The following is a 57,671-nucleotide window of genomic DNA, read 5'->3' as shown; positions in this document are numbered from 1 at the left end:
ATTGTTCACCATATAACCAAAACGCACCTTCTCAACGGTTACTGCTTGCAGGTCGGGGTGTGCTTCCACCATTTGTAAAAACTCCTCTAAGGTGTATTCTCCTTTGGTAAGCTCAGGCATTCCTTGCACTTTAAAAGCCGGAAATACTTCTTCTTTAAGTACTTTTGCCGAGATGGGAAACTCTCCTTTCATCAGTGGGTTCCATTGTTCTAAGCCATCTACCTTTTGCACAAAGGTTTTGATGTCCATCTTGCCATCGCGAATTTTAGTGTTGTTCACATCATTAGTCCTACTCACAATATAGGTTTCGGTACTGTGGCGTTCCCATACTTTTTCAGGAACTGGTACACTTAGGCGTGCCATACGCTCGGCTTGTTTAGCAAAGCAACGCCCAAAACTGCGAAACTCAAAACGCGGTTTAGAGATTTCGCCAATCTTTAATTCTTCTTTTGCCATAATTATGTTTTTATATCATTTATTGTTTAATTACTTATTTTACAACATTTTTCTATAATAACCGTCACTACACTCCCCCTTTGGAGGGGGTAGGGGGGAGGTTTGTATTTGTTTTACTGCCACTACATTATCCCTTTACGTCACTACACTCTCCTCTCTCATTGTTTTACCGTCTCATCTTCTGTTCCTGTCGCAGGATTCGCTTTCCCTTGAGTTGGGTCTGCTTGCATAAATTTACCTGTACCATCAGGACACCGGCTCCACGATTTCGTAACTGCCGCAAGACTCACTTTGCCCCAACCATCGCCTTTTTCACCTCGTTGGAAGGTGTTTAGTTTAGTTCCCTCAGGGCTGTAAAGCTCTATAAGCACATTTTTCTTGCTCGAAAAACCCGAACTGAACCCTCTCGGGGTAGTACCTTTGGCGCCTACGATAGCAAAATGTGAGTGAGGGGCTACCACTTCTCCCTCAATACCCGTCCACGTAAGTTCTTCGTCTTTTTTAATGGTTACGTCTTTTAGTTTGATAGGAGTGTCGCCGTTGTTGTAAAGTTCTATAAATTTTTCGGCATCGGCGCCTGCTCCGTAAAGTTCGTTGAGAACCAATTTAGTGTAGTCCGAAGGCTTATCGCCTACCACATAGCTACTTTCTTTTACGGTCGAAAATCCTGCGGTATTCACTACTGTTACTTTGTAGGTTACTTTTGTTTTATCGGCTTGTGCCGGAATAGTCCCTGTAAAAGTATTGTCCTTGCCCGTCATCGCTACGGTTTGGTTGCCTGCTCCTGCGTTGTAAACCAAAGTTACTGTCGAAGGTGCTTGTAGTCCCGGAGCTATTACAGCGGTTACCACTACGTTGTCAGTCGAGGTAGGGGCTGCGGGAGTAAGCTTCACCGATTTGATAGTCGAAGCTCCCTCGTACACTGCATCTTTCACACAACCTGCTGTGATGACCAATATTAATAGAAGTATGTATCTTAAACTTTTCATTTTAGTAATGGTTTAAAGGGTGAATGTTTAAAAATTAATTTCAAAGCGCATAGCGAGCATATGGTAGCTCACACCGCCTTTGCCTTTGCCTTCCACCGCTTTTTTATAATCGGTAGTTGGGGCTCCTGTGGCATCGTGCCCAATAATCAGTTTGCCTCTGCCGTTTGCATAACGGTCGTTGTTGGTATACTGATAGTTCAGAGCTATTTTCACGTTGTTATTCACATAAAAGTTCAACCCCGTAGTGAAGTTTGCTCCTGAACCACCATACACGTCTTTGTCGTTCAAGCTGAGGTAATCACAGCGCATTGCCAGCTCCACATCACCCCATTCCTTGCCTCGGGTAGGCTGAGTAAACTCACCTTCCGATACGTTAAACTTCTGTTTGCCACCAAAGAGCAAATACGCTGCTTGCACATACCAACCCGTGAAATTGTAATAGGTAGCTTCCGTAGTAACGTGGTTGCCTATCCACTCTCCTTGTACGCGGAAGCCTCCGTAGTAAGCAGCGGCTTCTACCCCGCGCAACCATTCGTGGTCTACATTGGGTATAACATCAGTGTCTAAGTACTTTTTGCGGTTAATCGAGGTAGAGTTGCGGGTACTGAAACGCGCTCCGCCGTAATCCTTAGGCGCTACATCAGTTTTAGGAGTGCGGTAAGAGCCCTTAACTCCTAAATAACAACCTTGCATACGGTCTTCGGTATAAGGCATCCAGCCCACTTTACTGGTGATTGAATACCCCTGGTTGCGTCCGTAATCCTTATTGTTGTCTTGCACATTGGTCACTTCCTCAACGCCAGCTACTCGTTGCAAAAACATACCAAGCGAAGCCCTAAAATGGTCGCGCAAGTACTCTCCTTGAATACCCAAATGCCGTGACGGCACTAAGGCTTTACACACCATAGGGCGTTCCATAAAGGTTAAGTAACGCGAACTGGTAGTTTGCTCCATCGAGAAATCTTCTTTGAAGTTTCCCACCTTCAAGGCTACGTTCTTAATCCCGTCGTATTCCACGATAGCATCTTTAAGTTCAAAAATACCATCGGCGAAATCAACGTCCACTTCACCGTACCAATCTTTGGTAACTTGTGCCTTTACGGCAAATCGAGCACGGCGAATAGAAGCGCCGTTGCCTATCTTGTCGTAATCGCTCTTAGCGCCAAAAAACGTAGCAGCATCCACTTGCACACGGTTGTCAAACCAAAACTTATAGTTCTGATGTTTTGATTCAAAAACCAAGATGTTGTTACGTGCCTCTGAGCGAAGTTCTTTTCTATCGACTGCCACGCCATATTGGTTATAGCGAATGGTATCGAGCTCTTGGGCTATAGCTGTACTGAAGAAAGACAGCAATAGCCCCCAAATTAAAAAGGGTAACTTTTTCATCGGTTAAAATAATGTTTCTTAATGGAGTTGGTAAATTATTATTATAGTTCTTTTAACGCCACAAAGGTAAAAACTATTTTCTAATTAGCAATGAATAATTTTCTTTTTTTTTTGATTTAAGCTGAAAAATCCTTAATTTTAACATAACACCCCTTTATCTCACCTCTATCTTACTTTCGATTATTTTTCTATTTTCAATTTTTAACTATTCACTGTTTAACCGTTCACTATCAACTCTTTCTATAATTTTATCCTACCATACCCCTATCTCTTCCCTTTTCCGTCATACTCCCCCTAGCACCTATGACCTAAGCCCTCCCACATCACCCATTTTCTCATTTTCAATTTTGCTAATTCCCTAATTATCCCTTCTCCTTTCCGTCATACTCCCCCCTAGTGCCTATGGCCTAAGACCTAGTGCCTCTTCCTCTTTCTTTCGCCTCGAAACCCCGTTTTTAACATTTTTATCACTGTTGTATTATATTATGAATCAACTATTTATACACCCTTTCTATACCAATCGTCCAAGATTCGTATAAGCTTCCTATAAGCTCCCTATAAGCTAACCCCACCCAAATTACAGCTTATTTTTTACCTCTTACCTCAACACACCCTTCCGTTTCTTTTCGTTATCTTTTTACAGTCCCAATATTCCCATTTGCTATTCGAATTTCTTTTGCGGTATACACTTTGCTAAAGTTAATCGCCCGTCGTGCTACGACCTTTGGCAAAGTTGATTATCGGTATTATTGGCATTTCTGGCATCATCAGCATTATCAGCATTTTTGGTATTAAAATTTTTTTTCCTACCTTTGCACTTCATTGCATATTACACTGCTTTCATTGAAACATCTTAATTATGCGCATTCTTTTTTACATAACGCTATTTTTATCGCTACTCGCCTGCGATTCCAAAGAGAAGAAAGAGGAGGTAACACCCTTGCTCTTCCCCGATAATACGCAAATGCTTTTCCGCATCAACGATAAAGATAACTTCCTCAGTGCCATTGCTAACAATACCTTTTGGAAGACGCACAATCCTCATCAGTTGCGCCCACACGAGGTAAAACTCCTTAATAGCATTCCCACCGATGATAACTTGTGGGTAGCTTTTGATACCGAAGGTCATTTCTTTGCCATAACTCCCCGTATTAGCAACGATACTATTAGTTTTTGGCGCAATGCCGATACTCAAATCCAAAAACAAGCTCAGTTTGGTAAAGAATGGTTTTACACCATAGCCGATAACAACTTAGTTATAGGCGATTCCGAGACCGTTTCGGCTTATCAACAACTGAAACAAGAAACTAAAACTCCACGACAACAGTCTTTGGAACAACTCCAAAAAGTAGGTAATACCGAATGCGTTGCCACTCTTTTCTTCCAAAAAGACGAAGCAAATGCTTACTTCAAATCGTTCTTCGGAACCGAGATATTACAAAATGTAAAAGATTGGGTCTCTCTCGACCTTTTCTTAGAAGAAAACAACATACGTTTTAGCGGTATGGCACTCATTGCCAATGCCAATGCCGATATAATGGCACACACCTTACCCTATCAAAACAATGTGTTAAACGTACTTCCCGCACGCTTGCGTTCACTCGTTTCTTACACTTTCGACGACGGCGATAAGCTCGCTCAAAACGATAGTACAGCTACCAATAATCCGTTTAAAACCTCTATCAATGGGGTAGCTTTTGCTCAAACCTCCGAAGGTCAATTTGCGGTCGCCTCTTCTTTTGATGTAGATGAAACCATCAAACAGTTGCCCGTACTCTCTGAAGACTTTCAGCACAACTTCTCTATGTACGAACTAAACCCCGACCTCCCAATGGATTTTTTCACCGCTTTTGTACCTCAGTTTGTCCCTAAATACGTCGGAGTGTATGAAAAGTTTCTCGTGTTTACTACCACCAAAGACCTTCTTACCTCAGTAATCAACGATATGCAACGAGGCAATGTGCTTTCAGCCAATAAATCTTACGATTGGTTAGAACAAAACAGTGCTTCCAACGTAAGTGTTACACGGCTCACAAATCTTTATGACAACACAGCTTTTAGCAGTAAATATCCTTATATAGCCGAAAACTATCGCTGGGCAGTATTCCAACAAACCCCTCAAAACGACTATTACGTGCTCAATTTCATCAGTCAAAAACAAACTGAAAGCACTCTTTCCGATGAGATGAAAGAACGTTTCCGCCTTACGTTAGACGACCAAATGGTTATCCCTCCTACTATTCTCTTAAACCACCGCACCAAACAACTCGAAATAGCCGTGCAAGACACCAATAACGATTTATATCTGATAGGTAACAACGGTTCTCTCTTGTGGAAAAAACGCTTAGACGGAAAGATACAAAGCCCTATTTACCAGGTCGATTTATTTAAAAACGGCTTCTTGCAAATGGCTTTCACTACCGAAAAGTCTATCTGGATTATTGACCGCAACGGCAATGTGGTAGAGCCTTTCCCTCTAAAGTATCAAAACCCTATCACACCTTTGGAGGTGTTCGATTACGATAGCAATCGCGAATACCGCTTCCTCTTTGCCGAAAACAATATCTTGCACCTGTTAGACAGAAAAGGACAACAAGTGAAAGGCTTCTTACAGCGCACCAATGGGAAACCTTTGTTTACTCCTAAGCATTACCGTTTCAATGGCAAAGACTATCTTATCTACCCTTCCGATAATGGTGTCTTTAACATCTTGCACCGCAACGGCGAAAACAGAATAACAGTAAAGGGTAACTATCGTTTCTCTAACAATCCTCCTTTGGTATTCAATAACTTGTTTATGTTCACCACTCAAGAAGGTAACCTTATTTCTATAGATGAGAAAGGAGGAATGAATCGCACAAATCCATCGCTGGTAGAACCCTTTTATTGGGAAGGTAATCGTTATGCACTTACCTCTCTTTCGGGCAACATACTTACCATAGGCGGGCAACGCATTGAACTTCCCGAAGGTAAATATGCCCGTCCTAAACAGTTCCGTATTCGTGGCATCAACTACGTCTCAGTAAACGAACAAAACACCAAAAAAGCCTATTTATACGACGAAAAAGGAAAATTGTTAAAAGACTTTCCCGTAGAATCAGTATCCCCCATTGCGATAGATGTAGATTTAGATAAATCTATTTGGATAGTTACTGAAAAATCACCCACTGAACTGGTGCTCTACACTATGAAACAATTAGCTAATTAATATCGAATTGAAAAAAGCAGTCATCATAGGCTTAGGTCTCATAGGAGGTTCCTTTGCCTTAGAATTGAAGAAACGTTTGGGTTACCGTATTGCGGGTATTGACCTAAACCCTAATCATATAGAAAAAGCCTTAGCCTTAGGTATCATCGATGAAAGTACAGATTACAACCATCTCACCGATGCCGACCTCGTGCTCATAGCGGTACCTGTGAACCACATAGGCGAAGTGCTCTTGCAAGTATTAGATAAAATAGGCGAACAAACCTTAGTAATGGACGCCGGTTCGGTAAAAGGTCACATCTGTGAAGTAGTAGCTACACACCCTCGCAGACAAAACTTTGTTGCTGCGCACCCTATGGCAGGTACCGAGCATTCAGGACCTGAGGCAGCGCTTTACGACCTCTTCGATGGGAAAGTAATGGCACTTTGTGAAGTAGAAAAAAGCGATTGGCAACTGCTTGACCGTGCCCTCAGTATTGTAAAAGCCCTAAATATGCGCGTAAAGATGATGCACCCTTCTGACCACGACTTGCATACCGCTTACGTATCGCACCTCTCACACGTGAGTTCGTTTATGCTGGGCAAAACCGTTTTAGAGATAGAGAAAGACGAAGCTCAAATCTTCGATTTAGCCAGCACAGGTTTTGCCTCAACGGTGCGTTTGGCAAAAAGCGATGCCCAGATGTGGTGTCCTATCTTCTTAGAAAACAAAGATAATGTACTCAAAGCCCTCAATGAATATATCAAGAACTTAGAAGCTTTCAGAACCCTCATCGAAACTGAACAATCCGAAGCCCTTACCCAAAGTATCCACGAAGCCAATTACATTAGGAAAATACTGAAATAATATTTTAATGCCAGAAATGCCAATAATACCCAACGGGTATATATGTGAGCTGTAACGCGTATATACCCGTTTAGTGATAGATATATACCGCTGACCTCACAGGTATATACCGCCGACTTCACAGGTATATACCGCCGACTTCACAGGTATATACTGCTAAGTATATACTTTTTTAGTAATAGGTATATACCGTATTAAAGTATTAATAAGTATTATTTTGCGCTCTCAATAAAAGTTTATACCTTTGCCACAAATTTACCTATTACCTGTTATGAAGCGCTTTCGCCTATTTTTTACAAACCGCCGCACTCTCACTTTTGTGATTTGCCTGTTGCTCTCGATATTTATCTGGTCGCTGATGAAACTCTCAAAAAACCTTATCAGAGAGCTATCAGTGCCTGTGATGGTAATCAATCCGCCTGCCGACAAAGTGCTCTTGCCCTCTACCCCTAACTACGTAAAAATATTGGTGGAAGGCAATGGCTTTTCACTACTGAAATCGTACCGCCAAAACGCTACGCTCACCGTAGATTTCTCCGATTTGCAAGAGGTGGGCGAAAACTTCTACACGCTCTCCAAAAACAGTAAAGATAAACTCAGTAATACTTACCTCTCTAACTTCAGAATACGCTCGGTAGTTTCAGATACTATCCAACTCTATTTAGCGCCTAAACACTCTAAAAAAATACCCGTAGTGGTGCGCCTGAACGTGGAATTTCCTAAGGAATACCAACTCACCGAACTGCGCCTCACTCCCGATTCGGTAGTAGCGACGGGTAGCCAAAAAGTAATCGACACCCTCACGCAGGTAACTTTTCAATACCGACATAAGCGTCCGCTGAAAGACAATTTTGGGGAGACTTACACGCTGAAAAACACTCCTTGGGTGCACTACAACGCTCATAAAATTGTGATGCAAGCCTTTGTAGATAAGGTGAGCGAACAGGAACTCACGGTGCCTGTGAAGGTGGTGGGTGCCCCTAAGGGCAGTCAGGTGAAGGTATTTCCCAGCGAGGTGAGCGTACTTTGTACTGGTGAATTGGCAATCCTCAAAACCCTCACCCCTGATGATATTCAGGTCATTGCCGATGTGTGTGAAGCCAACGGCAGCAACATTCCGCTACAGCTCAGCACCCACAAACGCCGCGTGAAAATGACCTTTATGAAAGAAAATACCGTTGATTTTTTGATACGCAAAGAATGATAGTAGTAGGACTTACAGGAGGTATCGGCAGTGGCAAGAGCACCATTGCCCGCGAGTTTGCCGCTTTGGGCATTCCCGTTTTCAATTCGGATACTGAAGCCAAGCACCTCATTGCCAATGATGCTGAGGTAAAGCGCCGTATCATCGAAGTTTTTGGCGAAGAGGCTTATACAGGCGATGAATACAACCGCGCTTATATCGCTAAAATCGTATTCAGCAACCCCGAAAAGTTGGCATTACTGAACGGCATTGTACACCCTGCTTTGGCCGAATATTTCAAAAAGTGGACAGCCCAGCAAACGGCTCCTTATGTAATCAAAGAAGCGGCGATTCTCTTTGAGAGTGGCAGCTATCAAGATTGTGATTTTATCATCACCGTTACTGCCCCCGAGGAAGTGCGTATTGCCCGCACTATCGCCCGCGACCATTGCACCGAAGCCCAAGTGCGTGCGCGTATGGCACAGCAGTGGAACGACTCTCAACGTATCGCATTATCCGATGCTGTGATTGAAAATATCGACTTAGAAAAAGCTAAAAAAGAAGTAATTAAGATACATAACACTTTGTCAAAGTCCAAGGACTTTGACAAAGTCTAAAAATGAAAAAACTCATCCTTATCATCACCATACTCCTTGCCTTTCTGGGCATTACCTACGCTCTTTACGCCTTTCTGATGCAGATAGGGGTAGACGAGGGCTATGAACCTATACAACCTATTCACTTCTCTCACAAAATTCACGCAGGTGATAACCAAATCGATTGTAAATATTGCCATTCAGGGGCGCGGACTTCGGCAGTAGCAGGCGTGCCCTCACTCAATGTGTGTATGGGTTGCCACAATACCATTTCGGAATATGAGGGTGAGGAGGATCTCACCAATGGTTACACTAAAGAATTTTATACCAAAGAAATCAAGAAATTATACGAAGCAGTAGGCTGGGACGAGCAGAAATTTCGCTATACGGGTACTCCTAAAGGGGTGCAGTGGGTGCGCATTCACAAACTCCCCGACTTTACTTATTTCAATCACAGTCAGCACGTAGCAGTGGGTGGATTGGAATGTCAGAAATGCCACGGAGAAGTACAACAAATGGAGGTGGTACACCAGCACGCTCCTCTTACGATGGGGTGGTGTATAGAGTGCCATCGCCAAATGCCTGTGAATGCTAACAACCCTTATTATCAGCACTATGAAGAAGTGCACAAGGCTTTGGCTAAAAAGCTAAATGTTAGCAAACTAACCGTTGCCGAAATGGGAGGCTTAGAATGTGCTAAATGCCACTATTGATAATTACGAATTACAAGTTACGAATGACTAAAGAAACTCTACATAATATATCAACATCACGGCGGGATTTCCTAAAATTCTTAGGTTTTTCTACAGCGGTGGTTGCCTTGGCAGGTTGCGAAGGGGCGGTACACAAAACGATTCCGTATGTAATACAGCCCGAAAGCATTGTAGCAGGTGAAGCCAATTATTACGCTACTTGCATCGCCGATGGTTTTGACTTTGCCAGCGTACTGGTGAAAACTCGCGAAGGGCGACCCATTGCTGTATTGCGCAACCCCGAAGCCAAAGCAGGAGGGGCAGTGAATGCAAGGATATTGGCATCGGTATTGAGTTTATACGATGAAAATAGGAAACCTCCCACCATTGCAAGGGAAGGCTTTTGGCAGAAAATTGAGACCGATACTCTTTCAGCCTTAGAGAAAGCAAAAGCTAAAGGGAAGCAAATTGTGATGCTCAGTCAAACACTCGCGAGTCCGTCGAGTTATGCCTTAATAGAACTATTAAAAGAAAAATACCCTACCTTTAAACTCGTAGAATACGATACAGTATCAGAAGATGCTACTCTCACCGCTTTTGAATGGCGCTATGGATTGCGTGCAATGCCCGATTACGATTTCAGCAAGGCAAAGCTCATCGTTTCTTTTGATGCCAATTTCTTGGGCGATTGGAATGGCGGAGGCTATGAAGCAGGCTATGCGCAAGGGCGTATCCCCAGCAAAGCAAACGGAATGTCGCGCCATATTCAGTTGGAAGCCAACCTCAGCCTTACAGGCGCTAATGCCGATGAGCGTATCGCACTCACTCCTGACCAAGTGAAAAAAGCATTGGCTTACTGTTTCCAATACCTAAAAGGTTTTGAGGAGAATGAGCAATTTCATTTCCCAACCTCTATTATAGAAAAAGAGGAGAATAAAGTTACTATTGAAGACAAAATAAAGAAAATAGCTTCCGAACTCAAAAAAGCGGGTAGCAAAGCCTTAGTAGTAACAGGTATTGATAGCGTTGAAGCTCAATTAATCGCTTTTGCTATCAATGAACATCTCCAAAGTGAAGCTTTCTCGCCTCAAACTCCCGTGCTTACCCGTAAAGGTAATGTTAAAGCTCTACAACAGCTACTCACCGATATGAACGAAGGTAAGGTAGGTGCTCTCTTTATCAACAATCTCAACCTCTTATACTGTTTGCCTAACGCCGAAGTGTTTGCCACAGGCTTGAAGAAAGTACCTTTTTCGGTATCCTTTGCGATGCGCGCTGATGAAACTGCCCAGCAAACGACCCTTTGGGCACCTCAACCTCATTATTTAGAGTCGTGGGGCGATGTAGAATTCAAATACGGGCACTACGGACTGATGCAGCCTTGTATACGTCCGCTTTTCAATACCCACCAATGGCAAGACTGTTTTTTACAATGGATAGGACACAATGAAAGCTATTACGATTTTATCAAAGCTCATTGGGAAGCTCATATCTTAAAAGGATTTTCTTGGGAACAAGCCTTACACGATGGCACATTTGTAAAAGAAGATTTAAAATCTTTTGAGTTGCCAAAAGAAGAAAAAATCCCTTCACTGAGGAAACCGCCTATGACCCTCACACGTGAGGAAACTTTAAGGCTAATAGGCACAGTACTTCCCAGAGAATTAGTAGAAACACCTTTTGAACTTTCTCTCTACACCAGCACCGCTTTGGGCGATGGGCAGCAGGCTAACAATCCTTGGCTACAAGAGCTCCCCGACCCTATCCACCGCACTACGTGGGATAACTTCCTCACGATGCACCCCAGCGATGCCCAGCGTCTAAATATTGAGAATTGGCACACTGCTGATGGTGCTTTGGACGGGCATCAGGCGAAAATCAGTGCTAACGGCAAAAGTATCATCGCTCCCGTACTTATCACCCCTGCACAAGCGCAAGGAAGTGTGGGGCTTGCCTTAGGTTATGGGCGCAAGGCAGGCATACAAGCCGAAATGCAAATAGGCGTGAATGCCTTCCCTCTTTATAAAGACCATTGTAAAAACCAAGGCGTACAGATAGAAAAAGCAGACGGCACACACGAATTTGCCTGCTTGCAACTGCAAAATGAATTAGTAGGGCGTAAAAATATCCTGAAAGAAATCAGTTTAGATACTTTCTTAAACTCCTCTGCCGAAGTATGGAACCCTCAACCCTCTAAAACCAAGAAAGACCCTACTACCCCACATCACTTTAAACTCTCTATCGACCTGAATGCTTGCACAGGTTGTGCGGCTTGTGTGATCGCTTGCCACGCGGAGAACAATGTGCCCGTAGTAGGCAAAGAAGAAGTGCGTCGCTCGCGCGATATGCACTGGTTGCGCATCGACCGTTATGAATCAAGAGAAAACGAACAAAGGTGCGTAGGCTTTCAGCCCGTGATGTGTCAGCATTGTAATAATGCCCCTTGTGAGACTGTTTGCCCTGTAATCGCTACCGCTCACGGACAGCAAGGACAAAACCAAATGGCTTACAATCGCTGTGTAGGTACGCGTTATTGCGCCAACAACTGCCCTTACAAAGTACGCCGATTCAACTGGTTTCAGTATAGTGAAAACAAGCAGTTCAACTACAATATGAACAACGAAATAGGGCGTATGGTGCTCAACCCCGATGTAACGGTACGTTCGCGAGGGGTAATGGAAAAGTGTTCCCTCTGTATCCAGAACACCCAAGCGGTAATACTGAAAGCCAAAAGAGAAGGTCGTGCGGTCGCCCCAGGAGAGTTCAACAATGTAGTAGCTTGTGCCGCTGCTTGTAATACAGGAGCTATGGTATTTGGCGATGCTAACGAAGAAGGAAGCAAAATCGCCCAACTCAGTGCCAGCGATCGTATGTATCAGCTTTTAGCAGAGCTGGGGACAGACCCTAATGTGGTGTATCAAGTGAAAGTTAGGAATTAGAAGTTATGAAGTTTTATATATTTTTCATATACCTTTGGTGTATTTGTCCTTGTGTGCTGTATGCAGGGATAGACCACTTATTGCCTGCACCGCAACAAGTCATCGCTAATGGGCAACGCTACAAGGTAGCCTCGGCAGAAACGCACCCGCTCATTATTGTAGAAAGAGTAGCCGATTTGCCCGAAATTCCTATCAATAAAGAAGAAGGGTATCTATTGGAAGTTACCAAAAATTATATCCTCATTCGGGCGATCAGTGGGAGAGGCGTGTATTGGGCAAAACAAACCCTAAAACAACTTTTGGTTACCAAAGGCAATAAAGCCTATTACGAAGGGTGCAAAATCATTGATTATCCTGCTTTTAGGGTACGCGGTTTTATGCAAGATGTAGGACGCACCTTTATGAGTTTGGAGGAGTTGAAAAGAGAAATAGCACTACTTTCGCAGTACAAAATCAATGTATTTCATTGGCATCTCACCGAAAATCAAGGGTGGCGTTTGCAGAGTTTGCTTTATCCTGAACTCAATGCACCGTCTAGCTATGAGCGTATGCCTGCCCAATACTATACCCTACAAGAAGCCAAAGAGTTGATTGCTTTCTGCAAAGAACACAATGTATTGCTCATCCCCGAAATTGATATGCCTGGACACAGTCGCGCTTTTGAAAAGGCTTTTGGGGTAGATATGCAATCGGAAAAAGGAATGGCAATTCTCAAAGAACTATTGGATGAGGTAGTCGAAAATTTTGATGTTCCTTATATTCATATAGGCACTGATGAAGTAGTTTTTAGCAATCCGCAATTTGTACCTGAAATGGTGGCTTACCTGCGTAATAAAGGCAAAAAGGTGATTTCTTGGAATCCTGGGTGGCAATATAAAGCAGGTGAAATAGATATGACCCAACTGTGGAGCTATCGGGGTAAAGCACAAAAAGGCATCCCTGCTATCGATAGCAAATTTCACTATATCAATCATTTCGATGCTTTTGCCGATTTGGTTGCCCTCTACAACAGCAGAATTTTAAATGTAGCCCAAGGCGACGATGAGCACGCAGGAGCTATTATAGGGCTGTGGAATGACCGCTATATCAGAGGAGAGAGAAATATTCTCATCCAAAACAATTTCTATCCTGCAATGCTCGCCTTAGCCGAACGCTCTTGGAAAGGAGGAGGTAGCGAATATTTTGATGGCAAAGGCACTATGCTCCCTACTGATACCAGCGACCCTATATTCCGGCAGTTTGCTGATTTTGAAAGGCGTATGTGTTGGCATAAAACCCATCACTTTACTGCCGAACCCTTTGCCTACGTACCTCAAACGAAAGTAGTTTGGCGCATTACCGATGCATTCCCTAATAATGGCAACCTTTCTCTATCTTTTCCGCCTGAGAAAGCCTTAAAAGAAAGCTACTCTTATGAAGGAAAAACTTATCACACCCATAAAGCTATAGGGGCTGGCATTTATTTGCGACATACTTGGGGTAACCTTGTACCTGCTTTCTATAAAAAACCTCAACCCAACCACACTGCTTATGCGTACACTTATGTATATTCACCCGAAGAACAATCGGTTGGTTTATGGGTAAGTTTTCAAGATTACAGTCGGTCGGAAAAAGATCTCCCTCCGCCACAAGGCAAATGGGATTACAAGGAGAGTAAAATTTGGCTAAACAATACTGAACTCTCTCCTCCTATATGGGAATCAACTCACAGAGAGCTCTCTAACGAAATACCTCTTACTAACGAAAATTTTCAAGTGCGTCCTCCTTTACAAGTTAGGCTCAACAAGGGATGGAATAAAGTGTTGCTCAAGCTACCTGTGGGTGCTTTCTCTACCCCTGAAGTGCGATTGGTGAAATGGCAATTCACTTGTGTGTTTGTAACTCCCGACGGCAAGGATGCTGTAAAAAATCTTATTTATGCAGATACTCAACGATAAATCCTATCATACCATCAGTGAAGATATAGCGCGCCCCATCGAAGGTCGTGCTTCTCGCGCGTGGTGGATTGCCTTTGGCATTACCCTTCTTGCGACCCTCTGGGGGATATGGGCAATATGGGTAACCTTGCGCGACGGCATAGGCGTGTGGGGGCTCAACAAAAACGTAGGTTGGGCGTGGGACATCACCAACTTTGTGTGGTGGATAGGTATCGGGCATGCAGGAACGCTCATCTCGGCGGTATTGTTGCTCTTTCGCCAACAGTGGCGGGTGGCTATTAATCGCTCGGCTGAAGCAATGACTATCTTTGCTGTATTGCAAGCGAGTATCTTCCCGATACTGCATTTAGGCAGACCGTGGTTATTGCATTTCAACTTGCCTATTCCCAACCAATACGGCTCGCTGTGGGACAATTTTAACTCACCTTTGCTATGGGATGTTTTTGCTATTGCTACCTATTTTTCGGTATCCTTAGTGTTTTGGTGGGTAGGCTTACTCCCCGATTTTGCGATGTTGCGCGATCGTACTCTCAAGCCTTTTCAGAAGAAGATTTACAGCTTGCTGAGTTTCGGTTGGAGTGGTAAAGCTAAGGACTGGCAACGTATGGAAGAGACGATGCTCCTCTTGGCGGGCATTGCTACCCCCTTGGTGGTATCGGTGCACACTATCGTCTCTTTTGACTTTGCTACCTCGGTCATTCCAGGGTGGCACACTACTATCTTCCCGCCTTATTTTGTGGCGGGAGCTATCTTTTCGGGCTTTGCTATGGTGAGCCTCCTGCTGATTGTTCTGCGCAAAGTGTGTGATTTCGAGAGCTATATCACCCTCAAGCACATCGACTTGATGAACAAAGTGATGCTTGTGGCAGGTAGTATTGTAGCTGTTGCTTATCTCACCGAATTGGCAATGGCTTTTCGCTCGCATTCTGAATTTGAAAAATACGTATTTCTCAACCGTGCGATGGGGCCTTATGCGTGGGCATTCTGGACGATGATTGCCTGCAACGTCCTCCTTCCTCAACTACTGTGGATTAAGAAACTGCGCTGTAGCATTGGTTTCTCAATATTCATCGCCTTAGTGGTGTGCGTGGGAATGTGGCTTGAACGCTTTGTGATTATCGTCACCTCATTGCACCGCGATTACCTGCCCTCCTCGTGGACGATGTTCAGTCCCACCTGGGTAGATATAGCGATATTTGTGGGCACTTTAGGATTTTTCTTTCTGTTGTTCCTATTGTACGCAAGGAGTTTCCCGATGATCGCACAAGCGGAAGTAAAGGGGCAGGTGTTAGGTGTTAGGCATCAGGTGTTAGGCGATAGTCCACAGGCATTAGGTAATGAGTCAAACACTTTGTCAAAGTCTCAAGATATCGCTCTTGCGGATTGTCCCCCTTCGGGGGATCGGGGGCCAGAAGAGATGATCATTTTAGATTCACCTGAATCGCTTTTAGAAAAGATTAAAGAGCTAAAAGCTGAAGGCGTGGAAATTCAAGAGGTATATACCCCCTTTGCGGTACATGGGTTAGATGAAGCACTGGGGCTCAGGCGCACGCGCTTAGGCAAAGCGACTTTCGTATACGGACTCGTGGGCTTGCTCTTTGGTTGTTGGCTTGCTTATTTCACGATGATCAAAGATTGGCCTCAGAACTTCGGCGGTAAGCCCAACGGCACTTTCTGGGAAAACTTCCCTTCGTTTGTACCCGTAATATTTGAATTAGTGGTGTATTTTGCCGCCCATTTATTAGTACTCACTTTCTTTTTCCGCAGCAAGCTCTATCCGTTCAAAAAAGCAGAGAACATAGTGAAAGACAGCAGTAATGATAAATTCGTAATTCAGGTAAGAGATAAGAAATGAAGAATTTGAAAGTATCCATAAAGTTACAAATGTCGCTTTTGCGTCACTACATTCCCCCCTTGGGGGGGGCTAGGGGGAGGTTTGGAATCTTTATACTACTCCTAATGTTAATAGCGTGCCGCAACAAGCAAGAGCGCAATGTCGTATTCGCCCCTGATATGTACGACAGTCCGGCCTACAAGCCCTACGAAGTAGCGCCCCTCACACCCCCTGAGCACACCGTAAAACGCGGGGCTTTGCCTTACAGCTACCCCAATACTCAAGAGGGCTATGAGCAGGCTAAAGCCGAATTGCACAATCCTTTGGCTACCGATACACTCCAGCGAGCGGCAAATCTCACCAAAGGCAAGGAATTGTACGAGGTGTATTGTGCCCTCTGCCACGGCGAAAAAGGCGATGGCAAAGGTCTCTTAGTACAGCGCGAGAAGATCTTCGGGGTGCCCAATTACAAAAGTCGTGAGCTCACCGAAGGCAGTATTTATCACGTGATTTATTACGGCAGGAATACGATGGGTTCATTTGCTAACCAACTCAATGAAAAAGAGCGTTGGCAAGTAACGATGTTCATTCAACAGGTAACAGGTAACAAGTAACAGGTAACAAAGTATGGCTATTCACTTTTCACTATTCACTTTATTGTTTGTGGCGCTTACAATGGTAGGGGTCTTGGTATTCTATGCTATTAACAAAGTAACGAAAGCCGAGTGGCTCAGTGATTTGTACCCCACGATGAAGAAGATTACCACACCACTATGGGGAGTGTTGTTGGCATTGCTCGCGGTGTTGTACTTTACGAATAGTGAGGGGTATTTTTTGTTGAGGAGTGTAGGGTATATGGTGATTTGGAGTGTCTACCGTTATCTAAACCTCCCCCTAGCCCCCCCCAAGGGGGGAACTGTAGGACGCAAAAGCAGCTCTTTAGCACCTCACGTACTTTTCTTAGCGATTTTTTTTCTCACCGAAACCCCAATGGCGTGGGATTGGTTCCCGAAAATTAACGATTGGCATAGTACGCTTTTTGCGTGGCAAGTACTTAGTAGTTTTTTGTTATCGGGGGTAGCTTTGCTCACGCTGTTTAGCAAGCCTGCACATTACCACGATTTAGGCAAATACCTATTTGGATTTTCTATGCTATGGGCTTATTTGTGGTTTTCGCAATATATGCTGATATGGTACGCCCAAATTCCTGAAGAAACTATCTACTACGAAACCCTTTTCAGCAAAGGTTATGGCACGGCTATAGTAGTGATGCTGGTGCTCAGCTTTGGATTACCCTTCTTAGTGCTCCTCTCTTCACGAGCCAAACAAAAAAAGCTGTTCCTCTTCGGAACAGCTATCTCAATATTATTGGGGCAATACCTTAATTTTTATTTGATGGTAATGCCGTTTGTGGGGTAACACTTTATTCTTCGGCTTGTTGAGCCTTAGCTTTCTTACTGCCTTCGTACATCTTATATTGCAACAAACGGCTTTCTAATTTACCATTAAAAAGCTTTATTTTGCGTGAAGGACGCAATCCTACATATTTTATACCTTCTAAGTTAGAAGTAATAAACCACGCATCGGTATTGGGGTAATGATGTTTAAGAGTATTCCCAATAGATGAGTAAAGTTGTTCTACATCTGTTTGTAGGCGCTCGTTATAAGGTGGATTGAACACCATATGTAATGGTTGTTGTTTATCTTCTTTTTCAGTAGTAAAAAAGTCCTTTTGAAATACTTGAATGTACTCAGATAGATCAGCATTTTTTAGGTTATCTTTGGCTTTAGCTACTGCTGACGGTGCTTTATCATATCCTACAATTTGATAGTTAAATTCACGTATTTTCTTAATACAACTGCTAAAAATAAGGTTAAATAGCTCTTCATCGAAGTCATTCCAACGTTCAAAAGCGAATTCTTTACGGTGCACATTAGCTGGGATATTACAAGCTATCATAGCTGCTTCTATCAAGAAAGTACCACTACCACACATAGGGTCAAGAAAATCACACTGTCCTTGCCAACCGCTTAATAGCAAGATACCCGCTGCTAACACCTCGTTGATGGGTGCTATATTGGTAGCTGTACGATATCCGCGTTGGTGGAGTGAATTACCTGAACTATCAAGTGATACAATTACTTCGTTACGCTGAATGTGAATATGTATTGCCACATCGGGGTGAAGTACATCTACATTGGGGCGACGACCTGTAGCATTGCGAAAAGCGTCGGCAATGGCGTCCTTAGCTTTTAAAGCCACATATTGTGAATGATTGAAAAGCTCGGTTTGCAAAGTAGCTGTAACAGCGAAGGTTTGGTCTACGCTTAGGTAAGACTGCCAATCGAAGTCATAGAGCTTTTGGTAATAGTCTTTTTCAGTACGGACATAGAAAGAATGAATAGGTTTGAGTATTTTTAGAGCAGTACGCAAGCATAAATTTGCTTTATACATAAAGCCTTTATCACCTTCAAACTGTACACTACGCACTCCTTTTGTTACGTGCATAGCGCCTAAATTGCGCAATTCGTCAGCCAAAATATCTTCAAAACCAAAGAAAGTTTTGGCTACCATTTTATAATTATTTTCCATTGGTTTATAAAAATATGGCAAATATACACTATTTTTGCCACTTGAGAAAATAAATATTTAAAAAATGAACTTTCTACATACAGCCGATTGGCATTTGGGACAAACGTTTTACCAGTACGACCGCTACAAAGAACATCAATTTTTTTTGGATAATCTTTTGCAAATTATTGAAGAACAACACACTGATGTATTGCTTATCAGTGGAGATGTGTTTGATACAGCTAACCCTTCGGTAGCATCGGTAAAGCAGTTTTATCATTTTCTTCATCAGGCGACTGAGCGCTTTGAGCAGTTGCAAATTATAGCTATTGCAGGTAATCACGATTCGCCTGTACGCCTTGAGATGCCTCAACCGCTTTTAGAAGATACACAAGTACATTTAGTGGGCTACGTAAAAAGGAATGAACAAAGGGAAATAGATTATGACCGCCTTATTATTCCGCTTTACGAAAAAGGGGAAGTAACCGCTTATTGTCTTGCTGTACCTTTTTTGCGTTTGGGTGATACTCCTAAAGCTGAAGGTACATTATCTGACTATACAAATGGGATTAGTACTTTCTACCGAGAAATTACGGAAAAGGCTTTGGCTATTGCGAAAGGGAAACCGCTGATTGCTATGGGGCATTTACACGTTTCGGGAGTAACTCTCAACGATGAGGATACCGCTGAGCGTCCTATTATCGGCGGAATGGAAGGAGTGAAGCCTACAAGTTTTCCTGATACTTTGCAATACATTGCTTTAGGGCATATTCACAAAGCACAAGCTTTAGGAGGCAAGGAGCATATACGCTATTCAGGAAGTCCTATACCTTTATCATTTTCAGAAAAACACTATCTGCATCAAGTAGTTGTTTTTTCGTTGGAAGAAAATAATGTACAACAGATTAAAACGGTGCCTCTCCCGTTGCATACTCCTCTGCTAAGTATACCTGAACAACCGCTACCAATTGAAGAAGTATTGAATGCTTTATCTGCCCTTCCTAAAGGTAATGCGGATAGTCCAGCTCCTTATTTAGGAGTAAAAGTATTGCTAAATGAACCCGCTCCTGAACTGAAAAATAGTATACTTAAAGCTATTGCTCATAAACACGTGCGCTTAGCGCGCATTGATGTGCGCTACAAACAACAACAGCACAATACAAAAGAGCCGTTGCAAAAGGAAATTACTTTAAACAACCTGCAACCTTATGAGGTTCTTCAAAGGGTTTACAAAAACAAATTCCAAAAAGAAATACCTGAGTTTTATAAGACTTTGTTTGACGAAGCAATGGAAAAGGTCAATGATTAATGGTTAGTGATTAATGGTTAGTGATTAATAGTGTGAATCAAGAGTTGAATTAAATTACTTATTATAAACCTCCCCTATTCACATACTCTGCTCTCGCAGACTTCCTCCAAAGGGGGAGATGTGATGCAAAAGCAACAATGCGCTGCATATCAGCAATAATGATTTTTCAACTCTTGATTCATATTAATAATTAATGTTTAAAGGCTACTAATTAGTTTATTTTCTTCTGTTTTTAACGAAATATGCAAGAGCTAAAAAAGCTGTGCGTAAGAGTATTGTCTTACACAAGAGTGCTCCTTTGATTTTGTTCCAAGGGCAGTTTATAAACGGAATACCTTCTTCAGGAGGCTCAAATCGCACTATTCTTTCAGTAACAAACTCTAATAGAGTTCTTTATTTTATCAAATTGCTAATGTTTTCATTTTATTTCTGTACAGTAAAACAGTAACTACGAGGGTGAGATATTCAGAAAGGGCAAGGGTGATCCAGATACCTTTTTCGCCTAACCACGAGGGAAGGATGAGCATTCCGATGCCTATGAATATTACCCCACGCAAGGAAGCGACAATGATAGAACCTAAGGCATTCCCGATGGCGGTAAAGAAGCTGGTTACTAATATATTAAATCCGTTTACCAAGAAAACAAATGAGAAGATGCGCAAACCTTGATGAGCGATAATAGCTACGTGTGAATGGATATCTTTTAAAAACAGACCTATAATTTCAGTTCCAAAATATTGCAAAACGGCAAAAACAGCAATTCCTATGAGCAAATTGGTTTTAGCAATAAAATTAAAAAAAGCTTTGAGGCGGGTGAATTGTTTAGCTCCGAATACATAGCCCATTACGGGTATCATACCGTCGGAGATGCCTAAGAAGAGTAATATTCCTATGAAGTTAGTATAGCTGAGTACTGTAAAAGCCGACACACCATCAGCGCCCATTATTCTTATGATAATATTATTGATAATCAAGATACTTACTGCAGAAGAGAGTTCGGAAGCGCCTTCGGAAGAACCATTATAACTAGCACGCCATAGTAGGGGGAAAGAAAAGCGACCTTTGAGTAGACTCACTGAGTGTCTGCCTGCAATGAGGATAGCTCCTGAAATGAATGCGGCAATGGTAAAGGCAATGCCTGTAGCTATACTAGTGCCCATTACTCCCCATTGCAGTTTTAAAACAAATAATAGGCTCAGAGCAATATTGAGCAATACTACCAAGCTCATTATCACTGTAGAGGTAATGGGTTTTCCGAGGCTTTTAAGCATTAAATCGAAATAGAAACAGAGGGAGAAGGTAGGTTAAACCACACTAAACCTTTTAGATAGGCATAAGCGTGAGGGAAGAGGACTTCGTCGGCACCTAAAAGAGGAATGAAGAAGTGCATTCCTGTGAATAGTACTATAGAGGCAAAGACACTGCCGATGAGTAAGCTCCAAAAGCCGGTACTCATTGCTGTTTGTGCTTTAGCAGTATCACCAGCGCCGAGCCCTTGACTTACTAAGGTTTGACAGCCGATGCCAACGATTAAGGCAATGACCATAATAACACTATAGAGAGGCATAATAACATTTACACCTCCTAAGGCATTTGCACCGATGTAGTTACCAACGACAATACCATCGACTAAGTTTTGTAAGCCGAAGAAGCACATAGTGATGATACTGGGCAAGGCGTATTTGAGGAATACGGTGGGTATGGGGGCTTTTTCTAAGAGTTCACGACGGGTCATATACTTCGATTAGTAGATTAGCAAATTTGAAAATTAGTAAATGAATGAGAGTGCAAAAGTAGAGATTATTTTTTAATACCCAAAATACCAATAATACCAGAAATGCCAATAATAGTAATCATATGTAGTTATCGGAAAAACTCGGAGGTAATCGGAGGGTATCAGAAACATAAGAAATAGTTGCAAGAGTGTATTTAAGATAGTGTTAGCTTATACAAAGCTTATAGGAAGCTTATACGAATCTTGGACGATTGTTATACAAAGAGTGTATAAGTGGTTGAGGATTAGACATTAAGAGGTAAGTCAAGAATGTTAAAAACAGTTAAGATTTTCAAGGGTAAAATCAAGGAAAAACGAAAGTAAAAAGGTGATATTATAGGCAAAAAGTAATATAAAATTGGTAATTGATATTTTTTTACTACCTTTGCAGTCAGAATAAAAGTTAACAGATTTGTAAATTGACAGATTGGTAGATTAGCAAATTAGCAATCAATATGACAGAACCGAAAAAATACACTCCCACTGAATTAGAAGAAAAATGGTACGCCTATTGGCTTACCCATAACTATTTCCACTCCACACCCGATGAGCGTACGCCCTACACTATTGTGATTCCGCCCCCTAACGTTACAGGGGTGCTCCATATGGGGCATATGCTCAACAACACCATTCAGGATGTGCTCATTAGACGTGCGCGCCTCAAAGGCTTCAACGCTTGCTGGGTGCCTGGTACCGACCACGCTTCTATTGCTACGGAAGCTAAAGTCGTAGCAAAACTCAAAGAACAAGGTATTCAGAAATCCGACCTTACTCGTGAGGAATTCCTTGTTCACGCGTGGGAATGGACGCACCAATACGGTGGGGTGATCCTCGAACAACTCAAAAAATTAGGTTGTTCTTGCGACTGGGAACGCACTAAATTCACTATGGACGACGCTCTTTCGGCTTCAGTAATCAAAGTGTTTGTGGATTTGTACAACAAAGGTCAGATTTACCGCGGTCACCGTATGGTAAACTGGGATCCTGAAGCAAAAACTACCCTTTCAGACGAAGAAGTAATCTACGAAGAACGTCAAGGCTTTCTGTATCACATCAAATATCAAATTGAAGGTACTAACGACTATTTGGTGATTGCTACTACGCGCCCCGAAACGATTTTTGGAGATACCGCTGTGTGCATCAACCCGAACGATGAGCGTTGGCAACTCCTGCGCGGCAAAAAAGCGATTGTGCCTATCTGCAACCGCGTGATTCCGATTATTGAAGATGAGTACGTGGATACTGAATTTGGTACAGGCTGCCTGAAAGTAACTCCCGCTCACGACCCAAACGACAAAGTGCTCGGCGACAAACATCAATTAGAAGTCGTAGACATTTTCAACGACGATGCTACGCTGAATAGCTACGGTTTGCATTATGCTGGCAAAGACCGCTTTGTGGTGCGCAAAGAAATCGCAGCAGAGTTGGAACAAATAGGAGCACTGCTCAAAAAAGAAACTTACACCAATAAAGTGGGGACTTCCGAACGCACCAAAGCCGTGATTGAACCCCGCCTATCCGACCAGTGGTTCCTAAAAATGGACACCCTTATCAAACCCGCAATTAAGGCGGTTTTGGAAGATGAAAGCATCAAACTCTACCCCAAGAAGTTTGAGAATACCTATCGCCATTGGGTGGAGAACGTACGCGATTGGAACATCTCGCGTCAGCTGTGGTGGGGACAACAGATTCCGGCTTACTACTACGGCGAAGGCAAAGAGCAGTTTGTAGTAGCTGAAAACAAAGTCGATGCCCTCAAATTAGCTCAAGAGCAATCAGGTAACCCTGCGCTTACTGAAGCTGATTTGCGACAAGATGAAGATGCACTCGACACTTGGTTCTCTTCTTGGTTGTGGCCAATGAGTGTGTTCAACGGCATTTTAGAGCCTAACAACCCTGAAATCAACTACTACTACCCTACCAATGATTTGGTAACGGGACCTGATATCCTCTTTTTCTGGGTAACCCGAATGATCGTAGCAGGCTACGAATACAAAGGCGAACGTCCGTTTAGCAATGTGTACCTCACTGGATTAGTGCGTGACAAGCAACGCCGCAAGATGTCAAAATCCTTAGGCAACTCGCCCGATGCCCTCAAACTCATCGCCGATTACGGTGCTGATGGGGTGCGCGTGGGGCTCTTGCTCTCCTCGGCTGCGGGTAACGACCTACTGTTTGACGAAGCCCTTTGTCAGCAAGGAAAAGGTTTTGGCAATAAGATTTGGAACGCCTATCAGTTGGTAAAAGGTTGGCAAGTGGACGACAAGGTGGCACAACCTGCCGCAGCACAGTTGGCTTTGGAGTGGTTTACCGCCAAGTTCAACACCGTACTCACCGAAGTAGACGACCATTTTGAGAAATACCGCATTTCGGATGCCTTAATGGCTATTTACAAACTGGCTTGGGACGACTTTTGTTCTTGGCTTTTGGAGATGGTAAAACCCGAATACGGCAAACCGATGGACAAGGCGACTTACGAGGGTGTGGTAGCCGCTTTTGAGAACCTACTCAAACTCTTGCACCCCTTTATGCCTTTCCTCACCGAAGAGATTTGGCAAAGTTTAGCCCCTCGTACCCCCGAGCAAGCCTTGATAGTAGCCACCTATCCAAGCGTACAGCCTTATGACGAAAAACTCTTAGCCGAGTTCGACTTTGCTGCCGAAGTAATTGCAGGCATTCGCACTGTGCGCAAAGAGAAGAATATCCCTTTTAAAACACCGCTCAGTCTTTCGGTACTCAACAAAGAGCAAGTATCCTCACGCTTTGATGTAGTGATTGCTAAAATGGGAGGCCTCAGTGCTATTGCCGAAGTAGACAGTGCTTTAGAAGGTGCTATGTCCTTCCGCGTAAAAGCGAATGAGTACTTTATCCCAATGGAAGGTGCTGTAAATGTAGAGGAAGAACTCAAAAAACTACAAGAAGAACTCACCTATACACAAGGCTTTTTAAACTCGGTGCGCAAGAAACTGTCTAACGAGAAATTTGTGAGTTCAGCTCCTGCTCAAGTAGTAGAGAACGAGCGCAAGAAAGAAGCCGATGCATTGGCAAAAATAGAAACTCTTGAAAAAGCGATAAAACAATTATCTTAATAATAATGGAACACTTAAAACAAATGATAAACGAAGCGTGGGACAACCGCTCGTTGCTTCGTGAAGAAATCGTACAACAAACCATTCGCGAGGTGATTCACCTCCTTGATTTAGGTAGATTGCGCGTAGCCGAACCTACTGCCGACGGCTGGAAAGTAAACGAATGGGTGAAGAAAGCGGTAGTGCTTTACTTCCCTATCCAAAGTATGAAGCCTGTGGAAGTGGGCATCTTTGAGTTTCACGACAAGATTCCGCTCAAGCACAATTACGACGAAAAAGGCGTACGTGTAGTACCCCCTGCTGTAGCGCGTCGTGGGGCTTTTATTGCCAAAGGGGCTATTTTGATGCCCAGTTATGTGAATATCGGGGCGTACGTAGATGAAGGTACAATGGTAGATACGTGGGCTACTGTGGGCAGTTGCGCGCAGATAGGCAAGAATGTGCACCTCAGCGGGGGTGTAGGCATTGGAGGGGTGTTAGAGCCCTTGCAAGCAGCTCCAGTCATCATTGAAGATGGGGCTTTCATCGGGTCGCGTTGCATCGTGGTAGAAGGCGTTCACGTGGGCAAAGAAGCGGTATTGGGTGCCAATGTAGTGCTTACAGCCTCTACTAAAATCATCGATGTAACGGGTAGTGAACCTAAGGAACTCAAAGGCTATGTACCCGAACGCTCGGTAGTGATCCCTGGTAGCTATACCAAGCACTTCCCTGCAGGTGATTATCAAGTGCCCTGTGCGCTTATCATTGGGCAGCGCAAAGCCTCCACCGATAAGAAAACTTCACTAAACGACGCCCTGAGAGAATACGGCGTTTCAGTTTAATGACGAATGAAAAGTGAAAAGCAAAAAATAAAAAAGGCTACCAAAAGGTAGCCTTTTTTAGTAATGTAAGTATACATTTAGAATTTGTATCCTATCTTAATACCAAAGTTAGGTTCGATAGCCCAAAACTTCTTATTATCGTTTACTTGTCTACCAAAGTTTCGTGCGATATTTGCAAAAGGAGCAATAATAAAGGTATCGTCGAGATTCCATTGGTACCCTGCTCCTACACCTAAGATAAAGCTGTCCAAGCGAGTTTTTACACCATCTTCAGAAAATGTTCCAAAGCGTTGTTTGATAAAAGGATTCACAAAAAGTCCTGTACCTCCATCTTCTTCAAAATAGTAGTTATACCCTATTTGAATACTAGTAGCTCTATACTTTTCTCCATTTTTTCTAGGAAACACTGAAAAGCGATCGTTAAAGAAAATGGTTCCTTCGATAGACTGATTAGGAGCTATGTAATGTTCATAGCCTAACTCTACAGAAGCTAACCATATAGCATTCAGGATATTCAAGTTCACTTGATGTTGGCGGAAATCACTCTGAGCAAATGCTTTTGCTGAGAAAAACACAAGCATTGCAGCTACAATAATTTTTTTCATTGGTTTTCTTAGTTTAAAAAATAATGGCAAAGATACTACTTTTATATTAATATACAAAAATAATACAGTAAAATCAAAAAAAGTCCGGTGTACAACACGCCGGACTTTTGTATGTAAAACTAACTAATTCACTTGTGAAGAAATGGTAACAACTATTAAAAACACTAAAAAAGAATATAGACTTCACAAGGAATCGCAAACGAAATATAAAAACACTACTACTATTATATTCCTTCACTAATACGGGGGCAAAGGTACATACTATTTTGAATATATCCAAATAATAGATAGAATAATTTTAAATAATATATCTTTATCACTGATAATCAATAAGAAATATATCTCTTATTTTTCTATCCAACTTGCATATTTAGGATAGTTTATAGCAGTTCTTTCAATGAGTGCTCTCTGTTCGTCGGTAATATTTTTTAGTTTTTTAGCAGGAACACCTGCATAGAGGCTTCCTTTTTCTATATGGGTATTTGGAGGTACGACCGCGCCTGCTGCTATAATACTATAGCTTTCCACTACACAACCGTCCATTACAATGCTGCCCATACCTATGAGGACATCATCTTCAATGGTACAACCGTGCACAATCGCGTTATGCCCTATGGACACGCGGTTGCCAATAGTGGTGGGGTACGTTTGATAGGTAGCGTGAATCACTACGCCATCTTGGATATTAGTGTCATCGCCTATGCGGATAGTGTTCACATCGCCGCGAATTACGGCATTATACCACACGGTACAGCGGTCGCCGAGCTGTACATCGCCCGTTAAGGTACAATTTTCAGCAAAAAAGCAACCTTCCCCGAAGGTAGGTTGCTTTCCGTTAACTTTCTTGATTAACATATTTCTTTAGATTATCAATAATTTCTTGTAATCCATTGGTTTTAATCTCAAAGGTAGTTGCCAAGAGCATTCCTAACTTACCTTTGGGAAAGCCTTGAGTGCTAAACCACTCGAGGTAATAGGAGGGCAAATCGGCTATCATAGTACCCTTATACTTGCCATAAGGCATAGGAGTAGTGATGATTTCTTTGAGGATTTCAGGATTCATATCAAGTAAGAGATAAGAATTATATTTTTTTCAACTTTGCCAAAGTTTGAAACTTTGGCAAAGTGTGCGACGCTCTATACTTCAGCAACTCGCGTTCTCCTTTTCTCTTCGTTACGTTCTATTTTATGGTTAGGGCGCGTCCATTTAGGGTTTTCACCTAAAGAGTGATATTGAGAATCCTTAGCTTCTACCGTATGAGGTTGCGGGTGAGTTTCGAACGGCTTTTGAATGCGCATACCCAGTACACCAAGCATTTGCATATCCTCATTGATATCGGGGTTAGGAGTGGTGAGGAGCTTATCGCCTGCAAAAATAGAGTTGGCTCCTGCAAAAAAGCACAAGGCTTGTCCTTCTTGACTCATCTGAGTACGACCTGCTGAAAGGCGCACTTGTGATTGAGGCATCACGATGCGGGCGGTAGCTACCATACGCACCATCTCAAAGATATCTACAGGCTCACAATCTTCTAAAGGCGTTCCTTCTACGGGTACTAAGGCATTGATAGGCACCGACTCAGGTTGAGGATTGAGCGTGGAGAGCGCTACAAGCATTCCTGCACGGTCTTCGAGTGATTCACCCATACCAATAATTCCTCCACTGCAAACAGTAATATTTGTCTTACGCACATTATCAATGGTCTTGAGACGGTCGTCGTAACTACGAGTAGAGATGATTTCCTTGTAGTATTCTTCGGAGGTATCGAGGTTGTGATTATAGGCGTACAGACCTGCTTCGGCTAAGCGCTGAGCTTGGTTTTCGGTGAGCATCCCGAGGGTACAGCACACTTCCATATCGAGTTTGTTGATAGTACGCACCATTTCGAGCACTTGTTCAAACTCAGGGCCATCTTTCACATTGCGCCAGGCAGCACCCATACACACGCGTGAAGCCCCTGCCGATTTAGCGCGGAGTGCTTGGGCTTTCACGTGAGTAACGCTCATCATATCGGCATTCTCAATTTTTACTTCAGTCTCGTAACGAGCAGATTGCGGACAGTAGGCACAGTCCTCGGAGCAGCCCCCCGTTTTGATAGAGAGGAGGGTAGAGACTTGTACTGAGTTAGGGTCGTGGTATTTACGGTGTACGGTAGCAGCTTCGTAGAGGAGCTCCATTAGTGGCTTGTTGTAAATAGCCATTATTTCTTCTTTTGTCCAATTGTGGCGCGTTTCAGGATTGTTACAACCACAAGTATGTTGATCACACATAGTTATTCTTCTTTATTTTCGGGGGCAAAGATACAAAACAATTGACAATTGACAATTAACAATTAACAATTGCTAAAATTTTTTGTACTTGTTCATCAATAGTGAGGTGGGTATTATCGATGACTATGGCGTCATCGGCTTTGCGCAAAGGAGATTCTTTGCGGGTAGTATCGATATGGTCACGATGCTGGATATTGGCGAGCACCTCGCTGAATGAGGAGTTATCACCTTTGGCTTGAAGTTCTTCATAACGACGCTGAGCACGCACTTGTTCGCTGGCGGTCATAAATATTTTGAGTTCAGCTTCGGGGAATACGGTGGTGCCGATGTCGCGCCCGTCCATTACAATACCTTTGTCTTTACCCATTTTGCGTTGCAAATCTACTAAGTAGGTGCGCACTTCGGGTTGTTTGGCTATTTCGCTCACCCAATTAGCAATCTCAATACCGCGTATTTCATTTTCGATATTTTTACCGTTTAAGTAGATTTCTGAAAATCCTAAATCGGGGTTGTACTTAAATTTAATTTCCGACTTTCGGAGGGCTTTCATCAGAGGTTTTACTTCTATACCCGAGGTGGAAGCGTAGCCTTTCTCTAAGGCTAAATAAGTTACGGCGCGGTACATCGCACCTGTATCGATATAGACATAGCCTAAGGCTTTGGCTACGGCTTTGGCAGTAGTACTTTTTCCGGTTGACGAATAGCCGTCAATGGCAATGATAATATTCATTAGTGTTCAGTTATTAGTTTTTAGTGTTATTTGTATAGTGATGGGGGTATTCTTATTTCGGTTACGAATTTTTTATTCTTATCGTAGTAGCAGTAACATATCACTATATTATTATCGATGAAAAAGCGCATTGTTCCGCGATTGATTTTTAGATTTTGTACAATAGCTTCCTTAGCTGCTGGTGTGTTGAACTGCACTTCTTCGGAATCGAAATTAAATAGGGTAGCATAATACCCCATAGTTCTTTTCTCTTTTAGGGCAACACTATCTAAGCGTACTCCCTCTTCTATCATTTGTGGTAACTGCTGGTTCATTTTAGCTACTTGATTTTTCATTTCATCGGTAAGCGAATCGCGGTTAGCTCCTGAAAAGAGGGAGCTTGTAAGATAGCGTGTTGTAAAGAATACTGCTAAAAATACTACAACAAAAGATACCGCACCTACTATTAGTGCAACGGTGTTTTTAGTGCGGTTGTTCTTTCGGGTTTCCTGAGTGTTAAGAAAATCGTTCATCTTTATCTCTTTTTTAACGCTACAAAGATATAAAACAAAATGCAAATTGCAATGCACAATTAGGTTTTTTATCTTAAAAAAGTGCTACTACCCAATGGTAAATACTTGAAAACAATGAGATAAGAAAACTTACCAAATAGTAAATAACAACCCCAATGAGTGCCATTATAACGATAATTAGAATGGTGGTGGGCAGGGCTTGACGTTTTACCTTATTAATTATATAGGTATCGTTATCTACGAAAGCCTTGATGAGGTTGTAATTTTGGTTGTAGGATTTGTGAAAGAAGTCTAACACAATACCCAGATACGGAATGATACCGATGAGAATATCGAGTAGGATATTGCGAAGAATAGCAACCGTAAGGGCATAGGATTTTATTTTGAAGATAGACAGATAGAAGAAAGAAAGGTTAAAGAGCTGTGTAACACCATCGCCTACCACGGGAATGAGTCCGATGAGAGGGTCTAAGTAATAATCGTCGAAAACGGTTTTAACGGTTTTGATAGTGCGGTAACTTCGGCTATGCTTGATGTGTTCGTTCATAAGGGCTGTGCTAAAACGAGGGCAAAAGTAGTAAATAATGCGAATAAAACCAAATTAATGACAAACGACGAATAAATGATGAGGATAACCTATCCACTTACTCCGCTATCGCGGATAACCTCCAAAGGGAAGATAACCTCCCCCCCTACCCCCTCCAAAGGGGGAACTGTAGTGATGGAAAAGCGTTGTATCTGATTTTATTTTAGTTTTTTTTCGGATAAGTTGGATTTTTCGGGAATTTCTGAGGTGCGAGGTCGTAGCACGGCAGGCAGTGCGAGCCGCACGGGCAGCTGGAAACTTTAGCAAAGTGTATACCGCTAAAAATGATATATCAGTGATTTCGAAAGAAAACGGAGAGGTTCGGAAGAGGATTTTGAGATAAAAGATAAAAGGTAAAAGGTAAAATGGGTATGGTTAGCTTATACAAAGCTTATAGGAAGCTTATACGAATCTTGGACGATTGTTATACAAAGGGTATATAAATAATTGATTAATACTACAATACAATAATGCCAATAATGCCAAAAATAGGGTTTCGAGGCGAAAGAAAAAGGTCGTAGCACGACGGGGTGCGAGCCGCACGGGCGGGTTAATTAGAAAATGAGAGAATTAGTAGATTAGTTGGAGAGAGGAGTTGGACGGGGGTCGGATAAATCGGATAAATCAGATTAGTTGGAGAGAGGGAGAAAAATTAGCAAATTTGAAAATGAAAAAATGTGTAGAAACCTCCCCCTAGCCCCCTCGGAGAGGGGGAATGTAGCGACGCTAAAGTGTAGGTGAGGTGATGTTGATGGAGTAGTGGGATGATGTTGATGGGGTGATAAGGTGATGTTGATAGAATGATGTGATGAATATATTGTAATTTATAACGGTTATATATAAGCAGGTATTTTCGTTTGTTAAAGTATTGTAATAGTGTGATTTATAAGGAAAAAACACAAGAAATATAGACAAATCTCCATTCTATGTAAAATACAAACGAAAGAATTTTTTTCTGGTTGATGTGTTTTGATTAAAATTTTTTACGTACTTTTGCGCCCTGTTATTGAAATAAAAAGATTAAAAGATGAGATTAAGTAAACTTTTGTATGCTTTGCTATGGGCAATAGCGTTGCAAGGTTTCTCGTTGGCACAAGAGCGAGAAATCTCAGGGAGCGTAAAAGACGCTTCGGGAGAGCCCTTAATGGGTGCTTCGGTAGTAGTGAAAGGGGAAACCAGAGGTACCCAAACGGATTTTGACGGTAACTACCGTCTTAGAGCTGCACACGGACAAACGTTGGAGTTTTCGTTTGTAGGAATGGAGACTAAAAGTGTGCGAGTGGGTAACTCTTCGCGAATAGACGTTGTTTTACAAGAAGAAGCCCAAGGCTTGGACGAGGTAGTGGTAGTAGGCTACGGTTCAGGACGTAAAGTGGGCACTACAGTAGGACAGGTGGCAAGAGTGGATAACAAGGATATAGCACAACGCCCCTCAGGAAACGTAACTGATGCCTTACAAGGGAAAGTGCCAGGCTTACAAATTTATACTTCTTCAGGGGAGCCTTCGGCATTATCGTCTATACGTTTGCACGGAGTCGGCTCTTTAGGAAATTCGAGCAGTGAACCTTTGTTTGTAGTAGACGGAATTCCTGTATCGAAAGAAGCGGTACGAGCCCTTAATCAAGCGGATTTTGAAAGTATTTCGATATTGAAAGACGCTTCGGCAACTTCTATCTACGGTTCGCGCGCTTCTAATGGGGTGGTGTACATCACTACTAAACGCGGTAAAAACAATACTAAGGGCGAAATTACTCTTAACACACAATACGGTATTTCGAACATTGCCAACAGAGATGCTTTTGACAGAATGATGAGGGCTGATGAGCTCTCCAGATTTTGGGTAGAAACAGAAACCAGAAGTCAAGCGGAAATGGATGTCCTTCGTGCAAAGTATCCTTATGACACCCATTGGGACAGAGTGTTTTATAAAGAAGATGTCCCCCTTGTACAAGCTGATTTATCATTTGCAGGAGGCAATGAGAAAACCCGCTATTACGTTTCGGGAGGGTTGTACAACCAAGAAGGAGCTATGTACCGCTCTAACTTTAGTCGCTATACTTTTCGCACCAATATTGAAACTAAGGTAAACGATTGGTTAAAAATAGGAGCTAATACCAGCTTAGGATATTATGATATTCAGATAAATCCATATGATGCAAACTCCTTAAATGGAGGACTTGCCTTTATGCTTCCTCCTTTTTACTCGCCTGTAGACGAAAACGGCAAGAGATATGATTTGATACCAGGGATTAACCGCTATCACCCCGAGTACTTAGCGGATAAGAACCCTTATAATTTTGGAGCTTTTGAAATATTGCCGACAGGGTTTATAGAAATTACTCCGATTAAAAATCTCACTTTTAAGACACAAGCAGGGATAGAATTTAGAAATTCTCTTTTAGTGGCTAACAGATTACCTTCTAACATAGCTGAACCTCAGAATGGGAGAAATACCAGACAATATAGTAAAAACTTACAGAAAACGCTTACCAATACCTTAGAGTACAAATTCTCGTTTAACAAGGTAAACAATTTTGTAGTGTTATTGGGGCAAGAGACTCTCAAGAATGAGGGATATAATTTTTCAGGTTCAGGAGAAGGATTAGTGGATGATGATCTTATTTTACTCTCGCACGTTACGAAGAATAAAGATGTAAAAGAGAACAAAGAAGTGAATACTATCAACTCAGTGTTTGGGCGATTGGAGTACGATTACGACGGTAAATACTTTTTGGACTTTTCATTGCGCCGTGACGGTTCTTCCAGATTTAGTCCTAATAACAAATACGGTAACTTTTGGGCAGCAGGAGCTATGTGGAAACTCAAAAAAGAAAAGTTCTTAGAAAACGCGACTGCTGTAAACGATTTGAGTATCAAGTTCAGTGCGGGTACTTCAGGGAACTCGGATATAGGGAACTACACTCACCAAGCCTTGAGCTCAACAGGACAGTATGCTAACGGTACTGCGTGGCAAGTGGATATAGCGGGAAACCCTGAGCTTACTTGGGAAAAACAAACCAAATACACTTTAGGGTTGGACGTTCAGTTTTTTAACAGACTTAGTTTGGGAGTAGAATTGTACAGACGTATCACTACCGATATGCTAATGGACGTGCCTGTGCCTTATACTTCGGGCTTTGAAAATGTAAAGAGAAATGTAGGGAAACTGCAAAACCAAGGGATAGGCGTTTCGCTTTCAGCAGATGTGTATAAGAATAAGGAGAAGAACATCAATGTGAGCCCTTATATCAGTTTTAACTACAATCAAGAGAAGGTGTTAGACCTTTTTCAAGGTCGCCACTATTGGTATGTAGCCAATACAGGAATAGGTTACGTAATAGGTGAGCCGAGTAAGTTCTTTTATCCTATCTTTAAAGGGGTAAATTCACAGAATGGAGAAGCTCAGTGGTATTTGCCTTATTCAGATACTAATGGTAATAGAGACGTTTCGGTAGTGAATAAAGATGATGGAAATGTTTCAGATAAATTTTCAGTAGATGATTTAACACAAAATACGGGCTACAATTACCAAGCTCCTTTTAATGGAGGTTTTGGTTTCTCAGCTAACTACAAAACCGTATCTTTGCAGGTAGATTTTAGTTTTTCGCAAGGGAAGTATTTGATAAACAATAACCGTTATTTTTCACAAAATCCTAACGTATTTTCAGGTTTTAACCAAGATAGAGCCGTGTTTGATTACTGGAAGAACCCAGGTGATGTTACGACTTTCCCAAGAAAGGACGTACAATTTACTCAGTTTGACAGCCGTTTAGTGGAAGACGCTTCGTTTATTCGTTTGAAAAACGTTACCTTAGGGTATGCGCTTCCTGAAGAAGTGATTAAACAAGTAGGCTTCTTTAGCAATGTGCGTTTTTACGTATCGGGCAGAAACTTACTCACTTGGACAAAATACACAGGACCAGACCCTGAGATAGACAATAATATTGCCTTAGGGAATAACCCTAATACAAAACAATACGCATTTGGTGTAGAACTTAAATTTTAGAAGAGATGAAAATAATAAGCAAAATACTTTTAGTCGCTACAGCTGTAGTAGCCCTTACCAGTTGTGAGGATTTAGACCAAGACCCCTATAACAAACTTTCGACTGAAAACGCTTTTAAGACCGTTGAAAATGCGTCGTACTGGAGCAACGGTTTTTACAAAAAGCTGAGAGATACCATTTATCATTATCAGCGCACAGCACCTGAAACACAATCGGACTTGCTGAATGCGAGTATTGAATATGGTAATATTTACGGAGAAGAACAACAGTGGAAAATTTTGACAGGAAATCAAGACGCGTCGACCCTATGGCAAAAGCAATTTCAAGCACTTGCCAGCATTAACCTATGCATTGAGAAATTTCCTTCGATCCCGACAACATCGGCTGATGAGCGTGAATCGCTCAACCGATATTTAGGAGAAGCCTACGTTTTTAGAGCCTATCACTTTTTTACGTTGGCACAGCGCTTTTGTGCTAAATACGACGATAGCAACAAAAATGTTGCCGAATTGGGCTTGCCTTTAGTACTCACTTATGACCCGAGTGCTTTGCCGAGACGTGCTACCATAGAGGAAACGTACAGTCAAATCCTATCGGATATCAGTCAGGCAGAAACTTTATTAGCCAACAAAGCGGGGTCGATTGGTGCTAATACTTTCACTATTGACGGAGTAAAAGCCTTAAAAGCCCGTGTGCTACTCAGCAAACAAGATTACGCAGGTGCTTATGAGACAGCGAAAACGTTGGTAGACAGCAATCGTTATCCTTTGGTTACTACCCAAGCTGATTTGGAAGCAATGTGGCATAAAGATGCTAAAAACGAATCCATTCTGCAATTGTTTATGGCTACTGATGAAGCTTCTTATGCTTATGATTACGATATATATTTAGGCTATATAGCTGACAAAAAAGCTTATAAAGCTAACTATGTACCTTCAAAATGGGTAGTAGATTTATATGAAGCGAATGACCTTAGAAAGAATGTGTATTTAAATACCGTGAAAGTAGAATACTCTACGGGTACTTTTACAAGTACGCTGGTAAACAAATACCCACAAGGTTTGTATTTAGGGGTGACTAACTACGTGCACGCAGCTAAAGTATTTCGGATAGCAGAGCAGTACCTTATTGCAGCAGAAGCAGCTTATAAAAACGGTGATGAGAATAATGCAAGAACCTATTTGAACAGCTTGCGTACTGCACGAGGGCTTGCCAATGTAACTGCCACTGGCGATGCCCTGTTTACAGCTATTAAAACAGAACGCCTCAGGGAATTAGCCTTTGAGGGATTCCGTTTAGACGACCTCAAACGTTGGGGAGACCCTGTGAGACGGCACGACCCGCAAGATATAGCGTACTTGCAAAGAACTCCCGCAAGTGACTATCAAGAGCTGAACAAGGAAGCTAACCACTATATGTTTACTTGGCCTATTCCTGCTTACGATATACAAACCAATACAAACCTGAAACAGAACACAGGTTATAACTAACGTTTATAAAATGCTCACTGATAAAGTGAGCATTTTTTATTAAGAGTTCTTGCACGGATTACACGAATTACACGAAAAAGTGAGATATAATATACAATGATTTTTAGATTTTAGTAATAAGTAGCTTGGATTATGTGGAGCCCCCGTGCCCCCAAAGGAGGGCAATCCGAAAAAGCTATTGTTTGTTAGGTTTATATATAAGGCTAATCAGGGATAAATTGATTTGTTGATTATAAACCTCCCCCCCGACTCACTTACTCGGCAATTGCCGACAACCCTCAGAGAGGGGGATATAGGGTGCAAAAGCTACAAACACTGTAGATTTGTCGTTGTTTAAGAGGAAGGTATGTTAGGAGAGACGGTGAGAAAAAAGAGGAAAACTCATAAAAAAATCATAAAAATGCAAGAAAATTTGTGTAGGTCAAAAAAAAATCGTAACATTGCACCCGCAAAAAATAGTGTCTACAAAATACTTAAATAACTGATTTATAAGATAAATATATAATAGAAAGAAAAATAATATGGGTTTTTTTGATTTCTTGACAGAAGAAATAGCCATTGACTTGGGTACAGCCAACACCCTGATTATTCACAATGACAGGGTAGTGATTGACAGTCCGTCAATCGTGGCAATGGATAGAACGACAAAGAGAATTATAGCTGTAGGTAGAGAAGCGCGGCTAATGCAAGGGAAAACACACCCTAACATCACCACTATTCGCCCGTTGAAAGACGGGGTAATTGCTGATTTTGATGCCTCAGAGCAAATGATAGGAATGCTGATTAAGAGTATTCCTGCATTGCGCAAGCGCTTTTTCTCGCCTTCATTACGTATGGTAGTGTGCATTCCTTCGGGGATTACCGAGGTGGAAACGCGTGCGGTACGCGAGTCGTGTGAACGTGTGAACGGTAAGGATATTTACCTTGTACACGAACCGATGGCAGCGGCTATTGGTATTGGGCTTGACATTATGCAACCTAAGGGAAATATGATTATTGACATAGGTGGGGGGACTACCGAGATTGCGGTGATAGCCTTAGGGGGTATTGTATGCGACAAGTCGGTAAAAATTGCGGGGGATATCTTCAATTCGGATATTGTACACTATATGCGTACGCAGCACAACCTCTATGTAGGAGAAAGTACGGCTGAAAACATTAAAATCACTGTAGGGGCAGCGACCGAAGATTTGGAGATGCCACCTGATGATATTATGGTACAAGGTCGTGACTTGCTTACTGGCAAGCCTAAACAAGTGCAGGTATCGTACCGTGAGATGGTAAAAGCATTGGATAAGTCGATTTTGCGCATAGAAGATGCAATTATGGAGACGCTTTCGCAAACACCACCAGAATTGGCTGCCGATATTTACAATACGGGTATTTATATGGCAGGAGGAGGTTCTATGCTTCGGGGGTTAGACAGACGTATTTCTATGAAAACTGACCTACCTGTGTACGTAGCTGAAGACCCTTTACGCGCTGTAGTACGTGGTACGGGTATTACCTTAAAGAATATTCATAAATTCAGAAGCATTTTACTTAAGTAAGAGGATAAGAGGTAAAAGGTAAAATATGAACCAAATCATTCAATTTTTTATCAGGTCGAGGGACTTTTTAGTTTTCCTCGCACTGTTTTTATGCGCTATTGGTTTGGTTTTTAACAGCAATTATTACCCACAGAGTGCTTACATAAACTCAGCGAATGCAGTGTCGGGCAGGTTTTACAGTTTTACTGACTACTGGGCACAGTATTTTAGTTTGCGCAGTCAGAACGAAGTGCTTACTGAGGAGAACCGAGCTTTGCGTTCGCAACTGTTACAGATGGAACAGCAAATCCGGAATATATCTCTTGTAGATTCGGTGTCATTTCCTACTACCGATTCACTGAAGTACAAGGTGCTTAAAGCAAATGTGATAAAGAATAGTTTTCGTTTAAAAAACAACTACCTCACTATTGACAAAGGTACGAAAGACGGTGTAAAGCAAGATATGGGAGTGCTTTCACCCCAAGGAGTTGTGGGGATAGTAGAGAACACTTCGGGACGATTTGCTACTGTACAGAGTGTGCTGAATACAAGGTCGGCACTCAATGCAATGGTAAAGCGGACGCAACACTTTGGTTCACTGCGTTGGGACACCCAAGAGGTGAATAAAGTACAACTGTTGGAAGTACCCAATATAGCCCCTATACAGAATGGCGATACCATTGTAACAGGGGGAATGTCGAACATATTCCCTAAAGGAATTCCGATTGGCAGAATCATTCATTTTGAAAAGAGCCAAAAGGATAATACCTACATCATTGATGTAAAGCTATTTGCTGATATGTCGAACCTTGAATATGTGTATATTATTGAAGATAGAGATAGGGCAACCGTTTCTGACTTAGAAAAACAGAACCCAAAATGAGTCACCCCGTAGTAAGAAATATATATTTATTTGTATTCTTAGTGTTGTTGCAGGTACTCATCTTCAACAATGTGGAGTATTGGGGCTATGTAAATCCGATGGTTTACATAGTGTTTATTCTGCTATTGCCCTATCGCGAAAACCGAGTACCTTCATTAGTATCGGCTTTCTTAATAGGGTTGTGTATAGACATATTCTCTAATACAGGAGGGTTGCACACTGCCAGTAGTGTACTCATAGCTTATTTGCGCAATCCGATACTACTAATTGTGTTTGGCAAGAATTTTGAGTATCAAGAATTAGATTTGCTTGCATATCCGTTTACCAAAATTTTTAGCTATACAACCTTGATGGTGATAGTGCATCACACACTATTCTATTTCTTGGAAGTCTTTAATTTTAATCATTTGTTTCTTACAATAGTAAAAATTGTAGGAGCGTCTATCTTCACTATCATTGTTTGTTTGCTATTCATCTATTTGTTTAGTAGAAGTAAGAAATGAGAAAATATCTGTTGCCTATAATCATTCTTTTTGTGGCAGTGGTGTTCTTAGTACGGTTATTCTTCTTACAAGTAATATTTCACGAGGAAAATACAGGAATTGACAACATTGCTATTGAGACGGTATACGATTATCCCGAACGTGGATATATTTACGACCGTAATGGAGAACTATTGGTGTCAAATCAGCCTGCCTATGACGTGATGGTTGTACCCAGCGAGGTGAAAACACTGGATACCTTAGAGCTTTGTGGACTACTTGAAATCAGTAAAGAAGAGTTTACAGAGCGACTCATAAAAGCAAGGGATTATTCGCGCAAGAAACCTTCGGTAATCGTTCACCAACTCTCTAAAGATGATTATGCAGTACTACAAGAAAAACTACGCAAATTCCAAGGGTTTTACATACAAAAGCGTATGCTTCGTAGCTACCTCACCCATAATGCGGGCAATGTATTGGGGTATATTAGCGAGGTGAACGAATGGGAACTGAAAAAGAACCCTTATTACCTTGCGGGAGAACTTATAGGGCGTAGTGGAGTAGAAAAGCAATACGAGGAATTCTTACGAGGTAAAAAAGGCGTACAATTCTTCCAAAAGGACAAACACAATGCTGCTATTGAGCGCTATAAGAACGGTACAATGGATACCTTACCTATTACTGGGCAACCATTACAACTGACCATAGATATAGCTTTACAGGCCTATGGTGAAATGTTGATGCAACACAAACACGGCGGAATAGTAGCTATAGAGCCTAAAACGGGTGAGATTCTTGCTTTAGTATCAGCACCTACCTTTGACCCTGCTTTGCTTGTAGGCCGTGAACGCTCAAAGAACTATACAACCCTTTACAACGATTCGATTGCTAAACCACTTTACGACCGGACACTATTGGCAGAATACCCTCCAGGGTCGCCATTTAAAGTAATAAACGCACTCATAGGTTTACAGGAAGGTGTGATTACCCCAGGTAGTGTATTCAGCTGTGGAGGAGGCTACCGATTTGGAGGACGCATAATGCGTTGCCACTGCGGGCGCAGTGCTAATGACTTATTACACGGGATAGCTTTTTCTTGTAACTCTTATTTTGCAAATACCTATAAGCGAGCTATTGATATGAAGACCCCTTCGGCAGTGGGTATGGACAAATGGAATGCTCACGTACGGAGTTTTGGGTTAGGAGGTTTTTTAGGTGCTGACTTACCGACGGGACGTGCAGGAAAAGTACCTAATACAGCTTTGTATGACAAACAATATGGCAAAGGTCGTTGGAACGGCACAACGAATATCTCTAACGCTATTGGGCAAGGAGAACTGCTCACCACTCCTATACAACTTGCTAATGTGATGGCTGCTATCGCTAATAGAGGTTATTACTATACCCCTCATATTGTAAAAAAAATAGATAATAAAGTTACTCCCTTTGAAGAGTATACCGTTGCTAAACACACTACGATAGCCCCTAAGAACTTTGAGCCTGTGATTAGAGGTATGAATATGGCTTACGAGCAAGGTACAGCACGCCGTACCCAGATTGAAGGTATTAATATCGCTGCTAAAACAGGTACGGCTGAGAACTTTATAAAAGTGAATGGCAAGCGTATGCAACTTACTGACCACTCTATATTCGTAGCTTTTGCTCCTATAGAAGACCCTAAGATTGCTATTGCTGTATTTGTAGAAAACGGGTATTACGGGGCAAGAGTAGCTGCCCCAATAGCCTCACTAATGATTGAAAAATACCTAAAGAGGGAAGTATATCGTTGTGACCTGGAAAAGCAAATGCTTGAAAAGAGTCTTGAAGACGAATATATGAAGCCTTATAGTGGAGTTCCTTTTATTATTAACCGATAATGAAAAAGATTATATTAGCCTCGGGATCTCCTCGCAGACAACAGTTTCTGAAAGAGCTTGACATTCCTTATGAGGTACACCTCAAACCGATAGACGAAACCTACCCTACCGACTTGCAACGGGAGCAAATCACCGATTACCTTGCTGAGCTGAAAGCTACACCCTTTGCTGGTGAAATACCTGCGAATTGTGTGCTTCTCACCTCTGATACTATCGTGTGGCACGAAGGTAAAGCTTTAGGTAAACCGAAAGACGCTACCGATGCCTTTGCGATGTTACGTTCGCTCTCGGGGAAGACTCACGAGGTTATCACTTCGGTATGTTTTACCACCAATGAGAGTCAGCGAACGGAACACTGCATTACTAAAGTAACTTTTAGAGAGCTTACTGATGACGAAATAAACTATTATATCGGGAAGTATGAGCCGTTTGATAAGGCAGGGGCTTATGGCATTCAGGAATGGATTGGGCATATAGGGGTTACCGCTATTGAGGGCTCTTATAACAACGTAATGGGACTGCCAACCCACTTAATTAAAGGGACTAATATAAAAAGAAGTATAAAACAGATAAACTCTGGTAATTTTTAAGAATTACCAGAGTTTTTTATTTGAAAGTAATTAGCTTAAATAATTAAAAAACAATCTTTTAAAAAAATAATAGAAAAAGAATTAGAAAAAAATATTGTAGTTTTAAAATATTTATTGTACTTTTGGGGCTGTATTTTAAATAGAAATACAAATGGCTATATTTAATAAAGAGAGAGATAATAAAAAGATTATTATGGCAGCAGAAAATCCAACAGGAAGTAGCAACCGTATTGTTGCTGAGACAAAATTCAAAGGAGAAATCAATTCAAAATCAGATTTTAGAATTGATGGTGAAGTGGAAGGGACTTTCCAAACTTCAGGAAAATTAGTAGTAGGCAGAACCGGTGTGATAAAAGGCACTGTGATTTGCGAAAACGCCGATATTGAAGGTAAAATAACGGGTACCCTAAAAGTAAGTAGCATTTTAAGTTTAAAATCTACTGCGGTAGTAGAAGGCGAAGTGTATGTAGATAAGCTTTCTATAGAACCAGGAGCGGTATTTAACGTTTCTTGCTCGATGAAAGGGGCTAAAAACAGTTTTACCATCAATGAAAAACCACAAGCACCACTTACAGCCGAAAAACAACCACTTAAATAAGTGGATAACCTTTTCACAAATAGGGCTACAAATGGCTATTACTATAGCCGTTTGTAGCTTTTTTGGTGTTTGGTTAGATGGTAAATTTCCTAATAAGTACTCATTGTGGACAGTGGTATGTTCGCTCTTTGGGGTGTTTGGAGCTATGTATTCGGTGATTAAGAAAGCCCAACAGATGAGCGATGAGGAGTAACATACTTTTGCTGGTAAAATATTTTTTATTGCTTATTGCCGGAGGGGGAGGACTCTTTTGGGTGTATGATTATTGTGTAAATACAAAAGGTATCAGTTTGTATTATTCATTAGACACCCTACTTATCTTCCACTGTGGTTTATCTTTCTTCTTATTTAGTATTATCTTCATTGTAAACAAAAGGCGCAAACCACACACTGCTTTTGCTTTTATGGCAGGTTTTGTACTGCGCTTTATAGCTATCGTACTTTTATCACTTCCATTAGTAAAAATTGTAAGTCCTTCGCCTTTATACGAAATGCTCTTTATTTTATTGCCTTCTTTTTACTTTACAACCGTAGAAGCGGTATTAGCGATTCGGTTGATAAAATAAGTGTGAGCCACACGGGCAGTGCGAGCCGCAGGGGCAGTGCGAGGTCGTAGCACGACGAGCGATTAAAAACTTTAGCAAAGTGTATACCGCTAAAAGTGACATATCAGTGGTTTCGGAAGAAAACGGAAAGGTTCGGAAGATGTTTTTTATCAAAAAGATAAAAGGTAAAAGGTAAAATGGGTATGGTTAGCTTATACAAAGCTTATAGGAAGCTTATACGAATCTTGGACGATTGTTATACAAAGGGTATATAAGTAATTGATTAATACTGTAATACAATAATACTAAAAATGCTAAAAACAGGGTTTCGAGGCGAAAGAAAGAAAAAAGGCAATAGGCATTAGGCCATAGGCATTAGGGGGAGATGCGATGGAAAACCTCCCCCTACCCCCCTCCAAAGGGGGAACTGTAGTGACGGAAAGGCGAAGAAAACATCCCCCCTATTCACTTACTCTGCTCTCGCAGACTACCCTCAAGAGGGGAATGTGGTGGCGGAAAAGTGAGGGATAAACATCCCCCCTGCCCCCTTCAAAGGGGGAGATGCGATGGGAAAAGTGATAGAAAATGAAGAAAACATCCCCCCTATTCACTTACTCGGCAATTGCCGACAACCCTTCAAAGGGGGAGATGCGATGGGAAAGCAAAAAAAACATCCCCCCTACCCCCCTTCAAAGGGGGAGTGTGGTGGCGGAAAGGCGAAGGCAAGGCGATGGTAAGATGAGAGAAAAACAAAGGTTAAGCGGTGTAATTTTATGGGGAAAAACTTGTTTAAGACTGTTTTTGTAAATATGAATTGCAAGTATAACTTTTTTTTTGTTAAAATATTAGGCGGTATGAAAAAAATGGTGTAATATTGCACCATAATTTTAATCTCACAATTTTAAACACTATGGATGCACAAAAAGTGGATATGTTTATCGTGACTAACGGTAAATTTTTTAGACCTGAAATCGTTCCTCAGATTCGTGAAAAGCTTCTTTCTTTGGACGACTCTAAATGGGTAATGCTACAAACGATACAATTTAAAGACCCTACGACTTCGCTTATCATTTCTCTTTTTGCAGGAGCTTGGGGTATTGACCGTTTCTACATTGGTGATGTAGGTATGGGTGTTGGTAAATTGCTCACTTGTGGTGGTTTGGGTATTTGGACAATTGTAGACTGGTTCTTGATTATGGATGCTACAAGAGACAAAAATGCGGAATTATTAGCTTCAGCACTTAGTTACTAATTGACGAATAAACAGTTTTATACTTTCATCACACTCCTATGTCTTGCTAGTTGGGGGTGGCTACTTAGCCACTATGTTTTTCACGGGCAAGACATAGGGGTTACTGCTTGTATCATAAAGAGTGTCACAGGCTACCCCTGTCCGTCGTGTGGTACTACACGGTCGGTTGAGGCGTTTTTTGGGGGGCACTGGGAGGAAGCATTGCTGACCAATCCGCTTGGAATATTGGCATCGGCATTGTTGATTATTATTCCGTTGTGGTTAGTTTATGATTTATGCAGAAAGAAAACTACTTTGTGGCGAGCTTACATAAGGTTTGAACAAGTTTTCAAACGCCCTTATGTGTATATCCCTTTTTTTGTAGTGATAGTACTGAACTGGATTTGGAATATCTATAAAGGTTTATGATAGCAACTAAACAATTAAACGAACGCATCAGCGATGGTGATAAAGAGCGTGCTGCCAATAGCTATGTAATGTCGGTTGTGGCAATTATGGCGGGAATGCCTTTGCCTATCATCAATTTATTGGCTACTGTATTCTTTTTGGTGGCACATCGCAAGGGCTCTTATTTTGTGCGTTGGCACTGCTTTCAATCTTTCGTTTCACAACTCTTCTTATTTTTTGTAAACACCACTACTTTTTGGTGGACGGTTTCGATAGTATTAGGGAGCAATTTAGTGACGAATGCTTATATTGCGTGGCTGATTATAGCATTTATCTTTAATGTTATTGAAATTATAGGCACATTTTATTCTGCTATAAAGATACGCAAGGGTGAGCATTTATCTTGGTGGTTTTACGGCGATATTGTAGATTTAATAGTGAAAAAGCAATGAATAAAGTAATATCAAGGGGTTGTATTTTACTGTGTGTTTTCTTCGGTAGTTGGTTTTTACTACAACAAGTAGACTGGTTGGGGATTTTCAAGATTAACCCGCTCATACGGAATGAATATGTGAAGAAAATAGAAGTGAAGCTGGGAGAAATGATGTTTGAAGACTTCAGGAGTAGGAATTCGGTGGTAGACGATAGCCTTGCGGTAGCGACTATCGACACAATGGTGAGCAAAATATGTGAGGCTAACAACATTGAGCGCGACTCGCTGAAAGTATACTTATTGGATAGTGAAGAGGTAAATGCTTTTGCCTTGCCTAACCGCCAACTGATAATTTACACGGGGCTCATCAAAAAAACGGAAACGCCCGAAGCACTCTGTGGAGTAATAGGGCACGAGTTGGCGCATATTGAAAAGGATCACGTAATGCAGTCGTTAGTAAGAGAAGTGGGGCTTGGAACTCTCTTTGCTATTATTTCGGGGCGGTCAGACCTTTCGATGATTACAGAAGTAGGCAGGATAGCATCGTCGAGTGCTTTTAACCGGAATATGGAAAAAGAAGCCGACCTTGTGGGGCTTACGTATATACAGAATGCTCAGATAGACCCTAAGCCCTTTGCTGAATTTATAGGAGTTATAGATGATGAGCACACACCACCTTCGGCATTTAAATGGGTGAGCACGCACCCTTTTCCGAAGGATAGAAAGGAGTATTTGCTACAAAATATTCGCAAGCAAAAAAGAGCGTACCGACCTGTAATTTCAAGGGATACTTGGGAGACATTTAAGGAGTTTTTGGAAGAATAGAATGAGAATACTCGCTATAGATTACGGAACCAAACGCACGGGCATTGCCGTGACTGACCCATTGCAAATTATTGCCTCGGGGCTCTGCACGGTGGAGACCTCTACCCTACTTGATTTTTTAAAACAATACACCACCGAAGAACCTGTGGAAGCCTTTGTGATTGGAGAGCCTAAACGAATGAACAGCGAGGCGTCGGGGGTGGAAACTGAAATACAGAAGTTTATTAGCAAATTACAAGAGGTTTTCCCCGAAATTTCTATTCATCGGCAAGACGAGCGCTTTACCTCTAAACTCGCCTTCCAAACAATGATTGACAGCGGACTTAAAAAGAAGCAACGCCAGAACAAAGCCCTTGTGGATGAAATCAGCGCTACTATTATCTTGCAGGAGTTTTTATCAGGTAAGAAGTAAGAGATAACAATATGAAAAACATCATTACCACAATCGTAACTTTATGTTGTGCTCCTTTTTTATTAGCACAAACCCTCTCTTCGCCTAACGGGAATCTAAAACTCTTGTTTCGGCTTACCGAAAAGGGGGAACCTACTTACACTTTGACTTTCAAAGGAAAAACGGTAATAGGGGAAAGCACTTTAGGATTTGTCATCAACCAAAAAGAGGACTTTTACAGCCATTTTGAAGTTGCTGGCACACAATTTATTGAAAGCAATACGGTGTGGGAACCTGTATTAGGCGAAAACAAAGAGATACGCGACCACCACAACGAAATGCTGGTACGCCTCACTCAAAAAAACAGCAACCGAGAGTTGCTCTTGCGTTTCCGATTGTTTAACGACGGCTTGGGCTTCCGCTATGAATTCCCGACAGCACCTAACTTCCGCCACTTCAGAATCCAAGAGGAACTCACCGCCTTCCAACTTTCGGGAGACCATAAAACTTTTTGGATTCCCGCTGATTACGACACAAACGAGTTCCCCATCAGCACCTCTCTCCTATCGGATATCCCTCAACTGATTGACAAAGTGCGCGAAGAGCCTTTAGTAGCCAAAGCGCCCACTCCTAACGTAGCGGTACAAACACCACTGATGCTCAAGAGCAAGGACGGTCTGTACATCAATCTGCACGAAGCGGCATTAGTGAATTACGCAGCTATGATGCTCAATGTGGATAGCGAAAATCACCGCTTGTCTGCACACTTAGTACCCGACAAAAATGGGGTAAAGGGCTATATACAAACGGGTAGCGTAAGCCCTTGGCGCACGATAGTAGTGAGCGACGATGCGCGTGACATCTTGGCTTCTAATCTCATTTTGAACCTGAATGAACCTTGCAAAATCGGCGATACTTCCTTTATTCATCCTACCAAATACATAGGCGTGTGGTGGGAGTATTTCACAGGTGGTGGCAGTACTTGGGCATACCCTGCACCTAACGGTCAGCATCACGGGGCTAACACGGCTCACGTAAAGGAATATATTGACTTTGCTGCCAAACACGGCTTTGATGCGGTGCTCGTGGAAGGCTGGAACGAGGGTTGGGAAGACAACTCCGCTTATGAAAAAGAACACATCTACAGTTTTACCAAGGCTTACCCCGATTTTGACGTTCAGGAATTACACCAATACGCAACTGCTAAAGGTGTAAAACTCATTATGCACCACGAAACTACTTCTTCAGTCATTGATTACGAACGACAGTTACACGAGGCTTTTCGCTTTATGAACGACAATGGCTATGACGCTGTAAAAACGGGCTATGTAGGGGCTATCATTCCGCGTAGTGAATACCACGACGGTCAGTGGATGGTAAATCACTACAATTACGTAGCTGAAACGACTGCCAAATATCGCATAATGGTCAATTCGCACGAGGCCGTACGCCCTACGGGTATGAGCCGTACCTTCCCCAACTGGATAGCGCAAGAAAGCGCGCGTGGTACTGAATTTGAATCATTTAACGGCAACCACCCCGACCATACTACGATCCTCCCTTTCACTCGGTTGATGGGCGGTGCAATGGACTATACTCCTGGTATTTTTCAAGGTGATTTGAGCATATACGGCAACAACAAAGCCAAACGTAGCACAACTCTCGCCAAGCAATTAGCCTTGTACGTAACGATGTACAGTCCGCTACAAATGGCAGCCGACCTAATAGAAAACTACGAAAAACACCTTGATGCTTTTCAATTTATCAAGGACGTAGCTGCCGACTGGGATAATACCTATATTTTAGAAGCTGAACCCGGTGATTACATTACCATTGCTCGCAAAGCTAAAGGTAAAAACGAGTGGTTCGTAGGCGCTATTACCGATGAAAACGCCCGCAATGCGGTAATCGACTTTAGTTTCCTCCCCAGAGGCAAAACTTATACCGCTACTCTCTACACCGATGGCAAAACAGCCGATTGGCGTACCAACCCCAACAGTTACAGCATCAAAACGATGAAAGTAAACTACAAAACTCAACTCAAACAACGCCTTGCTCCCAGTGGTGGTTTGGCAATAAGCATTAAATAAAATGACGAAACCCCCGAAAGCTAAACAAATTCCACATATATTCAATGAATTTGGCAACCAGCGTATTGATAATTACTACTGGCTGCGCGAACGCGAAAACCCTGAAGTGATTGCTTACCTGAAAGCTGAAAATGCTTACTATCAGCAACAAACAGCTCATACGAAGCCTCTGCAGGAGGCGCTCTTTGCCGAAATGAAAAGTCGTATCAAGGAGAATGACAGCTCCGTGCCTTACTTTTACAACGACTATTGGTACCAAACGCGCTATGAGGAAGGCAAAGATTATCCCATTTACGTGCGTTTCAAACAAACCCTCGAAGCTCTTGAAGAGGTGCTTTTTGATGGCAATGCAATGGCAAAAGGCAAGGCGTATTTTCATTTGGATAGTTTTGCCGTAAGCGACGACAACCAGTGGGCTGTCTTTGGGGTCGACACCGTATCTCGCCGTCAATACACCTTGCAAATCAAGAACCTCAGCACAGGCGAGGTGCTCCCTTATAAAATCAAAAACACCAGCGGACAAGCGATCTGGGCTGCCGATAACCGCACGATTTTCTACGTGAAGAACAACGTGCAAACCCTGCGCTCTTTCAAAGTATTCCGCCATACTTTGGGCACTGACCCTAAGGACGATGTGCTCGTATTTCACGAAAAAGACGACACTTTTGATGTATTCGTCTACCGCGAAAAATCCCGCAAATACTTGGTAATAGGTAGCGAGAGTACCCTTACCTCCGAATACCAAATCTTGAATGCCAGCACGCCTCACGAGCCTTTCAAAATATTCCAACCTCGCACTCGCGGATTGGAGTACGACATCGCGCATTACAACGAGCATTTTTATATCCTTACCAATAAGGACGGTGCCACTAATTTCAAGCTGATGTGCACCCCCGAAAACGCCACTACCTCAGAACATTGGCAAGAGGTGATTCCTCATCGCCCTGAAGTGCGCCTCAATGATATTGAGATTTTTAAAGATTTTTTGGTAGTAGAAGAAGTCTTTAACGGCTTGGAACGCATACAAATACGCCGCTGGGACGGTAGTGAGATGCATTATTTGCCTTTCAACAGCGAAACCTATACAGCCTATACCACTCAAAACGTGGCTTTTGACACCGAACAATTGCGCTACAACTACCAATCGCTCGCTACGCCTGCCTCTATTGTTGAATACAATATGCGCACCCGTGAAATGCGTGTGCTCAAAGAACAAGAGGTGTTAGGCGGTCAGTTTAGCAAAGAGAATTATGTAGAGGAACGCCTCTGGGCAACCGCCCCCGATGGCGTAAAAGTACCTATTTCACTCGTTTACCGCAAAGGAATAGAACGAAACGGCCAAAATCCTTTATTGCTCTATGGGTATGGCTCGTACGGAGTAACCATCAACCCGTATTTCTCCACTACGCGCCTCAGTTTGTTAGACCGTGGTTTTATCTATGCCATTGCGCATATTCGTGGCGGTGAATACTTAGGTCGCCAGTGGTATGAGGACGGCAAATTGCTGAAAAAGAAAAACACTTTTACCGATTTTATTGCTTGTTCAGAATATCTTATCGCGGAAGGCTACACCTCTTCCGCACATTTATTTGCCGAAGGGGGATCGGCAGGAGGCTTATTGATGGGCGCGGTAGTGAATATAGCACCTCAACTCTACAAGGGCATCATCGCCTCAGTCCCTTTTGTCGATGTAGTAACTACGATGCTCGATGAGAGTATTCCGCTCACCACGGGCGAATACGACGAATGGGGCAACCCTAATGAGGAAGAGTATTACCGTTATATGCTCTCCTACTCGCCTTACGACCAAGTGCGCGCACAGGCCTACCCTGCAATGTACGTGAGCACAGGGCTACACGACTCTCAAGTGCAGTACTGGGAGCCCGCCAAATGGGTAGCCAAACTCCGCGAACTCAAAACCGACGATAATCCTTTGTACTTAGATACCAATATGGAGGCTGGCCACGGCGGTGCCTCAGGCCGATTTGAAGCCCTCAAAGAAACCGCCAAAGAGTACGCTTTTCTTTTAGATAACAGAGAAGTAAATGAAATTACCTAAAGTATAAACCTCACCTTATTTTTAAACAATTTATTTATTTTTTCGTCCTCATATATTTATTGTTTCCTTATTTTTTTTACAAATACCCATAAAAAAACTGTTCAGGAATATTCCTGAACAGTTTTTCATTATTTATAGGTAGCCGTTAATCTTCGGCAGGAGGGAATACAAAGCCACTACCATTATTATTATCAAATGTAGCGCTACTTGGCATATCTAAGTTAGCCCCTGTGCTTGACCAATCCCAAATTTTAGTTTCATCATCGGTGATGGCACCTGTAGCTTGGTCATATTTTTTACCATTCATAGGGTAGTAGAACAACAAGCCATCAGATTTAGGATCGATAGTTTTCCAAGTGTTCTTAGCTATTTCGGCAGCAGGAACAGCTCGTTTCCAGAAACGCACTTCGCGGATGAGTTGGTTTCTACCACTCAACCAGAATCCAGTTACTGAATATTTACCTGTACGGATCTCGCGAGAAGCTACCTCAACTCCATTTACAAATACACGAGTAGTTTTGCCATCATAGCTAAAGCCGAGCATATACCATTTATTAGGTTGTGCTGCAAATTTGTCTTTAGGAACATCAATTTGAGAAGCACCTGTTTTAATTTGTAATTGGTTAGGGTCGATAGTTACGTCGCCGAAACGAGTAAAGATCTCATTGAGAGGTTCACCTTCAGCTTTAGTACCTACGATAGCTTGGTTATTTTGGGTGTAGGCAGAGCGGTTTACCATAACCTCGAGCGTCCATTGATCTACTTCGTGATCGAGAGGGAAGACCTTGGTTACCTCGGGACCTGATCCGTTGATACGCAAAGATTTAGTTACTAACTGTTGCTCTACTAAGATCATAAAAGTATCTTGACCTGCAACAGCAGAGATGCCATTGCCTTGTAATTTTACAGGTAGGGCAAAAGATTTTCCTAAGGGAAATTGGACATTTTTGAGCTGTAGAGACACATTACCTACAGCATCTTGGGCGTTAAAAGTTACCGTTTTATTCACTTCATACATAGAAGTAGGCAACAGTTCATAAGAAGTGCCATTGGCTGTATTATAAGCTTCGAGTTGAGCAGCGTCACCTGTTACAAGGGTAGCTGTTTCGCCTCCGTTAGAAGGTTTTACTAATTTTACAGAGAAATCTCTAACGGTATAGTTAGCATTATCAGCTATAGTAACGGTAAGGCTTTTACCGCCATCTATATAGACTGCTTGACCTGCGCGATGTTCTTTGAGGTCATCATTATACAATTCGTCTTGGCAAGCGATAAAAGTAGAGAATACCGCAATGCTTAATAGTATTTTTTTCATTTTCTATTCGTCTTTAGTTATTGAAAATTGCCAGGGTATTTTTGGTTGCCGTAATAGAGAGCCTTTCTGAGCCATTTGTACTCAGGGGTATTTGCATAGTCATACTCCATATGATAAGTACCTACACCACCGATGCGTTTACCGCTTGGCAAATCTAAAGTAGCGTAATCAAAGATTTGAGTTCCTGGTTTGCCATTAAATTCAGGGTGATTAGCACTTGTGTAACCTGAGACCCCTCCGTTACGCCAAGTTTGCTCAAACTCAACAGTAATGATAGTTTTGCGTTCCCAATCATCTAAATGGGTAGCCGCATTAGAAATTTTTCGAGTTACAGCGGCTGTAGATCTTTCCCAATAAGCTTGATAGATATAATGATCTACCAATTTAGAAGTTTCAGCTGAAAGCCAATAGGGTTCTCCATCCATTACAAGCATACGACCTTTAGGGCGCAAGCGGGCACTTAAGGTTTCAATAAAGACCTGCATAGGTTGGTCACCGTGGATACCATTGATATAATCTACAACAGCAGACAAATCACCTGAGTGACCATATCCTGGTTCATAATCGATATCAAAGCCGTCGAGATTATATTTTTCGATAGTATCGACGATAGCATTGGCATAGGCTTTTACACCTTCATTGAAATTGCCACCACCTTTTTCTTGCACCCAATACTCTAAGCGGTCTTTACCTACAGGGGTAAGAGGGCCTCCGAGGTCTTGTACAATCCAGCAAAGCAAAGCTTTACCACCTTTTACTTCTTGGAAGAATTTGAGGTCGATTTTTTGTTCTTCGGAGAGTTTACCACGGGTACCCCAAAGAGATACAAAGTCTACGCTATCGGGGAGGCAACGGAGGTAGTTTTGAGCATTATCGCCTTTAGCAGTCCAGTTGCCGAACCAACCAAATCCTTTTACGCGAGGTTTAGTGCGATATTCTTCGCGGAGTTTTTTGTAATACTCACGCATATGAGGATTTAAATCGGCTTCGGATTGGGCTTCAATAAGTTTTACGAGCTTTTGTACATCTTGATTTTCAAAAGTGAGTCGCTCGGGTTCTGTCCATTTGCTACAGCCTACTACTGCAAGAAGAGTAATAACTATAGCAGATAATAAGGTATATTTTTTCATTTTCTACGAATTTATTATTAACGTTGTTGAGGTCTGTTAGGGCGTACCCACCACAATTGAGTAGCTCCAGTATCGGCACCTCCTAATAGAGTAGGCACTTCTGATTTAATTTTAGGGTTAGTGATGTAATCAGCACCAGAGTATTTAAAACGTTCTGGAACCCAAGAGGTAGAGCTACCAATACGCGCAGGTGCATTAGTATCTTGGTATTTCATCACCAAAGGATATCCAGTACGGCGGTATTCAGTCCATGCTTCAAAAGCGTTAGGATACATAGCTAAATACTTTTGAGTAATGATTTTTTGTAAGTGTACCTCATCGGTGCCGGCACCATCGTTCCAACTTGGAGAAACGTTATTGGTAGAAAGGTCATAGTTATAAGCTGAATCATACCAATATCTCGAAAGGATAGCAGGAGTATCGGTGCTTGTAAGGTAATTAGAAGGCATTGCAACACCCATTTCTTGGAAAGACATACGGATACCGTCTTCATAGAAACCTTGTGCTTGAGAGCTTGAAAGACCACCTAAGTTATAGAGGGCAGCTTCAGCTTTGAGGAATAGCACCTCGGAGGTACGCATCCAGTACAAAGGTGAACTATCATTCACATTAGGTATAGAAGCATACATAGCAGTATTAGCAGCTGTAAGTTTAGGAAGGTTTGAGGTAGGAGCTACCCCATAGTAGTCTTCGGTATTGTTATAAGTACCTTTTTTGAAGAGCACATCGATACGAGGGTCATTATATCCTTTGAAGTAAGACCATATAGTGAGTCCCATACGAGTTTCGTTATAATCGATAGTAGCGATGATAGAGTTTTTGAGGGGTTGGATAGGAGTACTACCTATTTTAGCCTCATCGGAAGCGTCGGTCATCACGCCGTGTGCTAAGGCTTTAGCAATATAAGTATTGGCTAAAGCAGCGTCTTTGAAGTGAGAACGCACGGCCATACGAAGCATTAGAGAGCTAGCAAATTTTTTCCATTTAGGGATGCTTCCGCTGTAAATCACATCGTAGTCGCTCAATACAGTAGTACCATTACCAAGGGTAGTAATGCACTCATCTAATTCGGCGAGCATAATTCTATAGATATCTTCTTGTTTATCAAGAGAAGGGGTAAGTTCTCCATTGCCTGCGCGGGTGTATACTATAGGACCAAATGCATCAGTAGCGCGCAACCAAGCAGTAATTTTGATGATATTAGCCAAAGCATAGGCTCTTTTTTGTTGCAAATTATCGGTATTACCGATAGCATTTTTGATAGATTTCCATTCGGTAAACAGGTTTGAATAGAGCACTTCATTAGCATACTTCATACGACCATCGGTAAAATTCCAAGAAGCTTCAGTATTAAAATTCCAGTTGTTATTCATTCCAAAATAACCGATATAGGCACCTGATGACATAATATCGGAGACTGCTAAATCATTACCAGGCCTTGTAGTTTCGGAAGGCGCTCCAATGCGTATTACGAATTGTTGCATTTTAAGGAAGCTATTGCCGTAGCTTATCACTCCGCCTTGTTCTAACTGTTCTTCGGTCACACCATAAACGTTAGTATTGATATCTTCATAGTCGCGAGTACAGCTAGAGACGCTGATGAGACCTACGAGCATCAATGTATGTATGATTATTTTTTTCATTGTTTTAATTTTTTAAGTGATTAAAAAGCCATTTTTATGCTTAGTCCATAGCCTCTTAAGCTAGGAAGCATCCAGTTATCATAGCCTTGACCAGTGATACCAGTAGTAGCGGTAAGTTCAGGGTCATAAGGAGCTTTATTATAGATCATCCAGAGGTTGTTACCTATAAGAGAAATGCTAAGGCTTGAAAGCGATTTACCGAGTTGTTCTTTATTAAATGTATAGGTAAGAGCTACTTCTTGTAGACGTACATTGGTAGCGGAATACACATAGTAAGAGTTCATATCTTCGGTAATGGCGCGATAGTAGGTTTCAGGATTTACGCGGAAATTACCCATTTGTACATATCCGAGGTCGCGAGCGTCGGCGGTAGCTTTAGATACGCCGTAGCGGTCTAACCATTTTTGAGTTTCGGAGATGACAATACCGCCAAGACGAGCTTTGAACAAGAAGTTCAAGGACAAGTTTTTGTAGCCTACATTACCGCTCCAACCAAAAGTCCAATCGGGGTTTACAGAGCCCAATTTATAAGGATCGGTATTTTCGGTAAGGAGGGTACCATTGGAGTAGTCTACCAAACCATTAGCATCACGCAAGATGCGTTTGTTATCATAGATGTCACCTAAACCACCTCCTTCACGCAAGCGGAAACGACCTACTTGGATTTCGGAGAAGTCAAGTGTTTGAGAAGGGTCGAGAGGGTTTTGTACTTTAGAACCTAACTCGATAATTTTATTGCGGTTTGCGGTAGCTGTAATGTTAGTAGCAAATTTAAAACCGTTTTCAAGTTCTTTGTTATATCCTAAAGTAGCTTCGATACCACGGTTTTGGATATTACCCGCTTGCAAGAACATATATCTATATCCAGAAGTACTTGAAAGAGTTTGTTTCAACAATTGGTTATAGGTATTAGAGTGATAGAGAGTAACATCAAGATTCAAACTATTTTTAAACCAACGAGTATTCAACCCAATTTCATAAGAACGAGTGCGTTCAGCTTTGAAATCAGGAAGTGGATAATACTCATAAGCACTAGGTGTACCTCCTTTAAGCTCACGTGTTTGTGTGCCAGGGGTAAGTCCTGTAAAGGCAATAGGAGAACCTACTTCGGTGTATGAAGCGCGAAGTTTTGCAAAGCTCAACACAGGATATAGTTTTTGGCGTTGTTCAGTAGGTAACATTTCAGTAATTACACCAGAAAGACCTACTGAAGGATAGAAGATAGCTTCTTCTTTACTGTTCACAAGTTGTGAAGGCCAGTCGGTGCGACCTGTAAGAGTAAGGTATACTAAAGATTTCCAACCCAACTCAGCAGAAGCAAATACAGCAATGTTACGTTTGCGACTGTCACCACCAGTTTCTGAAGGTCCGGCATTGTTAGGGTCTATATTCGTGTAAGTAAACTTGTTTGCTAATCGCAATAAGTGTCCACCATAACCACGTCCTTTGGTGTCGTAATCCTCGAAAGAAGAACCTATGTTGGCCATCAAACTGTAATCTTGACCAAAAGTGGTGTTGTAGTTTGCCATAATATCTACATACTTTTGGCGGAAAGTTTCTTGAAAGTAATTGTAGAAACCTTTTTCTTTAGCGAATGTACTAATAGTAGAAGCGTAACGTTTGTCTTCTCTTTCAGTATAGGTGTTGTCTAAACGGAAACGAGTAGCCACGTTCAATTCTTTGGTGATGTTATATTTCAATTGACCCGAGAACATATAGCGATCTCTTGTAAGGGGGCGGACGTTACGGTAAGCAATCCAGTAAGGGTTTTGAATATTATTACCTAAATCGCCAGGTGACCAATACTGTTTGTTATAACCTGCGTCTACATCATAACGTTCAAAGTATTTTTCTTGCTCAAAATTACTACCACGAGGATAGAGGTATAGACCTACGATAGGATTAAAATAAGTACCATATCCACCCATATTGCGCTCATACTGACGGATATAGTTAGCACTTAGGTCTAATTCTAACTTATCATCTAAGAAAGAAGAGGTGTTGCGGATAGCCATATTATAGCGATGATAAGTACTATTAGGTACAATACCATCGGATTGAATATGTGAAGCTGAAGCAAAGGTTTGATTGTTCTTATTTCCTACAGAAAGATTAATGGCGTTGTTGAGCGTCATACCTGTCTTGAAAAAATCTTTAGGGTCAAAAGAAGAAGGAGTTGCCAATTTCTCACCCCAAGAGGTATAATCGCCGGTTTTATTGCCATAGGTATTTTGGAACTCAGGCATCATAAGAGGCGTATTGAGTTCTACAGAAGAAGAGAGGTTTACTTTTAGTTTACCTTCTTGACCTTTTTTAGTATTGATAAGGATTACCCCATTGGCAGCAGCGGCACCATAGAGGGCAGCAGCCGAAGGACCTGTAAGTACGTTGATACTTTCGATGTCTTCAGAGTTAAAGTCGGCAATACCTTCACCCGTAGAGCGTCCTCCAAAACCAGAACCATCGCCACTTCTATCAGCTTGGTTACCAATAGGCACCCCGTCGATTACGTAAAGCACATTATTTTCACCACTGATAGACTTAGCTCCACGCATAACAACTTTGGTAGCTCCTCCTACACCGGCAGCACTACGCTGAATGTCTACCCCAGCTACTTTACCACTGAGGCTGTTCACAAAGTTAGCGTCTTTTACTTTGGTAAGCTCTTCCGACTTCACCTGTTGTACGCTATAGCTTAGCGCCTTTTCTTGACGCTTGATACCCAAAGCGGTTACCACTACCTCGCCAAGTTGCTGTGCCTCTTCTTGCAACACTACATCTAAGGTAAGAGTACCACTTGCTTTAGTAACCTTTCTTTGTAAAGTACTATACCCCAAGAAGCTGTACTCAATAGTTTCATTGGCAGCTGCTTGCAGTTCATACTTCCCATCAAAGTCAGTCGATACACCTCGTGTTGTACCTTTAATTACAACACTCACACCTGGCAGTGGCACACCGTCACTGCCTGTAACTGTACCAGTTACTTTCGTTTGTGCCATTAGCGCTCCGCTAAACAATGCAAAAACGAACATTAGCATTGATATTTTTACTTTCATTACTTTATTGAATAAATTAATTTGGGCGCAAAATTAGGAATATTTTAACACAAGGCAAATTTTCTACACTACTTTTTTTCTATTTTTCTTACTTTTATTTCTTTAAAAAACACATATCATTGATAATCAAACGAAATCAACACTACTAAATTTATATTTTTCTCTATTAAAATTCTCCAAAGATTAAAAATAAATCCCTTTTTTGAACTCTTTTATTAAAGAGTTTTATCTCTTCTAAGGTTATTTTTTAAATCTATTTAATTACTACACACATAATAGTACTTACATTAAAATAAAAAAGCACTTAAAACCAATTTATCATTCTTAATATTTCCTTAAAACAAGTGTTAAAATCAGCTTAACTTACTCTTTACATCGCTATTCTCCCCTTTCAGAGATCACCGGTATTTGTCGAATGAGTAAATAGACAAATGTTTCTAATATCTTCTATATTTACTTTATCACTCTTTATCCTTCGTTCATTGATTATCTGCCTATTTGGTTTGCACCGCTATTTGTTAGTTCAGCATTCGTTTATGTATAAACTTTGCCAAAGTTTAAAACTTTGGCAAAGTTGAAATCCTCTTAATAATCATCTTTTTTATCTCTAACTTATCTTCATTCTTCCCCTATTTTTTGTTCGCCTTACCTTCGTCGTTGAGCCACTGTTGAGCCACTCATCCTTCATCTTAGATTCATCTTAACTTCAAATAAGCCTTGATTATCAATTATATGTCCTGTCCTAAAAAAGGTT

At 41.9% G+C, this 57,671-nt stretch carries 47 protein-coding genes (1 of these 47 running past the window's edge); 30 read left to right on the top strand and 17 right to left on the bottom strand.

Features of this window, described 5'->3' with window-relative positions; genetic code table 11:
- The 3 genes from RCZ04_RS10700 to RCZ04_RS10690 form a co-directional block, all read right to left on the bottom strand.
- Window positions 1–456: the 5' portion of a hypothetical protein gene (locus RCZ04_RS10700; RefSeq protein WP_460486029.1), read on the bottom strand. 189 nt of this gene lie to the left of the window's left edge; the window shows 456 of its 645 coding nt (coding positions 1–456); its start codon is at window positions 454–456; its stop codon lies beyond the left edge, outside the window.
- A gap of 158 nt (window positions 457–614) precedes the next feature.
- Window positions 615–1,445, bottom strand: coding sequence for a lamin tail domain-containing protein (locus RCZ04_RS10695; protein WP_264860832.1), 831 nt, complete (start codon window positions 1,443–1,445; stop codon window positions 615–617).
- Window positions 1,446–1,472: 27 nt separating this feature from the next.
- Complete coding sequence (locus RCZ04_RS10690; RefSeq protein WP_002675531.1) at window positions 1,473–2,834, bottom strand: OprO/OprP family phosphate-selective porin; 1,362 nt, start codon at window positions 2,832–2,834, stop codon at window positions 1,473–1,475.
- An 859-nt stretch (window positions 2,835–3,693) separates the two neighbouring features.
- Between RCZ04_RS10690 and RCZ04_RS10685 the strand changes: the two genes are divergently transcribed.
- The 10 genes from RCZ04_RS10685 to RCZ04_RS10640 all read left to right on the top strand — a co-directional run bounded on the left by RCZ04_RS10685 (window position 3,694) and on the right by RCZ04_RS10640 (window position 17,489).
- The gene (locus RCZ04_RS10685; protein ID WP_460486028.1) at window positions 3,694–6,042 is read left to right on the top strand and encodes a hypothetical protein; all 2,349 of its coding nucleotides are present in this window, start codon (window positions 3,694–3,696) and stop codon (window positions 6,040–6,042) included.
- A gap of 7 nt (window positions 6,043–6,049) precedes the next feature.
- A complete protein-coding gene (locus tag RCZ04_RS10680) occupies window positions 6,050–6,889 on the top strand; it encodes a prephenate dehydrogenase (RefSeq protein ID WP_460486027.1) in 840 nt (279 codons plus the stop codon).
- Window positions 6,890–7,160: 271 nt separating this feature from the next.
- Window positions 7,161–8,093, top strand: a complete 933-nt coding sequence (locus tag RCZ04_RS10675) for a CdaR family protein (protein WP_460486026.1) — start codon at window positions 7,161–7,163, stop codon at window positions 8,091–8,093.
- Window positions 8,090–8,689: a dephospho-CoA kinase gene (gene coaE / locus RCZ04_RS10670; RefSeq protein ID WP_460486025.1), complete on the top strand. Its 600-nt coding sequence runs from the start codon at window positions 8,090–8,092 to the stop codon at window positions 8,687–8,689. The genes RCZ04_RS10675 and coaE overlap by 4 nt, the downstream gene beginning before the upstream one ends.
- A 2-nt stretch (window positions 8,690–8,691) precedes the next feature.
- Window positions 8,692–9,381, top strand: a complete 690-nt coding sequence (locus RCZ04_RS10665; RefSeq protein WP_460486024.1) for a cytochrome c3 family protein — start codon at window positions 8,692–8,694, stop codon at window positions 9,379–9,381.
- Between the two features lie 23 nt (window positions 9,382–9,404).
- A complete protein-coding gene (locus RCZ04_RS10660; RefSeq protein WP_460486023.1) occupies window positions 9,405–12,299 on the top strand; it encodes a 4Fe-4S dicluster domain-containing protein in 2,895 nt (964 codons plus the stop codon).
- Window positions 12,300–12,304: 5 nt separating this feature from the next.
- Window positions 12,305–14,236, top strand: coding sequence for a family 20 glycosylhydrolase (locus RCZ04_RS10655; protein ID WP_460486022.1), 1,932 nt, complete (start codon window positions 12,305–12,307; stop codon window positions 14,234–14,236).
- On the top strand, window positions 14,217–16,091 hold the full coding sequence (locus RCZ04_RS10650; RefSeq protein WP_460486021.1) for a quinol:electron acceptor oxidoreductase subunit ActD: 1,875 nt from the start codon (window positions 14,217–14,219) through the stop codon (window positions 16,089–16,091). The genes RCZ04_RS10655 and RCZ04_RS10650 overlap by 20 nt, the downstream gene beginning before the upstream one ends.
- Before the next feature lie 104 nt (window positions 16,092–16,195).
- Window positions 16,196–16,684, top strand: coding sequence for a c-type cytochrome (locus RCZ04_RS10645; protein WP_460486020.1), 489 nt, complete (start codon window positions 16,196–16,198; stop codon window positions 16,682–16,684).
- Between the two features lie 13 nt (window positions 16,685–16,697).
- Window positions 16,698–17,489, top strand: a complete 792-nt coding sequence (locus RCZ04_RS10640; RefSeq protein ID WP_460486019.1) for a hypothetical protein — start codon at window positions 16,698–16,700, stop codon at window positions 17,487–17,489.
- Between the two features lie 4 nt (window positions 17,490–17,493).
- Here the strand turns inward: RCZ04_RS10640 and RCZ04_RS10635 are convergent, their stop codons facing one another.
- A complete protein-coding gene (locus tag RCZ04_RS10635; RefSeq protein ID WP_460486018.1) occupies window positions 17,494–18,663 on the bottom strand; it encodes a THUMP domain-containing class I SAM-dependent RNA methyltransferase in 1,170 nt (389 codons plus the stop codon).
- A 64-nt stretch (window positions 18,664–18,727) separates the two neighbouring features.
- Between RCZ04_RS10635 and RCZ04_RS10630 the strand changes: the two genes are divergently transcribed.
- Window positions 18,728–19,951 carry an exonuclease SbcCD subunit D gene (locus RCZ04_RS10630; RefSeq protein WP_460486017.1) on the top strand — a complete coding sequence of 408 codons (1,224 nt, stop codon included), beginning with the start codon at window positions 18,728–18,730 and terminating at the stop codon, window positions 19,949–19,951.
- 401 nt (window positions 19,952–20,352) lie between these two features.
- Here RCZ04_RS10630 and RCZ04_RS10625 read toward each other — a convergent pair whose 3' ends face one another.
- Together RCZ04_RS10625 and RCZ04_RS10620 are read right to left on the bottom strand one after the other, a co-directional pair.
- On the bottom strand, window positions 20,353–21,222 hold the full coding sequence (locus tag RCZ04_RS10625) for an MATE family efflux transporter (protein ID WP_460486016.1): 870 nt from the start codon (window positions 21,220–21,222) through the stop codon (window positions 20,353–20,355).
- Window positions 21,222–21,686, bottom strand: coding sequence for an MATE family efflux transporter (locus tag RCZ04_RS10620; protein ID WP_460486015.1), 465 nt, complete (start codon window positions 21,684–21,686; stop codon window positions 21,222–21,224). The genes RCZ04_RS10625 and RCZ04_RS10620 overlap by 1 nt, the downstream gene beginning before the upstream one ends.
- Window positions 21,687–22,180: 494 nt before the next feature.
- Here RCZ04_RS10620 and RCZ04_RS10615 point away from each other — a divergent pair, with 494 nt between their 5' ends.
- Window positions 22,181–24,814, top strand: coding sequence for a valine--tRNA ligase (locus tag RCZ04_RS10615; RefSeq protein ID WP_460486014.1), 2,634 nt, complete (start codon window positions 22,181–22,183; stop codon window positions 24,812–24,814).
- Between the two features lie 5 nt (window positions 24,815–24,819).
- The gene (locus RCZ04_RS10610) at window positions 24,820–25,635 is read left to right on the top strand and encodes a 2,3,4,5-tetrahydropyridine-2,6-dicarboxylate N-succinyltransferase (RefSeq protein ID WP_460486013.1); all 816 of its coding nucleotides are present in this window, start codon (window positions 24,820–24,822) and stop codon (window positions 25,633–25,635) included.
- A 77-nt stretch (window positions 25,636–25,712) separates the two neighbouring features.
- On the opposite strand, the gene RCZ04_RS10605 is transcribed toward RCZ04_RS10610, so the two are convergent.
- From RCZ04_RS10605 to RCZ04_RS10575, 7 genes are all read right to left on the bottom strand, one after another.
- Window positions 25,713–26,240 carry a DUF3575 domain-containing protein gene (locus RCZ04_RS10605; RefSeq protein WP_460486012.1) on the bottom strand — a complete coding sequence of 176 codons (528 nt, stop codon included), beginning with the start codon at window positions 26,238–26,240 and terminating at the stop codon, window positions 25,713–25,715.
- A 345-nt stretch (window positions 26,241–26,585) separates the two neighbouring features.
- Window positions 26,586–27,095 carry a gamma carbonic anhydrase family protein gene (locus RCZ04_RS10600; RefSeq protein WP_460486011.1) on the bottom strand — a complete coding sequence of 170 codons (510 nt, stop codon included), beginning with the start codon at window positions 27,093–27,095 and terminating at the stop codon, window positions 26,586–26,588.
- A complete protein-coding gene (locus RCZ04_RS10595) occupies window positions 27,076–27,303 on the bottom strand; it encodes a DUF3820 family protein (RefSeq protein WP_460486010.1) in 228 nt (75 codons plus the stop codon). Before RCZ04_RS10595 ends, RCZ04_RS10600 begins: the two co-directional genes overlap by 20 nt.
- Window positions 27,304–27,377: 74 nt before the next feature.
- Complete coding sequence (gene bioB, locus RCZ04_RS10590; protein ID WP_460486009.1) at window positions 27,378–28,508, bottom strand: biotin synthase; 1,131 nt, start codon at window positions 28,506–28,508, stop codon at window positions 27,378–27,380.
- Between the two features lie 55 nt (window positions 28,509–28,563).
- Complete coding sequence (cmk, locus tag RCZ04_RS10585) at window positions 28,564–29,238, bottom strand: (d)CMP kinase (RefSeq protein ID WP_460486008.1); 675 nt, start codon at window positions 29,236–29,238, stop codon at window positions 28,564–28,566.
- Between the two features lie 26 nt (window positions 29,239–29,264).
- The gene (locus RCZ04_RS10580; protein WP_460486007.1) at window positions 29,265–29,750 is read right to left on the bottom strand and encodes a hypothetical protein; all 486 of its coding nucleotides are present in this window, start codon (window positions 29,748–29,750) and stop codon (window positions 29,265–29,267) included.
- 73 nt (window positions 29,751–29,823) lie between these two features.
- Entirely contained in the window at window positions 29,824–30,297 is a 474-nt protein-coding gene (locus tag RCZ04_RS10575) for a DUF4112 domain-containing protein (RefSeq protein ID WP_460486006.1), read from the bottom strand.
- Window positions 30,298–31,363: 1,066 nt separating this feature from the next.
- On the opposite strand from RCZ04_RS10575, the gene RCZ04_RS10570 reads away from it, so the two are divergent.
- From RCZ04_RS10570 to RCZ04_RS10490, 17 genes are all read left to right on the top strand, one after another.
- Entirely contained in the window at window positions 31,364–34,342 is a 2,979-nt protein-coding gene (locus RCZ04_RS10570) for a SusC/RagA family TonB-linked outer membrane protein (protein ID WP_460486005.1), read from the top strand.
- A 5-nt stretch (window positions 34,343–34,347) separates the two neighbouring features.
- Window positions 34,348–35,832: a RagB/SusD family nutrient uptake outer membrane protein gene (locus RCZ04_RS10565; RefSeq protein WP_460486004.1), complete on the top strand. Its 1,485-nt coding sequence runs from the start codon at window positions 34,348–34,350 to the stop codon at window positions 35,830–35,832.
- 521 nt (window positions 35,833–36,353) lie between these two features.
- Window positions 36,354–37,382 carry a rod shape-determining protein gene (locus tag RCZ04_RS10560; RefSeq protein WP_460486003.1) on the top strand — a complete coding sequence of 343 codons (1,029 nt, stop codon included), beginning with the start codon at window positions 36,354–36,356 and terminating at the stop codon, window positions 37,380–37,382.
- Between the two features lie 25 nt (window positions 37,383–37,407).
- Window positions 37,408–38,244: a rod shape-determining protein MreC gene (gene mreC, locus RCZ04_RS10555; RefSeq protein WP_460486002.1), complete on the top strand. Its 837-nt coding sequence runs from the start codon at window positions 37,408–37,410 to the stop codon at window positions 38,242–38,244.
- Window positions 38,241–38,747 (top strand): rod shape-determining protein MreD, encoded by a 507-nt coding sequence (locus RCZ04_RS10550; RefSeq protein WP_460486001.1) that lies wholly within the window; start codon window positions 38,241–38,243, stop codon window positions 38,745–38,747. The genes mreC and RCZ04_RS10550 overlap by 4 nt, the downstream gene beginning before the upstream one ends.
- Window positions 38,744–40,603, top strand: coding sequence for a peptidoglycan D,D-transpeptidase FtsI family protein (gene mrdA, locus RCZ04_RS10545; protein WP_460486000.1), 1,860 nt, complete (start codon window positions 38,744–38,746; stop codon window positions 40,601–40,603). Before RCZ04_RS10550 ends, mrdA begins: the two co-directional genes overlap by 4 nt.
- On the top strand, window positions 40,603–41,193 hold the full coding sequence (locus tag RCZ04_RS10540) for a Maf-like protein (protein WP_460485999.1): 591 nt from the start codon (window positions 40,603–40,605) through the stop codon (window positions 41,191–41,193). The genes mrdA and RCZ04_RS10540 overlap by 1 nt, the downstream gene beginning before the upstream one ends.
- A gap of 151 nt (window positions 41,194–41,344) precedes the next feature.
- Window positions 41,345–41,791: a bactofilin family protein gene (locus RCZ04_RS10535; RefSeq protein ID WP_460485998.1), complete on the top strand. Its 447-nt coding sequence runs from the start codon at window positions 41,345–41,347 to the stop codon at window positions 41,789–41,791.
- A complete protein-coding gene (locus RCZ04_RS10530) occupies window positions 41,742–41,984 on the top strand; it encodes an AtpZ/AtpI family protein (RefSeq protein ID WP_460485997.1) in 243 nt (80 codons plus the stop codon). Before RCZ04_RS10535 ends, RCZ04_RS10530 begins: the two co-directional genes overlap by 50 nt.
- On the top strand, window positions 41,974–42,357 hold the full coding sequence (locus RCZ04_RS10525) for a hypothetical protein (protein WP_460485996.1): 384 nt from the start codon (window positions 41,974–41,976) through the stop codon (window positions 42,355–42,357). The genes RCZ04_RS10530 and RCZ04_RS10525 overlap by 11 nt, the downstream gene beginning before the upstream one ends.
- An 889-nt stretch (window positions 42,358–43,246) precedes the next feature.
- Window positions 43,247–43,588, top strand: coding sequence for a TM2 domain-containing protein (locus tag RCZ04_RS10520; RefSeq protein ID WP_460485995.1), 342 nt, complete (start codon window positions 43,247–43,249; stop codon window positions 43,586–43,588).
- Window positions 43,589–43,996, top strand: a complete 408-nt coding sequence (locus tag RCZ04_RS10515; RefSeq protein ID WP_460485994.1) for a DUF2752 domain-containing protein — start codon at window positions 43,589–43,591, stop codon at window positions 43,994–43,996.
- Complete coding sequence (locus tag RCZ04_RS10510; protein WP_460485993.1) at window positions 43,993–44,427, top strand: hypothetical protein; 435 nt, start codon at window positions 43,993–43,995, stop codon at window positions 44,425–44,427. Before RCZ04_RS10515 ends, RCZ04_RS10510 begins: the two co-directional genes overlap by 4 nt.
- A complete protein-coding gene (locus tag RCZ04_RS10505) occupies window positions 44,424–45,233 on the top strand; it encodes a M48 family metallopeptidase (protein WP_460485992.1) in 810 nt (269 codons plus the stop codon). Before RCZ04_RS10510 ends, RCZ04_RS10505 begins: the two co-directional genes overlap by 4 nt.
- A gap of 1 nt (window position 45,234) precedes the next feature.
- The gene (gene ruvX / locus RCZ04_RS10500) at window positions 45,235–45,645 is read left to right on the top strand and encodes a RuvX/YqgF family protein (RefSeq protein ID WP_460485991.1); all 411 of its coding nucleotides are present in this window, start codon (window positions 45,235–45,237) and stop codon (window positions 45,643–45,645) included.
- Between the two features lie 11 nt (window positions 45,646–45,656).
- On the top strand, window positions 45,657–47,714 hold the full coding sequence (locus RCZ04_RS10495) for a glycoside hydrolase family 97 protein (RefSeq protein ID WP_460485990.1): 2,058 nt from the start codon (window positions 45,657–45,659) through the stop codon (window positions 47,712–47,714).
- 1 nt (window position 47,715) lies between these two features.
- Window positions 47,716–49,773, top strand: a complete 2,058-nt coding sequence (locus RCZ04_RS10490) for a S9 family peptidase (protein WP_460485989.1) — start codon at window positions 47,716–47,718, stop codon at window positions 49,771–49,773.
- A gap of 145 nt (window positions 49,774–49,918) precedes the next feature.
- Here RCZ04_RS10490 and RCZ04_RS10485 read toward each other — a convergent pair whose 3' ends face one another.
- Genes RCZ04_RS10485 through RCZ04_RS10470 form a run of 4 tightly spaced genes read right to left on the bottom strand, consistent with a single transcriptional unit; the run spans window position 49,919 to window position 56,917 of the window.
- On the bottom strand, window positions 49,919–51,088 hold the full coding sequence (locus RCZ04_RS10485; protein WP_460485988.1) for a DUF1735 and LamG domain-containing protein: 1,170 nt from the start codon (window positions 51,086–51,088) through the stop codon (window positions 49,919–49,921).
- A gap of 17 nt (window positions 51,089–51,105) precedes the next feature.
- Entirely contained in the window at window positions 51,106–52,218 is a 1,113-nt protein-coding gene (locus tag RCZ04_RS10480; RefSeq protein WP_460485987.1) for an endo-beta-N-acetylglucosaminidase family protein, read from the bottom strand.
- Between the two features lie 17 nt (window positions 52,219–52,235).
- Window positions 52,236–53,861, bottom strand: a complete 1,626-nt coding sequence (locus RCZ04_RS10475; protein WP_460485986.1) for a SusD/RagB family nutrient-binding outer membrane lipoprotein — start codon at window positions 53,859–53,861, stop codon at window positions 52,236–52,238.
- Window positions 53,862–53,881: 20 nt separating this feature from the next.
- On the bottom strand, window positions 53,882–56,917 hold the full coding sequence (locus tag RCZ04_RS10470; protein WP_460485985.1) for a SusC/RagA family TonB-linked outer membrane protein: 3,036 nt from the start codon (window positions 56,915–56,917) through the stop codon (window positions 53,882–53,884).
- Window positions 56,918–57,671 lie beyond the last annotated feature (754 nt).

The organism is Capnocytophaga sp. HP1101 (assembly GCF_054772415.1).
This window is presented reverse-complemented; position numbering and strand designations above follow the sequence as displayed.

Excerpts from the sequence above, each read along its gene's own strand:
- RCZ04_RS10565 (WP_460486004.1), top strand. The coding sequence starts at position 34,348 with ATGAAAATAATAAGCAAAATACTTTTAGTCGCTACAGCTGTAGTAGCC.
- RCZ04_RS10490 (WP_460485989.1), top strand. The coding sequence starts at position 47,716 with ATGACGAAACCCCCGAAAGCTAAACAAATTCCACATATATTCAATGAA.
- RCZ04_RS10640 (WP_460486019.1), top strand. The coding sequence starts at position 16,698 with ATGGCTATTCACTTTTCACTATTCACTTTATTGTTTGTGGCGCTTACA.
- RCZ04_RS10505 (WP_460485992.1), top strand. The coding sequence starts at position 44,424 with ATGAATAAAGTAATATCAAGGGGTTGTATTTTACTGTGTGTTTTCTTC.
- RCZ04_RS10645 (WP_460486020.1), top strand. The coding sequence starts at position 16,196 with ATGTTAATAGCGTGCCGCAACAAGCAAGAGCGCAATGTCGTATTCGCC.
- cmk (WP_460486008.1), bottom strand. The coding sequence starts at position 29,238 with ATGAATATTATCATTGCCATTGACGGCTATTCGTCAACCGGAAAAAGT.
- RCZ04_RS10575 (WP_460486006.1), bottom strand. The coding sequence starts at position 30,297 with ATGAACGAACACATCAAGCATAGCCGAAGTTACCGCACTATCAAAACC.
- RCZ04_RS10550 (WP_460486001.1), top strand. The coding sequence starts at position 38,241 with ATGAGTCACCCCGTAGTAAGAAATATATATTTATTTGTATTCTTAGTG.
- mrdA (WP_460486000.1), top strand. The coding sequence starts at position 38,744 with ATGAGAAAATATCTGTTGCCTATAATCATTCTTTTTGTGGCAGTGGTG.
- ruvX (WP_460485991.1), top strand. The coding sequence starts at position 45,235 with ATGAGAATACTCGCTATAGATTACGGAACCAAACGCACGGGCATTGCC.
- RCZ04_RS10520 (WP_460485995.1), top strand. The coding sequence starts at position 43,247 with ATGGATGCACAAAAAGTGGATATGTTTATCGTGACTAACGGTAAATTT.
- RCZ04_RS10530 (WP_460485997.1), top strand. The coding sequence starts at position 41,742 with ATGAAAAACCACAAGCACCACTTACAGCCGAAAAACAACCACTTAAAT.
- RCZ04_RS10595 (WP_460486010.1), bottom strand. The coding sequence starts at position 27,303 with ATGAATCCTGAAATCCTCAAAGAAATCATCACTACTCCTATGCCTTAT.
- RCZ04_RS10660 (WP_460486023.1), top strand. The coding sequence starts at position 9,405 with ATGACTAAAGAAACTCTACATAATATATCAACATCACGGCGGGATTTC.
- bioB (WP_460486009.1), bottom strand. The coding sequence starts at position 28,508 with ATGTGTGATCAACATACTTGTGGTTGTAACAATCCTGAAACGCGCCAC.
- RCZ04_RS10570 (WP_460486005.1), top strand. The coding sequence starts at position 31,364 with ATGAGATTAAGTAAACTTTTGTATGCTTTGCTATGGGCAATAGCGTTG.
- RCZ04_RS10535 (WP_460485998.1), top strand. The coding sequence starts at position 41,345 with ATGGCTATATTTAATAAAGAGAGAGATAATAAAAAGATTATTATGGCA.
- RCZ04_RS10675 (WP_460486026.1), top strand. The coding sequence starts at position 7,161 with ATGAAGCGCTTTCGCCTATTTTTTACAAACCGCCGCACTCTCACTTTT.
- RCZ04_RS10485 (WP_460485988.1), bottom strand. The coding sequence starts at position 51,088 with ATGAAAAAAATACTATTAAGCATTGCGGTATTCTCTACTTTTATCGCT.
- RCZ04_RS10690 (WP_002675531.1), bottom strand. The coding sequence starts at position 2,834 with ATGAAAAAGTTACCCTTTTTAATTTGGGGGCTATTGCTGTCTTTCTTC.
- RCZ04_RS10695 (WP_264860832.1), bottom strand. The coding sequence starts at position 1,445 with ATGAAAAGTTTAAGATACATACTTCTATTAATATTGGTCATCACAGCA.
- RCZ04_RS10475 (WP_460485986.1), bottom strand. The coding sequence starts at position 53,861 with ATGAAAAAAATAATCATACATACATTGATGCTCGTAGGTCTCATCAGC.
- RCZ04_RS10480 (WP_460485987.1), bottom strand. The coding sequence starts at position 52,218 with ATGAAAAAATATACCTTATTATCTGCTATAGTTATTACTCTTCTTGCA.
- RCZ04_RS10615 (WP_460486014.1), top strand. The coding sequence starts at position 22,181 with ATGACAGAACCGAAAAAATACACTCCCACTGAATTAGAAGAAAAATGG.
- RCZ04_RS10610 (WP_460486013.1), top strand. The coding sequence starts at position 24,820 with ATGGAACACTTAAAACAAATGATAAACGAAGCGTGGGACAACCGCTCG.
- RCZ04_RS10470 (WP_460485985.1), bottom strand. The coding sequence starts at position 56,917 with ATGAAAGTAAAAATATCAATGCTAATGTTCGTTTTTGCATTGTTTAGC.
- mreC (WP_460486002.1), top strand. The coding sequence starts at position 37,408 with ATGAACCAAATCATTCAATTTTTTATCAGGTCGAGGGACTTTTTAGTT.
- RCZ04_RS10600 (WP_460486011.1), bottom strand. The coding sequence starts at position 27,095 with ATGTTAATCAAGAAAGTTAACGGAAAGCAACCTACCTTCGGGGAAGGT.
- RCZ04_RS10625 (WP_460486016.1), bottom strand. The coding sequence starts at position 21,222 with ATGCTTAAAAGCCTCGGAAAACCCATTACCTCTACAGTGATAATGAGC.
- RCZ04_RS10510 (WP_460485993.1), top strand. The coding sequence starts at position 43,993 with ATGATAGCAACTAAACAATTAAACGAACGCATCAGCGATGGTGATAAA.
- RCZ04_RS10635 (WP_460486018.1), bottom strand. The coding sequence starts at position 18,663 with ATGGAAAATAATTATAAAATGGTAGCCAAAACTTTCTTTGGTTTTGAA.
- coaE (WP_460486025.1), top strand. The coding sequence starts at position 8,090 with ATGATAGTAGTAGGACTTACAGGAGGTATCGGCAGTGGCAAGAGCACC.
- RCZ04_RS10665 (WP_460486024.1), top strand. The coding sequence starts at position 8,692 with ATGAAAAAACTCATCCTTATCATCACCATACTCCTTGCCTTTCTGGGC.
- RCZ04_RS10560 (WP_460486003.1), top strand. The coding sequence starts at position 36,354 with ATGGGTTTTTTTGATTTCTTGACAGAAGAAATAGCCATTGACTTGGGT.
- RCZ04_RS10650 (WP_460486021.1), top strand. The coding sequence starts at position 14,217 with ATGCAGATACTCAACGATAAATCCTATCATACCATCAGTGAAGATATA.
- RCZ04_RS10525 (WP_460485996.1), top strand. The coding sequence starts at position 41,974 with ATGAGGAGTAACATACTTTTGCTGGTAAAATATTTTTTATTGCTTATT.
- RCZ04_RS10655 (WP_460486022.1), top strand. The coding sequence starts at position 12,305 with ATGAAGTTTTATATATTTTTCATATACCTTTGGTGTATTTGTCCTTGT.
- RCZ04_RS10580 (WP_460486007.1), bottom strand. The coding sequence starts at position 29,750 with ATGAACGATTTTCTTAACACTCAGGAAACCCGAAAGAACAACCGCACT.
- RCZ04_RS10685 (WP_460486028.1), top strand. The coding sequence starts at position 3,694 with ATGCGCATTCTTTTTTACATAACGCTATTTTTATCGCTACTCGCCTGC.
- RCZ04_RS10495 (WP_460485990.1), top strand. The coding sequence starts at position 45,657 with ATGAAAAACATCATTACCACAATCGTAACTTTATGTTGTGCTCCTTTT.
- RCZ04_RS10540 (WP_460485999.1), top strand. The coding sequence starts at position 40,603 with ATGAAAAAGATTATATTAGCCTCGGGATCTCCTCGCAGACAACAGTTT.
- RCZ04_RS10620 (WP_460486015.1), bottom strand. The coding sequence starts at position 21,686 with ATGACCCGTCGTGAACTCTTAGAAAAAGCCCCCATACCCACCGTATTC.
- RCZ04_RS10605 (WP_460486012.1), bottom strand. The coding sequence starts at position 26,240 with ATGAAAAAAATTATTGTAGCTGCAATGCTTGTGTTTTTCTCAGCAAAA.
- RCZ04_RS10630 (WP_460486017.1), top strand. The coding sequence starts at position 18,728 with ATGAACTTTCTACATACAGCCGATTGGCATTTGGGACAAACGTTTTAC.